Origin of the sequence: Vibrio sp. 1F263, assembly GCF_041439035.1 — a bacterium.
Classification (GTDB): domain Bacteria; phylum Pseudomonadota; class Gammaproteobacteria; order Enterobacterales; family Vibrionaceae; genus Vibrio; species Vibrio tasmaniensis_A.
Genome location: NZ_JBGONI010000027.1, coordinates 1 through 57671 on the forward strand (window position 1 = coordinate 1; position 57671 = coordinate 57671).

The window sequence follows — 57671 nt, forward strand, 5'->3', positions numbered from 1 at the left end:
TCACCACGTGTTAGTCATATTGGCATTGTTCCTTGAATCTAAACCCCTTCCCCCCACCCAAAAAAAGCTCAAAGCCAATTTCCCTGCTGCGACTTATAGATACATATCATTAGACGCAAAAAAGCCCCTGATGATTTCTCAGCAGGGGCTTTATATTATTTGGTGTCATTCCGAATAACTACATCATATTGATGTTTAGTTAAATCCTGGAATTAACCTTGAATACCAACAATTAACCAAGGTGCATTGTTAGTTGTTAGATCACGCTCTAGGTGCCAGATATCAGTGATATCTTCTTCAACGCCATCCGCTGTGTCACGGTAACGACCGCTAAACTGAAGGCTTAACTGTGCTTTGCTACCATCGTGGTCTGCACGAACGATTTCAGCATCAACGTACATTACGTCTGTGTGCTGATCACCGTCTAGCTTGTTACGCTCAGCTTTTAGGTCTTCAAATAGGCTTGGAGATACGTATTCTTCAATCGTGTTTAGCTCGTTGTGATTCCATGCACCTTGCAGTGTACGGTAGTGCTCACGAGAACCGTTGATGAATGCCGCTTGATCAAAACCTGGTGGGTAGTTATGTGGAACATCGCTTTGTGCACCAAAACCGAAACCACCAGCGCTATTTTGCGAATGAGGTTGTGATTGAGGCTGTGCTTGCTCGAAGTTATGAACATTTGGTTGTTGCTTAGGTTGTTCAAACTTGTTCTGACCCATGCCGCCGAATGCTGGCTGTTGGCCACGTGCATTCTGCTGATTCATTGAGCCCTGCTTCGCGCCCAACATTCCGCGTAGGAATTTAAACGCTAGGAAAGCAATCAGACCCATGATCAGAATATCCATGAACTGGATACCTTCAAATGCGCCACCAAAGAATGCAGCTAAAAGACCACCAGCAAGTAAACCACCTAGCAGACCGCCCATAAGGCCTTTCTTGCTAGAGTTAGCTGCTGCTGTTTTCTTGCCCGTTTGATCTTGTCGGATCGAATTTGTGTTTTGTTGTTTTGGTGCTGGAGCCGTTTTAAAGCTTTTGCCAAATGACTTACCACCACCAAACTTTTTCGCTTCCGCGATTGGCGTCACCGCGACTGTTACCAACAAGATCGCGACTAGTGAGAAAAATCGTTTCATTATTATCCTTTATAGGTTTTTTTATCTTTCGACACCTTAATCATACTCGTTAACAAAGAACAATGAAATATTCACGACGTTTACACATGTATCATAATATTGCGGCTATTAATTGATTACTAAACTAGCGAAGGGATTGACGGCACTCTGGGGCAGCATTAAAATATTGAACGATGTTCATTTAATAGAAAGTACTCATGGCAAGACGAAACGATCATACTCGCGAACAATTAGTGCAATTAACCTTAAAGACGGTAACCGACTTCTTAGAAGAGCACTCTTATCACGAGCTAAGTCTACGTAAAATTGCCAATATGATTGGCTATGTCCCTAGCACCTTGGTGAATGTATTTGGTAACTACAACCTACTCCTTTTACACGTTGTTGCTCAAACATTAGATGAACTGTCGTCCCAATCTGCTTCTGCTGTTGAACAATCGAGCAACCCTCAACAAGCTCTTTTTAATCTTGCATACTGCTATCACGATTTTGCCCAAAAACACCCTCACCGTTGGCAGCTTATCTTTGAGCACAACATGAATGGTGAAAACCTTCCTGAATGGCAATCGAACCGTATTGATAGAATGACAGGTATGTTAGAGCAATTGCTGGTAGCTATTGCGCCTGAACACACAGAAAGCGAAGTCATTAAAGCCAGCCGTGTATTATGGTCTGGAGTACATGGAATTACTCTACTTAGCGTTGATGATAAATTTTTCGCCTCTGAACCTATCGATGGTAAAGAGTTGATCAATAACCTAATCTCAAACTACTTAACCAACTGGTAATCATTCAAGGAAAGACAATGAACAACAGCAGCCAATCTTCGCTGTTAACGCAAAAAAGGTTCCTACCCTACTTTATTACTCAATTTCTAGGCGCCTTTAATGACAACATATTCAAAAATGTTCTGTTACTGTTTGTTGCTTTCGCAAGCGTAGATACGCTGCCTATTTCCAGCAATCTATTCATTAATTTGGCCGCTGGTCTTTTTATTCTGCCCTTCTTCCTGTTTTCTGCTTTGGCTGGTGTACTGGCTGACAAATACGAAAAATCTTGGTTTATACGTAAAGTTAAGCTCCTTGAAGTGGCGATCATGTCACTGGGTGCGATCGGGTTTATCTACGAAAGCTACGGGATACTACTCCTACTTCTGTTCCTAATGGGAACGCAAAGCGCCTTCTTTGGCCCGGTGAAATACGCACTGCTTCCACAACAATTGGAAACAAAAGAACTGGTATCCGGCAACGCTTTAGTCGAAACCGGCACATTCTTAGCCATCCTTATTGGTACTTTAGGCGCCGGTATTATTGCATCTGAAGAAAGCGCGAAGCTCATTGCTGCGGTATGTATTGTTTCTTTCGCCGTGCTTGGCTATGTATCAAGCTGCTTTATTCCACAAGCGCCGAGTAACGCACCAGATCTGAAAGTGAAGTGGCAGCCAGTAAAGCTAACCCGCGCGACACTGGCGATTGCAAAAAAAGATCGCCCAACGTTTCAAGCACTGATGTCTATCAGCTGGTTCTGGTTCCTTGGCGCTGCTTATCTCACTCAGTTTCCAAACTTCACAAAGCTCCACTTGAACGGCACTGAAAGCTCGGTTGCCTTTTTGTTAGCTCTATTCTCGGTCGGTATTGCGATAGGTTCTTTGGCTTGCGATAAGTTATCAAATCACAGAATTGAAATCGGCATCGTACCAATGGGTAGCCTAGGTATGTCGATTTTTGGGCTATTGATGGCGATATCCATTCCTGAGTCCTTGCCTGAATTTACTTCTTTCCATCAATTCGTGACGTATTCAGAGCTGTGGCCGCTGTTTGCTTATCTTCTGCTCTTGGGTGTCTCTGGCGGTATCTTCATTGTTCCTCTGTATTCTCTGATGCAGTTACGAGCGAAACCAGATGAACGCGCTCAAGTGATTGCCGGGCTCAACATCTACAATTCACTATTCATGGTGGGAAGCGCCGTTTTAGGTATTGTTTGCCTGAGTGTTCTCGATCTTTCTATTCCACAACTATTTGTGTTGCTCGCGATAGGGAATACTTTGGTTATGCTGTACCTGTTTTATCAGGTGCCTATCTACGCTTTCCGTTTCTTTACATGGGTGGTCACTCACACTATGTACCGAGTTAAGCACAAGAACTTACACCATCTTCCAGAGAATGGCGGTGCACTGATCGTTTGCAACCATGTGAGTTATATGGATGCACTGCTTCTAAGTGCGGTTTGCCCTCGCTTGATTCGGTTTGTGATGGAAGAGGATTACGCCAAGCTGCCTCCACTACGTCGATTCTTAAAAAGAGCAGGAGTTATTCCAATCTCCGCAACCAACCGAAACTCGATTAGAAACGCTTTCAAAGAAGTTGAACGTGCCCTAGATGAAGGGCACATCGTGTGTATTTTCCCTGAAGGCAAGCTAACCGCTGATGGCGAAGTAGCCGAATTCATGCGTGGCATGGAGCTGATTATCAAACGATCTCCTGTACCTGTGATTCCAATGGCACTTAAAGGGTTATGGGGCAGTTACTTCAGTCGTTATAAAGGTCAAGCTTTCAAGGGACTACCCACCCGTTTCAGGGCCAAGTTAGAGATAGAAGCTGCCGAACCTATGCTAGCCAAGGAAGCTTCATGCGACACGCTTCGACAGTCAGTCTCTGATCTTCGCGGCTCACTACGCTAAATAACCAAGCCTTTATTCATATCAGCTGAACAAACGTTTAGTTTTACTTAACGTTTGTTCAATTCATTTAGACTTACTTACCATTGCGTTAAGCGTATAGTCTTCCACTACGCTGCCAATACTAGACGCGACGAATTAAATATAATGAATCTAAAAAAGTCTGTTCCATTTTATCTTGCTGCTCTGTTTTGCTTAACCCCATGGGTGAGTTCACCGACGGCCCTCGTGATCGGTTTCCTTCTTGCGAGCTTAGGTTTAGTCCCTGACCATCTAGAAGTAGGCAAACTCACCAAGAAGCTACTGGCCTACTCGATTGTCGGCTTAGGCTTTGGCATTCAGTTTGAGAAAGCATTAGCGGTAACAGGCGATGGTATTGGCCTCATTGTAACGACGATTATTGGTACCTTGGTCATTGGTTGGTTCTTGGCAAAACGCATGGGATTAGATCGCACCACGGGTTACCTTATCTCTTCTGGTACCGCAATTTGTGGTGGTAGCGCCATTGCCGCCGTAGCACCGGCCATCAAAGCTGATGATGAACAGATTGGCTTGGCGTTAGCCACTGTATTTGTGTTGAACTCGGTCGCCCTTTTCTTGTTCCCAATGATTGGCCATGCACTAGAGTTAAGCCAACAAACTTTCGGAACATGGGCTGCCATCGCGATTCATGATACCTCCTCTGTAGTCGGCGCAGCATCAGCATATGGCGAAGAAGCACTGACCACAGCAACCACATTGAAGCTCGCTCGCGCACTTTGGATTATCCCAATCGCGTTAGTCAGCGCAATGATCTTCAAGAACGATCAAAAGAAGATTACGATTCCTTACTTCATTTTCTTCTATTGCGCTGCTATTGCTGTTAGTGACTTGCTGCCACAATTTGAGATGGTCTATCAAGGTATCTTTGATGTGTCTAAGCGTGCATTGGTGGTGTGTCTATTCTTGATTGGTTGCGGTATTTCAGTAGAGAAGCTTAAAGCCGCAGGGCCGAAGCCATTGATGTTTGGTATTACAATGTGGACGATGATTTCGACAGGCTCATTAGCGTGGTTAACTCTCGCTTAATCCGCCTAATTACACCTAATACGCAAAGAAACGCTTTAGGTGGTGTTTGGTTACCTAGACACTCAGATTAACGAGCAACAAAACAAAAAGGCAAAGCTCTAATGGGCTTTGCCCCTATCGTTTTTAGTGAAAATATCGTTTGTAGTAAAGATATTCTTTGTTACAACAATCACGAATCAAACAGGGGCTTATCACTCTTCTTGCTCTCTCTTTTCATTAAAACAAGTACCACAACTAGCACAAATGCAGTGAGTTCAGCCAATGAACGAGTCAGTCCTGACGAAACGAGCGCTTGGCCTATCTGCAGCAAAACTGCAATGATGAGGGCAACTTTCATAATAAGACCTTATTCTATAATCCGTTATTTATAGAGCTTATTATGATTGATGGTTATAAAGATAATAAATTCTGTTTTGAACTATCTAATTGCTAAATTAACTAACCGCCTGACAACTTAGTCACCTAACAACTTCGCAAATAACGTCGAGGTAAGCGCTTACCTTTAACTCCTATGCTGAGACAACCAAGATGCCAATCCAGCGCGTGAAACCTTAATACCCTGCTGTTCTTGCTTAGGCATTCGATAATACTCAACAGGAAATTTGAACCGCTCAAGACGGCCATTCAATTGCTCAGCAAACCACTCTTTGGTTGGCAAATCAGCACAATCCACAATAGCGACAGGTCGGAATCCGAACTCATCGTCTTCAATAGGAACAATAAAAGACTGGTTAACCTCAGACAATTGGTTGAGTGCTCGCTCAATCTCTTCGCAATGAATGTTCTCACCACCAGAAATAAACTGATTGTCGGCGCGACCAATAATCGACACTTGTTCGACATCCCATTCGCCGAGGTCTTTACTGTCGAACCAACCGTTCTCATCCACCAACGGCGTAACCTCACCCTGATAGTAGTAACCAGAAGCAAGCGTATTGCCGCCAATAAAGATACGTTGATCTTCAATTTTTAACTGGCGTTGGTCGAGAACAAAACCTGCAGTATTACTAGAATCGACTGGCTTCGCGGTCACTGTTGAAGCCGCTTCTGTCATACCGTATCCAAGCCAAGTTTCAATGCCCATTTGTTGAGCTTCAAGCCCTAGCGCTTCTGGGATATGGCTACCGCCTAAAAGCACATGAGTTAAAGTAAGTGCTTGCTTACTCTGCAATAACCTATGTAGTTGAGTAGCCACTAAAGAGGCATGGCTGCAACCTTCAATGTCTGTTTCAAGCTGACCTGTGCCTATTTTGATACAGCCACCAGCCTCCAACCAACGATGGATAATCGCCAATCCCGACACATGGTACATCGGTAAGCTAAGCAACCAAGTGTCAGCTTGTTCAAAGTTGAAAACGTCTAATAAACCCTGAGCTGAACATAAGTGTTGCTGCAACGTGTGAGCCACCGCTTTCGGGTTGCCGGTAGAGCCAGAAGTGAATACGATGCTCGCAAGGTTTTGAGGATTAAAGTTAGGATTTTGCGATGTTGTTGGTTTGTCATCACCATCGACCTTGACTTCGTTCAAGCAAGGTAGCGTCACCAATACAGTCTTAAGGTTAACAGCATCAGAATGATCTAACCCACAGCTATCTAATAGCCAAAGGTAACGTCTGTCTAGCTGACCATAGAGGGATTCAAGCTTCTGTGTTAAACGAGCTTTCGGCTGAGGCATGGTAAACGCACAAACCACACCCAAATTGAGTGCGGCAAGATAAACTGGAATCACTTCAGCTTGGTTCTTACCAACAATGGTCAACACATCGCCTTCAGAGAGGCCCTGAGCAGATAGCTGTTGTTGGTACTCACTCACCAGCACAGACACTTGCTGCCAAGTGTAAGCGCGGTTAGGACTCAATAACGCTGTTTGATGTGGGTTCTGCTGCGCCCACTGTACCCAGAGCGGGTGATGATTAGATTGTGGGCGCATCATAAGATAACCAAGTAATAGATTGAGAACGGTCTAAGCCAATCGAACGATCAGCCTAAGAAGACCAAATCAATTGCTGTTGTTCAAGCGTTGAAACTGGAAGCTGACAACCCGGCCATGAGACTTCTAGCTGTTGCTGATACAAACCAATCGTATCAAGCCCTGGAACTTCATTAGGCAAGTACTGTTGTGCCAATCGAGCAATCTGAGTTAAGCCAAGGCTAGACTCTATGCTTGAGCTTAGTACAGGTTTAATACCAAGTTGTTGCGCACGTTCAATGATAGCAACACAACGCTCTACTGAGCCAATCAAGGTTGGTTTAATCACAACCGCCTTAACACCCGTTAAATCACTAAGATCAAACTCAGGGCTTCGCACCGCTTCTTGTAGTGTTTCATCCCATGCAATCGCCACACCGTGGTCGATGGCAAAGGCCAAGCTGTCTTCTGGTTTCTGACAAGGCTCTTCAATAAAGCTAATGCGCTGACGCAGTGACGGCGAAATATATTTAATGAACTGCTTCGCTTTCTCTGGCTTCCACGCGCGGTTGGCGTCAAGTCTTAGGGTCAAATCAGGGATCGACTCAAGGAATAAGCTGACCAGCATGCCATCACGAATCGCTTCGTAGAGGCCGACTTTCACTTTGGCGACCTTCTCGCCTTTCATCTCCTTCAGCACAGGGATCAATTCATCTGGATCGCCTGTACACAACGGTGCCGCTTGGTAGTTACCTTCAGCGTTGAGTTCGCCTCGTAATTCCATCATCGCCATCGAAAAACCGAAGGCAACAGAAGGATATAACTCATCAAAAGGCGTTTGAGGGTTATTGTGACTCCAAAGCTCTAATTCGTGTTGCAGCTGAATGCCAGCTTGTTCAGCATCTTCTTGGCTAAAACCTGGCAAAGGTGTAACTTCGCCAAAACCAGTTTTACCATCACACTCAAGTTGGATGATATAGCCAACGCGTTCGTTCAACTTATTGTCACGAAGAATCACACCACTATCCATAGGTAATTGATAACGGTAGAGTTTAGCGTGACGCTGAGAATTCACTGAGTTCATAAAGTTTCCTAAAAAACGGGGAACATCAAAACAAAACGAGCCGCTATTAGCGACTCATTTTAAAGAAGAGAAAGACTATGGGTTACGCGGAAATTTGTCGAAATCAGGTCGACGCTTCTCATTGAATGCGTTTCGGCCTTCTTGGCCTTCTTCTGTCATGTAGAACATCATGGTTGCGTTACCCGCCAACTCTTGTAGACCGGCTTGGCCGTCACAGTCTGCGTTTAGTGCGGCTTTCAAGCAACGCAGCGCCATTGGGCTGTGTTGAAGAACTTCACGACACCAACGAACCGTTTCTTTTTCTAGGTCAGCAACAGGCACGACTGTGTTTACTAGACCCATGTCCAATGCTTCTTGAGCATCGTAGAAACGACACAAGAACCAGATCTCACGCGCTTTCTTTTGACCAACGATACGAGCCATGTAAGAAGCACCCCAACCGCCATCGAATGAACCTACTTTAGGACCCGTCTGACCGAACTGAGCGTTTTCAGCTGCGATAGTAAGGTCTGCCATCATGTGAAGTACATGACCGCCACCGACTGCCCAACCCGATACCGCTGCGATAACGGGTTTTGGACAAGTACGAATTTGACGTTGGAAATCAAGTACGTTCAGGTGATGTGTACCTGAATCATCTTGATAACCGCCGTAGTCACCACGGATACTTTGGTCACCACCAGAACAGAACGCCTTCTCACCAAGACCCGTCAAAATGATTACGCCAACCTTCTCGTCGTAACGAGCGTCAGCCAATGCATTGATCATCTCTTTTACGGTTTGTGGACGGAACGCATTGTGGACTTGAGGACGAGCAATCGTGATTTTCGCAATACCGTCGTCAGACTTGTGGTACTGAATATCTTCAAATTGACTGCTTTCATCGCGCCAGTTAACTGCTGCGTAAAGTTCTTCTTCTGTGATGCCTACTGTTTTAGCCATGGTGATTCCCATTGTTCTATTAGAGACCACGACTAACGAATAGTCGTGACGGTGTTGCTCTGCTTTTGATAGTGCTTGATACGAGAGAACCGCTCAGTCAGTTTAGCGGCGACTGGCGATACATTGGATGATCAGGTTGGAAAACAACTCTGGTTGCTCAAAATGAACATTATGACCAGCGTAATCAACCTGACTATATTCAAAGCCACTATTCTCAGCTAGCTCCATGAATTTACGATCTTTTTCACCACACACATAATGCAATTGATGCTCATGAGATTTCAATGTGGCACGTAAATCCGGTTGCTTAGCTAGTGAAGTAGATAACAACATATTTGCTACGGATACTCCAAGGTTACCACTACGCTTTATGACCAAAGTTTGTCTTTGCTCATGATTTAGTGAAGAAAAGACGCTTTGTTGATACCAATCGTCTAAAACATCTTCAATCGACTGCTGCGCAAAGCGGACAGCCCACTGCGTATCATGTACTAACCTTTGTGCTCGTTCTTCATCACACTCCAGACCAAAGTTGCCACCTTCAATAATGACTTTCTCAAGATTGAGCGTTTCGAAGCAAGGGCTTGTCACCCCATACATGGCAAGCCTACCACCCATAGAGTAGCCAATCACCACGATAGGATAATCCGCAGGAAGATCGTTGAGCGCAAGTTGAGAAGTAATGCACTGAACGATTTTCTTGCAGCAATGATCAAAGCCTACCGGATCGATAAAGCGACTTTGTCCGTGCCCGGGCAAATCTATGCAAAGACGAGGAAAATCATCTAGATATGGATGACATGCGCTCCAATCATCACCGCTTCCGAGTAAACCATGTAGAAAAACAAGCAAAGGTTTGTCAGAAGATTCTTGTACAGCTGGGTAATAATTGGAGTAAAGCATGTAAAGTCCTTAGGCTAATGCCTCGGTGAGCATTGAACTGAATTGTTTCAGCAAAGTAGACGCTTGTTCGGGAGGCGTCTTAACTTCAACGAGCAAGGTACCCTGACCTTGTTCGAAATGTTGTTCGACAATCGTTTGATAGCAATTCAAAGTTTCTGGCGCCGCATAACCAAGCTGGAATTGCGCAGCGGCATGTTCAAAACCGAAACCATGGGGCATTTGATATAGAGATTGTTTTTGTTGCTCAGGAACAGGCAACAAGTCAAAGATCGCACCGCCATCATTGTTAGTCACAACAATCACCATCGGCGTTACATTGTGAGTAAACAGAGCCAGTGAATTGAGGTCGTAAAGCAAAGAGGTATCGCCAATCAACATTATCAAGGGGTTTTGGTTGGCTTTCACCACACCCGCAGCCGTCGCCACCAAGCCATCAATGCCCGATGCGCCACGATTACTGTAAACTTGATTCGCAGATATTGATGACAGCATATCCACCAGCCTTACCATCAAGCTGTTTCCCACAAACAACTCTCTGTCTTTAAGTCTAGTCGACAAGTCAACTGCAACGCTCAACTCGGTCAGTTGGTCATTATTGGATATTTGTGCCAATGCCAATTGTTGAACCGTATTCGCGATTTCGACCAAAGGTGCAGCCCAACCTGCACGTTGACCTAACAAGGTAGGTAAATGCTGTTCTGACACCCATGACTCGATATCAGCAACGATATGGGTTTGAGGCAGATGATCTTGGTTGATTCGGTGCGTATCTGGTGACACAACAATGTATTGTGACGAGCAGAATGATGAAGTTTGCGACTTTATCCAATGATTAAGGCGCTTAGAAACAACACGCTCACCGAACTGAAGGATGAAATCACATTGATTGAGTTGCGCTTTAGCTACGTCACTCTGCATCCACAGATCATAATGCTTCCAATCACTTGTGACACCTGATTGAGGATCGCAAAAAACTGGCCAGCCTAATGCAGTGGCAAACTGCTGAGCTTTTGTCGCTTGTTCAATATCGAGCGAACCGAGAATAACCACACCCTTACGTCCAAGATACTCACTTGGAGCAATCGGTTGTGTATTCACTTGATTAGGTAAAAACGTTTGGCTGTAACAAGCTGTTCCCGACTTCCACCCAGAGATACTGGATGTGTATTCCGCATACATTTCCGCGCTATTCGCAGAATATAGAGGCTCAGGGAACGGACAGTTGATATGAATCGCACCGCCAACATTGCGTTGTTTCGCTAGCGCGTTATCAACGGATGTCAGAAGCCAATTCAATGAAATCTGTGTGGTTGGACTGGGTAGATTTAAAGCACTTTCAACATGGGAAGAAAAGATGCCTTGCTGTTGAATCGCTTGATTAGCGCCACAGTCGACTAAATCGATAGGACGATCAGAGGTCAGCAAAATCAGTTTCTCTCGTGTCAGTCCAGATTCAGCCGTCGCAGGAAGCAAATTCGCCACAGCAGTACCAGAGGTGACAATCACGGCAACTGGCTTATTGCTGGCTTTTGCTAAACCTAACGCAAGAAAACCAAGCCCACGCTCATCAAAGTGCGTGTGCAGTGTCAGTTTTGGATTGGCTTCGGCTTCGAGTGTTAATGGTGTTGAGCGCGAGCCTGGCGCAACACAAACATGTTCAACGCCGCTGCGGGCTAACTCTTCAAGTAACGTATTACACCAAACTCTATTTAATACGGCTTGGTCGTGGTTCATGACGCCACACCCAATGGTGGATGATCTGAAATTAAGCTGAGCAGAGTCGACATTTTCTTATTCAACTCTTGCCACTCATGTTCAGCAACCGATCCCGGTACGATCCCGGCACCCGCAAACAGCTGTACTTGATCGTTTACAATCAAGGCACTTCGAATCGCGACACAGAATTCAGCGCGTTGATGGCTAATATAGCCAACAGAGCCTGCATACCAACCTCTCGCAAACGGTTCATGTTCAAGTATGAAATCCATCGCTTCTTTGCGCGGTAAACCCGCTACCGCAGCAGTCGGCTGTAAGGCAGCAAGCAACTGGACACCATTGACGCCGTTATTGAGCTGAGCATGGATATTACGTTTAAGATGTTGCACCTTACGCAAACGCACAAGTCGCGCCTCTTTTTCAACGTGTACCGTTTGAGAATGAGGAGTCAGACGCTCAATGATGTCGTCGACCACATACTGGTTTTCATTGAGGTTTTTACTGTCTTGAGAAAGCCAGTTGGCTAACTCCATATCTTCTGTCGCGTTTTCTCCGCGACCAATGGTTCCAGCAAGCGCTTCAGTATCAAGCTCAGTGCCATATCGACTGTACAAACGCTCTGGCGTTGAGCCGATAAAGCTGTGTTTGGAATCCAATACCAACATAAAGTGAAAGCTGTGATGGTTTTGCAGGTAGCTGGCCTTAAGCAACTGAGCCGCGCAGATTGGCGCATCGAGTTGCAATGTGGTTTTACGCGCTAAAACGACTTTTTTGTACTCTTCGTCGCTAATGCCTTTCAGCACTTTATCGACAAGGTTGCCCCACTGCTCTCGTTCTGGAACGTGGTTAATCTGCTCAATATGCGCCGACAAAGGGGCCAATATCGCCGCTTCGACAGAAAGCTTATTTAGAGCATTAATAGAAGCAACGCGATCAGGAGATAAATTGACGGCTAACGACCAAGTCTTGTCAAAGCGGATCAGTTCAACCTGAGGAAGGAAGAAAAACGATTCCATGCAACGACGGTTTTTTGCGGTGTGCCCGTCAAATGAGCGCCCACCCCAGATTCGTTGGTCTTCACCAAGAATTGCGTACGCGGGAGCGGGATCAGAAAAAGTATGTAATTGCCCGAGCGCAACGACCTCTTCACGAGTATCACGTGACTGCCAGTAGAACTTTGGAAAGAGCGGTTGAGCATGAAGCCATTCTATAAATGCAAACGATGGTTTTTGCGTTAGAACTTCAACACAACGAACTTCACTTGCTTGGGCATTTTGTACTCGCTCAATCAAAGCGGAGATAGTTTGCTGGAAATGTGACAAATCGACCTCGTTCACATCTAAATTATTATTACATTAGTTTGATACTTTATGGGCAGCACCCACTTAGATCAAGAATCTACTATATCTTTTGAACATTCCTGTGATTTTAAGCGATCCAGCCTCTTTATTCATCTTAGACAACAAAGAAAGCGATTAATTAAAATTTAGAAAAGAGTGACAACAAAAAGACCAAACGTGACACTGAAATGCGACATTCATCAGATTTTTATTCTATCAAACCCCATTTTGCGGTACTTTAATAAAGTATTTAAATTAATTTCAGGAAATCGGCAATGCAAAATATCGGGATGTCGTCAAAACTCAACAGCGTATGCTACGAAATCAGGGGGCCTGTACTCAAACATGCTAAGCGCATGGAAGAAGAAGGGCATAAAATACTGAAGCTTAATATTGGTAACCCCGCCCCATTTGGTTTTGACGCCCCTGATGAAATCCTTGTTGATGTAATCCGTAACCTACCGACATCTCAAGGTTACTGTGACTCAAAAGGCATCTATTCAGCCCGCAAAGCGGTTGTTCAGCACTACCAGAAAAAAGGCCTACGTAACCTTGATGTAGAAGACGTTTACATTGGTAACGGCGCATCAGAGCTTATCGTTATGTCTATGCAGGCGCTACTGGATAATGGTGATGAAATCTTAGTTCCCGCTCCGGACTACCCACTATGGACAGCGTCTGTTGCGCTTTCTGGTGGTACACCGGTTCACTACATGTGTGATGAAGATGCTGATTGGTATCCAGATCTAGACGACATGCGTGCGAAGATCTCACCAAAGACTCGCGGCATCGTTCTTATCAACCCGAACAACCCAACGGGCGCGGTATACAGCCGTGATTTCCTATTACAAGTTGTTGAGATTGCTCGTGAGCACGGTTTGATCATCTTCGCTGATGAAATCTACGACAAAGTACTTTACGACGGTGCCGTACATACTTCAGTCGCAACGCTTGCTGAAGACGTACTCATGGTGACATTCAACGGTCTGTCTAAGGCTTACCGTGTATGTGGTTTCCGTGGTGGCTGGATGTTCTTAACGGGCCCGAAACACATTGCGAAAGGCTATGTCGAAGGGCTAGAAATGCTCGCCTCGATGCGTTTGTGTGCCAACGTACCAATGCAGCACGCCATCCAAACGGCACTGGGTGGTTATCAGAGTATCAACGAACTGATTCTTCCTGGTGGTCGACTGCTTGAGCAACGTGACCGTGCATGGGAACTGATCAACAAGATCCCTGGCGTTTCTTGTGTGAAACCAAAAGGCGCGATGTACCTGTTCCCTAAGATCGACACCAACATGTACAACATCAAAGACGATCAGAAATTCGTGCTCGATTTCCTTAAGCAAGAGAAGGTGCTATTGGTTCAAGGTACTGGCTTCAACTGGCCAAAACCGGATCACTTCCGCATCGTGACTCTGCCACATATCGAAGACCTAGAAATCGCGATTGGTCGCCTAGAGCGCTTCTTACAGACCTACAGCCAAGACGACCTCGTCGAAGGTTAATTAGCACAAAGAAAGATGACTACAATTTGCTGTTTTAAAAGACTTTAACTTGTATTCATTCACTTCTATGCTTAAAAGGCTCCTGTTTGGGAGCCTTTTTTGTATCCGCTGTCTCGTGTCCCTGTGCAAACACAAGATACGAGTGGAGCATTGCTTATACCAATCACAGTAAGTAAGTGTTCAGAAATAGCGCAGGGAAAAAACTTGAGAACAAGGCAGAATTTTTTGGTAAGTAGTTATTCTACAATCAAAAATTCTAACAAAGTTATCGAGTTTTTTAACAAGCTAGGATGACCAGTTATTTACTACGATTGGTACTAAAAGGACTCTTATGAAACAAAGCCATTTCTTTGCCCATCTTGCCCGTATGAAGCTTATCCAACGCTGGCCTTTGATGCGCTCAGTCTCAAGCGAGAACATTTCAGAGCATAGCCTACAGGTCGCTTTCGTCGCCCACGCCTTGGCGCTTATCAAAAACAAGAAGTTTGATGGCAAACTCAACCCAGAACACATTGCTCTGCTTGGCATGTACCACGATACCAGTGAAGTGCTAACAGGTGATTTGCCGACGCCAGTTAAATACTACAATCCAGACATCGCCCAAGAGTATAAGAAGATAGAAGCGGCAGCAGAGCAAAGACTGCTTTCAATGCTGCCAGAAGAGTTCCGAGACGACTTCTCCCCGTTTTTGATATCTGGAACAGCAAAAAAAGAAGAGCAAAGCATCGTTAAGCAAGCCGACACTATCTGCGCTTACCTGAAATGCTTGGAAGAGCTCAGTGCGGGCAATCATGAATACGAGCAAGCCAAGCGCCGACTGGAAGAGACACTCGAACAACGCAAAAGCCCGGAAATGGACTACTTTCTCACCACGTTTGCGCCGAGCTTTGAATTATCACTAGACGAGATAAGCTAGCTGGGTATAAGTTGAGTGTAATTAGATAAATAAATCAATTTGATAGGTGCTATTTTGAATTCTCCACTCGAACCACCATTTGAACTCGAACAAGAATGGCAACATCGAAATGACGATGAACATAAAATAAGGCGTGATGACCACCGTAGCCCGTATCAACGCGATCGTGCGCGGGTGCTTCACTCTGCCGCTTTTCGCCGCCTCCAAGCAAAAACCCAAGTTCATGGCACCGCGGTAAACGATTTCCACCGAACTCGCCTTACCCATTCGCTAGAAGCCGCTCAGCTAGGTACCGGTATCGTTGCCCAGCTGAAAAAAAAGCAGCCCGAGTTTCGAGATTTGTTGCCTTCAGACAGTTTGATTGATTCATTGTGTCTTGCTCACGACATTGGCCACCCACCTTATGGGCATGGTGGCGAAGTCGCGTTGAACTATATGATGCGCGATCATGGTGGCTTTGAGGGCAATGCTCAAACATTTCGCATTGTCACGCAGCTAGAACCTTACACTGAACATCACGGGATGAACCTATCTCGACGCACTTTGTTAGGTCTGATTAAGTACCCTTCTCTGCTGAGTGAGGTTCAAGCTAAATTACAGTCTGAGCCTGTTAAGCATCAACGACAGCTCCGAGCCAAAGATTGGATGCCAGCAAAAGGCATCTACGATCATGATGAAGAGCTTTTTAACTGGGTAATGGAGCCGCTTTCAAGCAGCGACCAACAGCTTCTAAAACAGAAAAGAAAAACGCATACAGAGCCACTTGAGCACAATAAGACCAAATATAAGTCACTTGATTGTTCAATCATGGAGCTGGCTGATGACATCGCGTATGGCGTGCACGATTTAGAAGATGCGATTGTGCTTGGCTCTGTCACCAAATCTCAATGGGTCGAGTCGGCTTACCCTCAACTTAAAGAGATGGCCGACCCTTGGGTTTGTGAACACCTAGATTCAATCACAGAGATGCTTTTCTCTGGTGAGCAGTATCGTCGAAAGGATGCGATTGGTGGGATAGTCAACGCTCTGTTGACCAGTATTTCGATTGAACGAGTGGATGCTAGCTTTGAGAATGTGCTGTTGGCTTACAATGCCGTGCTTGAACCGAGCATGGACGCTACACTCGACAAACTAAAACACTTTGTCAGCGAGTTCGTGATTCAAGTGCCACAGGTTCAAGTGATCGAATACAAAGGCCAGCAGATTATCATGGACATGTTTGAAGCGTTCAGCGCTGATCCTGAACGCTTGCTGCCACTGCCCATCAAGAAGCAATGGCTACAGCATCAAGATGAATCAATAAAGATGCGCGTGATAGCCGATTACATCTCATCAATGACTGATGACCTTGCGCAGAAAATGCATCAGCAATTGTTCTCAGCTCATACCGAGTTTTAATTCCTGACTCGTACCAGTGAATCGGCTTAATCTAAGTAGTTTTTCTCAAACACACCCGGCGGCATTTGATTGATTTGAAACTGAATCATTTGGTCAAATGCCGTTAGCAAAGGGCTAAAGTCGCCATCACTCTCTAGCAAGCTAAGCAAATGATAGCCAGCTTCGACGGTAGAAAGGCTGTTTTCACTGGGCGCTTTCCGGATTCGATAATTACCCTTGAGATCTTTCGGTAAGTGAACTGTGCTCAGCGCATGCAAGTTACTCGACACCTGCCACATCTTGAACGCCTTCTTCCACGTCCCATCCAATAAAATCACACGCAGCTTCTTGCTTGGGCATGTCGCAGATTCAACTGAAACAGAATTTTCGCTTGGGTATAAAATCACATGTTGGTAATGTTCATTGGCCAGCAATGCGTTCAATTGTTCGTTGTCTGAAAAATCTTCACCGACAAGCGTCACGCTGTTATTTAGGGATAACGAGAGGATACGCGCAGTACCCATCGGGCGATGCTCTTCTGATGGGTGCTGAAGAATGATAAGCTCAACATTCGATTCGAGTGGTGTAACCCACTGACAAATACAAGCTTTCAAAGCCTTGCTGCATTGGGGGCAATAACGAGACATGGATTTAATGTGTACCCTGTTTTAATTTTCACTTCACTTTTATGCGTCTTATTCCAATTTGAGCCAATACAAGCTTGGGTCGTATGGGATAGCAATGCGATTGCCGAGGGGCAATGGTGGCGGATCCTAACAGGAAATTTTTCACATACCAACTACTCGCACCTTCTGATGAATCTAGCAGGCTTATGGATCATCAGCTATCTGTTTCAACCGAGTAAAAAACAGCTTGTTCTTGCTCTGCTTGTGATTAGTTTAGTGACTGGGATCGCCCTGTTGTTTTCGAGTATTCAGATCTATGTTGGCCTATCAGGCTCTTTGCATGGGTTATTTGGCTTATTCGCGCTCAGTGAAGCTTTAAACGGTAGGATATCAAGTTGGCTGTTAGTGTTGGGATTAATCGCTAAAATCGCTTGGGAGCAGCTTGTTGGCCCTTCTAGCACAACTGGCGAACTAATTAATGCTCGTGTCGCGATTGAAGCCCACCTAGCAGGTGCACTGGCCGGAGGCTTCATATCTATCGCTTCATTTCTAACAAGTAGACAAACGGATTAAAGTTGAATTCTTTCGCGGTTCTTTTTAACCGTGGCTTCACCTATCCCTTTCACACTCACCAAATCATCAGCAGTCGTAAATGCCCCGTTTTGATCCCTGTAATCGACGATCTCTTGAGCTTTCTTATCCCCAACACCAACCAATAGCGCTGACAGCTCTTCAGCTGTCGCTGTATTGATGTTTACCGTAATTTCAATGCCATCGTAAAGCTCAGCTTTAGTGGGGCTATTAGAAAGCGCCGGGGAGCTCAGGGTCATAAGAAATGAGAGAAGTAATGTTGAATATATCGTGCGCATAAACCGTTCCTTTGAACAAAAAACGTAACTTATGCATTTGCCGCTGCACATAAAACAAACGCCAGATAAAAATAAAGCGGGTCACCGAAATGACCCGCTTTGTTATACATCTAATTTTCATCAACTTGTTAGCTGGCTCGCAAACCGAGTTGCTGCACTACTTTCAAGTTGTATTCTCAAGTTGCATTACTCGGCAGAAGACTACCGAGTAAATTCAAAGCTTATTGAGCTTGACCAACGATGTAGTATTCAACGTCTGCATTTTTACGCAGTACGTTTAGTACATTAGTAAGGTCTTGTTGATTACCAACGCGCTCTAACTGTGCACCAAGTTGTGTGCTGTAAGCAGGGTTGATTTCAGCCGTTACTTTAGAAAGCTCAACAACAACGATGTTACCGTCTTGATCTTTAGATTGACCGAACACAGCTTGGCCGGCTTCCGGTTTCACTAGAGCGAATACAGATGCAGCTAATGGAGAATTACGGTCAATGGTTTCAAGTTCAGTAAACTCAAGGCTGTTATCCGCCAGTACCGCTTCATTACCTTGCTTAAGTTCGTTTACTAGAGAAACACCTAGCTCTACCGCTTGTTGCTCTGCTTTTACAGCAGACAATGCAGCTACAACTTGATCTTTCACTTCTGCTAAAGGAAGAACTGTTTCGTCGCGAGTCTCTTCTACACGTACAACAATAACGTGCTCAGGAGCCACTTCGATAACTTCAGAGTTCAAACCGTCTTCTTTCACTTCAGGGCTCAAGATAGCTTGCATTACTGCAGGCGTCATCAGAACTTCTGGAGCGTCAGCTTGAGAGATGAAATCAGTCGTCGTGATCTTCGCGTTGATAGCTTCAGCAGAGTCGTCTAGAGAATCTGGGAATTCAAACGCTACTTTTTCAAGTTCAGTTTGTTGCTCGTAGAACTGATCAACGGCGTGTTGGTCTAGAAGCTCTGTCTTAATCTCTGCCGCTACTTCAGTGTAAGGCTGAGCTTGAGATGCTTTTACTTCGTCTAGCTTGATGATGTGGTAGCCAAAATCAGATTTAACTAGGCCAGTTGTATCGCCAATATTCACAAGAGCGAAAGCCGCCTCTTCGAATGCTGGGTCCATAACATCGCGTTCAATCCAACCTAGGTCACCGCCAACATCTGCACTACCGAAGTCGTCAGATTTTTCTTCTGCTAGCGTAGCAAAATCAGCACCTGCATTTAGCTCGTCTAGGATAGACTGAGCTTTCGCTTCGTCATCACCTTGAACTAGAATGTGGCTAACTTTACGTTGCTCTTCAGTAGAGTACTTGTCTAGATGCTCTTGGTAATATTTCTGTGCTTCCTCATCGCTAACTTCAAGTTGCGATTTAAGTGCTTCAGCAGAAAGTTCGATGTAAGACACCTTAGCCTGCTCTGGACGAGTGTAAGCCGCAGGGTTCTCTTGGTAATACTGTTCGATTTGCTCGTCAGTTAACTCGATGGTTTTCGCTAGGTCAGCAACAGACAGTGTCACTGTGCGAATGTCACGAGTTTGAGCAATAAGCTTGCTCTGAATATCAATTTCGCCTTGAAGAACAAATTCACTGCCTTGAAGCGCAGTGACAAGCTGGTTACGCATTAGGTCACGACGCATGTATTCTGCGAAGCTTTCTGCGCTGAAACCTGCACGACGCAGTGCTGATTGGTAAACTTCTTGGTCGAATTGACCAGCCGTTTGGAACTGAGGCATTTCTAGAATCATGGTACGGATTTGAGAATCACTGATTCGTAGGCCTAGAGATTCTGCTTGCTGCTCAAGTAGAACATCGTTGATCATGCGATCAAGTACTGACTTACGGAAAGACTCCACGTATGCAGGGTCTGCAAGCATTTGAGCGAAGTAATCGCCAAGTTGAGATTGCATGCGATTACGTTCGTTTTGGTAAGCTTGTTCGAACTCACCACGAGCAATTTCTGTGTTGCCAACTTTAGCTGCTGCGTTGTTACCGCCACCGGTGATGTAGCTGCCTACACCTGCGAATACGAATGACAGGATAATCAACCCAAGGATAATTTTTACCGCGATGCTATTCACGCCTTCGCGTAATCGATCCATCATAATTTAAGTGCTCTCCGGATATGAAGCATTGGCTTCAAAATAAAAATCTATTCACGCGATATTATCAGAAAAAGAAATGCGCATCAGTAGGATGCGCATAATTTAAATAAGTTCAATGTGCTTTGCACATATACTGTTTGAAAATGAAACATCATTGTTCAAACAGTAAACGCATATTACTGCCTTCTCCTCACAAAAACTTGAGGTTTCAGCAACAAAAATTAGTTACATGCGTCTTTAAGTGCTTTACCCGCTTTGAAGCCAGGTACTTTAGCTTCTGCGATTTGGATCTCTTCACCAGTTTTTGGGTTACGACCTGTACGAGCAGCACGAGTACGAACACTGAAAGTACCAAAGCCAACAAGTGCAACTTGGTCGCCTGATTGTAGCGTTGTGCCAACTGCTTCGATGAAAGCGTCTAGAGCGCGACCAGCTGAAGCTTTAGAGATGTCTGCGTTTTCTGCGATTGATTCTACTAGTTGTGTTTTATTCACTGTTTTTCCCCTATGTGTCATCTGTGACTACTTCTCGATGACTGTACGTTCCATTTTGGTTTTAATTTAGCCGCAAGCCTTATTACAAAAGGGCTGCCGCTTTAGTCGAATAACTTAGCGTCCAAAAAAAACGCTGACAAGCCTTTTCGGGTCTATCAGCGTAATTCTTTACTTATTTTTGCTATGCATCACTATTTTTTCACGTCGAACTCGACCCCTGACGGATCTCGTTCTAGTGCGACTTTCAGTACTTCATCAATCCATTGAACCGGAATCACCTTCAAGTCAGCGATTACGTTGTCTGGAATCTCTTCCAAATCACGTTCATTGTCTTTAGGAATCAAGACCGTTTTAATACCACCGCGGTGCGCTGCAAGCAGCTTTTCTTTCAAGCCACCGATAGGTAAAACTTCACCACGAAGGGTAATTTCACCGGTCATACCAACCTCTGCTTTTACAGGGTTACCCGTTAAGCTAGAGACCAATGCAGTACACATTGCGATACCCGCACTCGGGCCATCTTTTGGCGTTGCACCTTCCGGTACGTGAACATGAATGTCACGTTTCTCGTAGAAATCGGTGTTAATACCCAAATTTTCCGCACGAGAGCGAACCACTGTCATTGCCGCTTGAATCGACTCTTTCATCACATCGCCTAGTGAACCGGTTTGCGTTAGCTTACCTTTACCTGGCATTGATTCAGTTTCGATGGTCAGTAGATCGCCACCTACTTGCGTCCATGCTAAGCCAGTTACTTGGCCGATACGGTTGCTTTCATCCGCTTTACCGAAGTCATGACGTTGCACACCTAAGTACTCTTTCAGGTTATCAATGTTAACCGTTACAGATTTAAGGTCGCTGTCTAACAAGATATTCTTCACTGCTTTACGACAGATCTTAGAGATTTCACGCTCTAGGCTACGCACACCCGCTTCACGCGTGTAGTAACGAATGATGCCGATGATTGCAGAGTCTTCAATCTCAATCTCATGAGGCTTAAGACCGTTGCGTTGAACTTGCTTGTCCAATAGGTGGCTCTTAGCAATGTTCAGCTTTTCATCTTCTGTGTAACCCGACAGGCGAATCACTTCCATACGGTCCAATAGTGGGCCCGGAATATCCATCGAGTTAGACGTTGCAACAAACATCACATCAGATAAATCGTAATCGACTTCTAGGTAGTGATCGTTAAATGCGTTGTTTTGCTCAGGGTCTAGTACTTCTAGAAGCGCAGAAGATGGGTCGCCACGCATATCAGAAGACATCTTATCGATTTCATCTAATAGGAACAGTGGGTTCTTAACACCAACTTTAGACATCTTCTGGATTAATTTACCCGGAAGTGAACCGATGTACGTACGACGGTGACCACGAATCTCAGCTTCATCACGAACGCCGCCTAGCGCCATACGTGTGTACTTACGACCCGTTGCCGCGGCAATCGAACGGCCTAGTGAAGTTTTACCAACACCAGGAGGACCAACAAGACAAAGGATTGGACCTTTTAGTTTGTTGATACGGTTTTGTACTGCCAAGTATTCGAGAATACGTTCTTTAACACGTTCTAAGCCGTAGTGATCTTCGTTTAAGATCTCTTCCGCTTTCGCTAAATTCTTTTTAACTTTTGAACGCTTAGCCCAAGGAACGCCTACCATCCAATCAATGTAACTACGTACTACTGTTGCTTCAGCAGACATTGGCGACATCATTTTCAGTTTTTGCAGTTCTTGCTCAGTTTTTTCACGAGCTTCTTGAGGCATTTTTGAGTCTTCGATCTTCTTCTTCAGAGTCTCGAATTCATCAGGCGCGTCGTCCATCTCGCCCAGTTCTTTCTGAATCGCTTTCATTTGCTCATTCAGATAGTACTCACGCTGAGACTTTTCCATCTGTTTCTTAACGCGGCCACGGATGCGTTTTTCAACTTGCAGGATATCAATTTCTGACTCCATTTGGCCCATCAAGAATTCCAGGCGTTCCGTCACATCTGAAATTTCTAGAACGTGCTGCTTATCTACCAGTTTAAGTGGCATGTGCGCAGCAATCGTATCAGCAAGGCGAGCAGCCTCATCAATACCGTTCAGCGAGGTTAGAACCTCTGGTGGAATCTTTTTGTTCAGCTTAATAAAGCCTTCGAATTGATTGATCGCACTGCGAACAACCACTTCTTGTTCTTTTTCGTCAAGTTCTGAGGTTACAACGTATTCGGCATCCGCTAAGAAAAACTCACTCTCTTTGAACTGGTGAATTTTTGCACGCTGCTGACCTTCGACAAGTACTTTTACGGTACCATCTGGCAGCTTTAGCAACTGAAGAATAGTAGCGACTGTACCTACGTTAAATAGGTCGTCGATTGAAGGCTCATCAGTGTCCGCTTCTTTCTGCGCTACAAGTAGTACTTGTTTGTTAGCTTCCATTGCCGATTCAAGGCAAGTAATCGATTTTTCACGACCAACAAACAATGGAATAACCATGTGTGGGTAAACCACTACATCACGTAGAGGTAGCACGGGGATTTCGATACGCTCGGAACGTTCCAAGTTCATATATTTCTCTCTTCCGCTTTAACTTATAAAGCAGTATATGGGGCTTAAACGACTGGATTCAATGGAAGAATAAAAAAAAGGAGGTAATTGCTTACCTCCTTTTTCAATTTGAGTGTGTAGTCTTAAAAAGACCTACTCTGCAACAGCTGCTTGGTTATCTGAGTTACTGTAAATCAATAGTGGTTCTGACTCACCATTAATTACCGACTCATCAATCACAACCTTGCTTACATCAGTTGAAGATGGCAGTTCGTACATAGTTTCTAGTAGAACACCTTCCAAGATAGAGCGTAGACCACGAGCACCCGTTTTACGGTTCATTGCTTTCTTCGCAATTGCGCGTAGGGCGTCTTCACGGAATTCTAACTCTGTATCCTCAAGTTCAAATAATGCAGCGTACTGTTTTGTCAGTGCATTCTTTGGCTCACAAAGGATTTGGATTAGCGCTTCTTCATCAAGCTCTGTCAGTGTTGTTGTAACAGGTAGACGACCAATGAATTCTGGAATCAAACCATACTTCACTAGATCTTCAGGTTCTACTTGAGTGAACAGTTCACCGATAGTTTTGGTTTCGTCTTTTGAACGCACTTCTGCGCCAAAGCCGATACCTGAACCTGTTTCTACACGTTGCTCAATCACTTTATCTAGGCCGGCAAACGCACCACCACAGATAAATAGGATCTTAGACGTGTCCACTTGCAAGAACTCTTGCTGTGGATGCTTACGACCACCTTGAGGTGGAACTGAAGCCACTGTACCTTCAACAAGTTTTAATAGAGCTTGCTGTACACCTTCACCAGACACGTCACGCGTGATCGATGGGTTTTCAGCTTTACGAGAAATCTTATCGATTTCATCGATGTAAACAATGCCGCGTTCCGCTTTCGCTACGTCGTAATCACATTTCTGAAGCAACTTCTGGATGATGTTTTCAACATCTTCGCCCACATAACCCGCTTCGGTTAGTGTTGTTGCATCTGCCATTGTGAAAGGAACGTCTAGGAAACGAGCCAGTGTTTCAGCCAGTAGGGTTTTACCACTACCAGTAGGACCGATAAGAAGAATGTTACTCTTACCTAGCTCTACGCCTTCAGCCGTCGTATCACCATTACGTAAACGCTTGTAGTGGTTATATACTGCAACTGCTAGCACTTTTTTCGCGTATTCTTGACCGATTACATAGTCGTCAAGATGCTCACGAATCTCACGCGGCGTTGGCAGCGATTCCGATTCTTTCTTTGGAAGAACATCTTTAATTTCTTCACGAATAATGTCGTTACAAAGATCGACACATTCATCACAAATGTAAACAGAAGGACCTGCGATTAACTTGCGAACTTCGTGCTGGCTTTTGCCACAGAAAGAGCAGTAAAGCAATTTACCGCTACCACCCTCTTTGCTTTTATCTGTCATTCGCTAACCTCTTAGCCTTTACTCTCTATGTTTGAGTGTATATCAATTTGAATCACTTTGCGTTAAACAATTGCCCTGCAATTATTGACCGCGGTGATTAAGAACTGAATCCACCAAACCGTATTCTACAGCCTGATCAGCAGACATGAAATTGTCACGATCTGTATCACGCTCAACAACCTCTAGAGGCTGACCTGTGTGCTCTGCCAATAGTTTGTTTAGCTTTTGCTTGATCGTTAGGATCTCTTGCGCGTGAATTTGAATATCAGACGCTTGGCCTTGGAAGCCGCCAAGTGGCTGGTGAATCATTACACGTGAGTTTGGAAGCACGTGACGCTTACCCGGAGTACCACCCGCTAGTAAGAATGCACCCATAGAGCAAGCTTGACCCATACATACGGTGCTCACGTTTGGCTTGATGAACTGCATTGTGTCATAGATAGACATGCCCGCTGTTACGCTACCGCCAGGTGAGTTGATGTAAAGATAGATATCTTTGTCTGGGTTTTCTGATTCCAAGAAAAGCAGTTGAGCCACGACAAGATTTGCCATGTGGTCTTCCACTTGACCTGTTAAGAAAATGATACGTTCTTTTAATAGACGAGAATAAATATCGTAAGAACGTTCACCACGGGAAGTCTGTTCAACCACCATAGGAACTAGTGCGTCCATAATCGATGGCATTGTATTTTTTTCTTGGTAGCTCATATTCTTATGTCCCTAAAATAAATGGCCCGAATGATTAAATCATACGGACCATTGTTAGCAGAATTGTTGACCGTACGTCAACCTTCTACGTCAGATATTACTATATTAAGCAGGTTGCTGATTCATTAGCTCGTTGAAGCTAACTTCTTTATCAGAAACTTGAGCTTTAGCGATGATTGCATCAATAGCTTGCTCTTCTAGAGCAACATTGCGCATGTTGTTCATCATTTGCTCGTTTTGCTCGTAGTAAGCAATAACTTCTGTTGGATCTTCGTATGCTGTAGCCATCTCTTCGATGATAGCTTTAACTTTCTCGTCATCAGCTTTTAGCTCTTCAGTCTTGATTACTTCACCAAGAAGAAGACCTACAACTACGCGACGTTTAGCTTGCTCTTCGAACAGCTCACGTGGAAGTTGGTCAGCAGCTTCAGTGTTACCACCGAAACGTTGAGCAGCTTGTTGACGTAGAACACCGATCTCTTGATCGATTAGAGCAGAAGGTACGTCGATGTTGTTTTCGTTAACTAGACCGTCGATTGCTTGCTCTTTGATGCGGTTCTTAACTGCTTGCTTAAGCTCACGCTCCATGTTCTTACGAACTTCAGCTTTAAGGCCTTCAACGCCTTCAGCTGCGCCGAACTTAGAAACGAATTCTTCGTTTAGTTCTGGAAGCTCACGAGCTTCAACTTTGTTCAGCTTGATAGAGAACTTAGCAGCTTTACCTTTTAGGTTTTCAGCGTGGTAATCTTCTGGGAAGTTTACTTCGATTTCGAATTCCATACCTGCTGTTTTACCAACGATACCGTCTTCAAAACCAGGGATCATGCGACCAGCACCCATCTCTAGTGGGAAGTTCTCAGCTTTACCGCCTTCGAACTCTTCACCGTCGATAGAACCAACGAAGTCGATAGTTGCACGAGAACCAGCGTCAGCAGCAGCTTCAACTTCAGTCCAAGTTGCTTGTTGCTTACGTAGAGTTTCGATCATCTCTTCAACGTCAGCTTCTTTAACTTCTACTGCTGGTTTCTCAACAGTGATGTTTTCTAGACCTTTCAGCTCAACTTCTGGGTAAACTTCAAAAGTTGCGTTGAATACTAGGTCAGCGCCTTCGTTGTTTTCAACTGGTGCGAAAGTAGGTGCGCCAGCTGGGTTGATTTTCTCTTTAACGATCGCTTCGATGAAGTGACGTTGCATTACTTCGCCCATCACGTCTTGACGTACTGCTTTGCCGTACATTTTAGCAACCATCTTCATTGGCACTTTGCCTTTACGGAAGCCGTCGAAACGACGGTTTTTCGCGATGTTGCGTAGTTCAGCTGTAACTGCATCTTCGATGTTAGCAGCAGGAACAGTAATATTAAGACGGCGCTCTAGGCCTTCTAGCGTTTCAACAGTAACTTGCATTATATAAACCTCAAAACTGGCTCAGTAATCTGAGCATATGAGCCGTAACTTAGCTTTAATTCAAAAGCCGACGTTGTTGGCTGCATCCTTGTGTAGTGCTCTATCCGAACACCTAATTTAAAATCGAGCATTGATGTCTGAATTGATTATTCAACCAAACACCAGACTAATCAGCGATATCTTCGTTCTTCACGCGTCGATTAAAACGCAATAAAGCTTGTTTTCGAAAACAAGAAAGGTATCTCCGATTAGCCTCAGGACAGAAATTTTAGACGCGACATTCTAGCGATCTGTTTAATCTCTGTCGAGCCGTTCACCTCTGCATGATGATGAATGCTCTAAATTCGTCCAACTAAATGATACAAAAACGATCAAATCATCACTTAGCACAACAGAAATGGGGACAATAGCGACTTTTTCAAGGGAATCGAGGGCTTTTTTTGCTAAAAACCTTAAAAAGAGATCTTGCTCTTGTTTTACCCCTCAGAGTCGATAACTTTTTCAACAATCCCCGTTACAAACCCTTAACCTACATCCATCTGGCGACTGTCTACTTTCAGCAAACACTACCGCTATTTGCTACCATAAACGAGAGAAGACAGGCTTGATTATTTACCAAAGAAATGAGCGGAGAGCCTTCATGTTTCAAGCTTTGAGAATCCCAATCCTATTATTGGCCACATACAGTTTACTAATGGTGTTCGGCGGTCATTGGGTGTGGAACACAAGCCATGAAAGTTTGTTAAATGATCATCAATCTAAGCTAGACCGATTTTCGGTTCATATTTCAAGCCAACTCGACAAGTTCGCGCACATTCCCGAGCTGCTTTCAAAAGACAAAGAGTTGGTCGATGCTCTTCACTCTCCAAGTAACTCTGCGCAAATCGAACTCACCAATCGCTACCTAGAACACGTAAACTCGGTGATTCAAGCATCGGACACCTATCTGTTAGATAGCATTGGCACCACCATAGCAGCCAGTAACTGGAATCTACCGCGTTCTTTTATTCGGCGAAATTTCGCTTTCCGTCCCTACTTTCAAGAAGCGATTCTTGGCAATGAAAATCAATATTTTGCGCTAGGTTCAACCTCTGGGAAACGAGGCTATTATTATTCTTACCCCGTCGCCTATGCCGCCGAGATTATTGGCGTCATTGTCGTAAAGATGGATTTATCGCTGATTGAAGCAAGTTGGAAAGGCAAACAGAGTTTTTTTGTTGCTGACGATAAAGACCAGATCGTATTTATGTCGAGTAATCCTGAGTGGCTGTTCAAAAGCCTTCAACCACTAAGCGAAGAACAACACACTCGAATTCAAGAAAGCAGGCAGTATCTCGATACAAAAATAGAAAGCCTGCACTTCTCCGGTGACTTAGAGAGTGCTACTAGCAATATTGAGTCTCCCCACAAACTTGTCCAAGAGCAGTTCTTTAGCTCCTCACGCTTCCTAGCCGAGCCAAAACTCACCATACGAGTATTTTCACCAACTCACTTAGTTTGGTGGGACTTGGTTGCTTACCTTGTGGTTTTGAGCCTTATTTTTGCGATTATTTATCTAACGATGCAACTCAATCACCATCGACAACAAAGACGAGCTCAGATAGACAGACTGCAATCCGAAGCCAAGCAAAAGCTAGAATTTCAAGTGCTTGAACGAACATCAGAGTTGCATGTCGAGATTAAGCACCGAATCGAAACCGAACATGTACTGAGGCAGACACAAGACGAACTCATCCAAGCCGCAAAACTGGCAGTGTTGGGGCAAATGTCAGCAAGCATCAGCCATGAACTGAATAACCCGCTTGCTGCGATTCGCAGCTATGCCGACAATGGCCGACTGTTTCTTGCCAAAGAAAAAACCGAGCGTGTCGATGACAACCTATCGCGAATCTCGGCGCTCACTGACCGTATGGCTAAGATAAGCCACCAGCTTCGTTCCTTTGCAAAGAAATCCACTGCGGAAGAGCTGCACACGTTACAAATACTGCCAGTATTGCACTCGTCAAAAGAACTGATGAGGCCACAACTCAAGAGTGAACGAGTTAAGGTCAACGAACTCCCTGAAACCTTTGATGCTTGCGTGCTCGCCAACGCCATTCAACTGGAGCAAGTGATCATTAACCTGCTGACTAACGCGATTCAGGCGATGGAACAACAAGACGACAAACAATTAGCTATTCTGTTAGAGATTAGGAAGCCCGACCATCAACAAGCCAAGACCTTGCTGATTCATGTCGATGACAATGGCCCAGGCTTCACCTCCCCTTCTAACGGAAATTTTTTTGAACCCTTCCATACCACCAAGAAAAATGGACTTGGACTTGGGCTATCGATTTCTCAACAAATAATCAGCGGAATAAATGGCAAGCTAGTTACCGATCACAGCCCACAAGGTGGTGCTCGATTTAGTATCGAGTTACCCATAGTTCCAACAAAAGAATCAGATTAGTCGCTAAGCAAACCAATACACCTTCACCAACAATAAAAATAAAAGATTAAAGGAATAACTATGTGTCACGTCTATTTCATTGATGATGAATCCGATCTGAGAATGGCTATTGAACAGAGCTTTGAGCTCGCCGATATTGATGCCGAATTCTTTCCCGATGCGGAGTCTGCTCTGCTCGCGATTCAAGAGAACGGCTTACCTCACGTCATCATCACTGATATCTGTCTACCGGGCCTTTCCGGGCATGATCTGCTCAACACCGTGATGCACAAAGACAAAGAGATCCCCGTGATTATGATTACTGGTCACGGCGATATTTCGATGGCTGTACAAGCGATCCAAGATGGCGCCTATGACTTCATCGAAAAGCCGTTCGCCAATGAACGTCTAATCGAAACCACCAAACGAGCAATAGAAAAACGTCAACTCACACTCGAGAATCTTGAATTGAAGCGCTCTTTAAAGGCCAGTAAAGCGCTTGGGCCGAGAATCATTGGTGACACGCAATCAATGACCGACCTGCGTTCTATCATTACTCATGTGGCAGATACTAACGCTGACATTTTACTCTTTGGTGAAACTGGCACAGGCAAAGAGTTGGTCGCACGCTCTCTACATGAACAAAGCAGCCGGCGAGAACAAAACTTCGTCGCCGTCAATTGCGGTGCGGTACCTGAAAACCTGATAGAGAGTGAACTGTATGGTCATGAGAAAGGTGCGTTCACTGGCGCAGAAAGCAAGCGAGTGGGTAAATTTGAATTTGCTCAAGGCGGAACTCTATTCTTAGATGAAATTGAGTCCATGCCGATGCAGGCACAAATTCGCCTGTTGCGCGTCTTACAAGAGCGCGTTATTGAAAGGGTTGGCTCAAACGGTTTAGTGCCTCTCGATATTCGAGTAATCGCCGCAACCAAAGTCGACCTAAAGAAGGCGGCTGAAGAAGGCGTTTTCCGCCAAGACCTCTATTATCGACTCAACGTTGTCACCTTGGATTTACCGCCGTTAAGAAGCCGTCAAGAAGATATCCCAGCACTCTTCCACCACTTCTTACTGGTCGCTGCTGCACGTTATGGCAAGACAGCACCAGCACTTCCACAAAAGGAGCTGCACGCGCTTTTAGCCCATGATTGGCCGGGAAATGTACGAGAATTGCGTAATACAGCTGAGCGGTTTGTACTTTTAGGTAAGCTTTCTCACTTATCAGACAACACCAATCAAGTCACTCAAGAACTGTCTTTGGCAGAACTGGTGTCTGACTTTGAAAAAAACACGTTAAAACAAGCGCTTATTGAATGTAATGGCAGTATTAAACAGACTATGGATAGACTGCAACTTCCACGTAAAACCCTCTACGATAAAATGCAAAAACACCAACTAGTTAAAGAGTCATACCGACAGAGCGAAAACTAAATTAAATTTGGGAGCAAGATCACCTATACTTATTTCACAACAGGATGTTATGCAACCAAGGTGGTAAGGAGGTCATTATGGGTGAGAAAACAAAAGTTCCCTCGATCACCGATACGTTTGAAATTGACGGTATTTTTTACACTGACAATCATGTCAACTTAGACACGCCAGAATTAGAGGCAAAAAGAGCGCTGTATGAGCCGATTGATTCTGGCTCTCGATATGGAAAAATCATTGATGAGGAGGTTTAGCCCTCCCCATCACTTCGCTATGATTTCACTCTCTATTTCGTGATGATCTCCGGCCCCATCAAGGTAGTCGGTAACCATGTTGATACCCAAGGTACGTAGGTTACGATAATCAGGAATAAGAACATCACGCCAACCCATGGCAGTGCGGCTTTTACTACGTTCATCATCGACATCTTCGCGACCCCTGCGGTCACAAACAAGTTGAGCCCCACAGGCGGTGTTATCATCCCTATCTCCATGTTCACCACCATCATGATACCTAGGTGAATAGGGTCGATGCCCAGTGCAATTGCAATTGGGAATACCAACGGAGCAACGATGATCAGCAAACCTGATGGCTCCATGAACTGCCCACCAATCAAGAGTAGAACGTTCACCACAATCAAGAAGGTGATTGGACCTAAACCTGCAGACAACATAGATTCCGTGATCATCTGAGGAATACGTTCTTCTGTCAGTACATGCTTAAGAATCAGAGCATTGGCAATGATAAACAACAACATGATGGTCAGCTTACCCGCATCATAGAGCGTGTCTTTGGTGTCTTTATGGAAAAACGTTTGGAACACTTTCACCAAAGCAGGCTTTGTATTTTTCTTGTCCGCAAACGGCCCCATATCTTTATAGATAAAGTTGGCAATGAAGAACGCATAAACCGCTGCAACAGCAGCCGCTTCTGTCGGAGTAAAGATACCACCGTAGATACCACCTAAAATGATAACAATCAGCAACAAGCCCCAGCTCGCATCCTTCGCGGCCGCGAACATCTCACCCCAGCCCACAAATGGCTGTGCAGGAATTTTCTTAATACGTGCTGCAATGTAGATAGCTATCATCAACATCACACCCGCCAACAGGCCAGGAATCACGCCGCCTAAGAACATACGACCGACAGATACATCCGTCGCCGCAGCGTAAACCACCATAACGATAGATGGTGGAATCAAGATACCCAATGTACCCGCGTTACAGATAACCCCTGCCGCGAACTCTTTTGTGTAGCCGTTTTTGATCATACCTGCGATAACAATACTACCGATTGCCACTACCGTAGCCGGTGAGGAACCTGACAGTGCAGCGAACATCATACACGCCACAACCGATGCCATTGCTAAACCGCCGCGGAACCAACCTACCATTGCGATAGCAAAACGGATAATACGTTTCGCCACACCACCGGTAGACATAAAACTTGAGGCCAAGATAAAGAAAGGGATCGCTAAGAGTGTGTAGTGGCCTGCAAATGCATTAAACAGCGTTTGTGCAACGGATGCCAAAGAAGCATCTGAATGCATCAATAAGAATATGACGCTTGATAAACCGAGGGAAATCGCAATTGGTACACCGACCAACATGAAAGCAATTACCATTAAAAATAGAAATAACATTGCCATGATTAATCTTCCTTACCGTTAGATTTTGTACCCGACTCGTTCGCCTTGTTTTGCTTAGTCGAATCCAATACCGCTGTCGCGTCTTCATCAGAACCCGCTAACACATCAGCTTTCAATGCATCCAGCTCTTCTTCGGCTTCATGCCCCGCTATCATGCGATCAAGCTTGCCTGTGACTACTTGGTAAGCAACTTGGGCAAAACGGAACGTCAGCATTGCCATACCAATAGGCAGTGCCATGTAAGGAATAAAACGTGGCAGTTTCTCGTATCGCTCGCCTTCATTCATCCAGTCGGCAAGGAACTGAAGCATCTCTGGCATTGGAATATCATCGGTCTCGTACCAAGCGCGCTCAGTCGCGAACGGGTACCAGTAATTCCAAGAACCTATAAGAAGTAAGATTGAGAATGCTAGGCAGCTTGTGACGGCGATTAACGCATACACTTTGCGTAGCTTTTCTGGGGCAAGGTTGATGATCACATCAACACCAATGTGGAAGTGTTTTTTAACGCCATAAGATGCGCCCACTAACACCATCCAAGCGAACATGAACACCGTCAGTTCTAGTGCCCATAAGATATTGCCATTGAATGCGTATCGAAATACCACATTGGCAAAAGTAAGTAGCGTCATTGCGCCAAGGAAAAATGCGATTAATGACTCTTCAATCACATCGGTAACTCTTCCGACTTTGGAAAAAAAAGAGGTTTCCAGTGCTGATTCGCTAGAATTTGGCTGTTCCATTTGAGGATTATCCATAATTGACTCCGCTTATAGTTATTTTAATAAGGAGTGGCGAAATGCACGCCACTCCCTTAGCGGTGTTACTGGTTTGAAGCTAACGCTGCATCGATAAGATCTGAACCGATGTCTTTTTCAAACTTCTTCCATACTGGTTGAAGCGCAGTTACCCATGCTTCACGCTGTTCAGGCGTAAGCGTACGAACCTCACCACCAGCTTCGATGATGTTGTTTTTGTTCGCTAGGTTAACTTTTGAAGATTCTGCGTTACGAGTCTCAGACACTTCTTGAACGATTGTGCCAAGTTGCGTACGTACATCTTCAGGTAGGTCTTTCCAGAAGTCGTTCGACGTTACTACCAGGTAATCAAGAATACCGTGGTTAGTTTCTGTCACGCCGTCTTGTACTTCAAAGAACTTCTTACCGTAGATGTTTGACCATGTGTTCTCTTGGCCATCGATAACCTTAGTCTGTAGGCCACCGTATACTTCTTTGAAAGACATCTTCTGTGGGTTAGCACCTAGCTGTTCAAACTGAGCAACCAATACGTCTGATGCTTGAACACGGAATTTCAAGCCTTCCGCGTCTTCAGGATTGATAAGAGGTTTGTTTGCTGACATCTGTTTCATGCCATTGTGCCAAAACGCTAGGCCTTGAAGGCCACGACGCTTCATCGCATTCTTCAGTTTTTCGCCAGATTCTGAGTTTTGGAAACGGTCAACAGCTTCTACGTCTTCAAATAGGAAAGGAAGGTCAAAAATGCGGTATTTCTTAGTGAACTTCTCAAATTTAGACAGCGAAGGAGCCGCCATTTGAACATCACCATTTAACAGGGCTTCCAGCACTTTATTATCATCGTAGAGTGTTGAATTAGGGAAAACTTGCATACAAGCTTTGCCATTCATTTCCGTGTTTACTCGCTCTTCCAGTAAAGAAGCGGCAATGCCTTTCGGGTGCTTGTCGGTATTGGTTACATGACTGAATTTAATCACGATTTCACCTGGGTCACAGTTTGCAGCAGCATTAAAACTTGTGAGCGCCAGAGCAGATACAGACAGCAGGGTAAGAGGCTTAAACATTATTATTCTCCTTAGTAAACAAAGCAGCCCTTCAATGGGAACTGCGTGCTTTCACTAAGGCAATTAGCGCGCCACATTGACACAAATCATTAACAACCCTTTAACCATAAGGCTTCATGATATTTACCTGTAGTAGTCACCAACTCGCCGCAAAAATTAATGGGTGGAAAATGACACATAGAATATTTGTAAATGGGTGGAAGCTGACCAATGTATTAGTGATGAATGAGGTCTGACCAAAAGCCCCATTCACGATGATGCCTTGAAGTAATTTCTACCTATCCTGTAGAGTGCTGCACAACTTAGTCAGATTAACTGATCCACTATTTACCAGAGTTGATACCAATGAGTCAGATCTACCATCACCCAGTACAAATTTACTATGAAGATACCGATCACTCAGGTGTGGTTTATCACCCTAACTTTCTAAAGTACTTTGAGCGTGCACGCGAACATGTATTGGGTAGCGATAAACTGGCAACATTGTGGAATGAACATGGGTTAGGTTTTGCGGTATATAAAGCCAACATGACTTTCCAAGATGGGGTTGAGTTCGCTGAGATCTGCGACATCCGAACCTCTTTTGAACTTGATGGCAAATACAAAACGCTATGGCGACAAGAAGTGTGGCGTAAAGATGCAACCAAACCTGCGGTGATTGGTGATATCGAAATGGTTTGCCTAGACAAAGACAAGCAACTACGCCCCGTGCCAGCTGAAGTATTAAAAGCGATGCTTGGCGAAACGAGCTAACTTCACCTCACCAAACTCGCTTAAAAGAGATGAGCCGACGAAAAGGTTCTCATCTCTAATTGCATTGGTAGACTCGCCCCACCAAGCGTAACCGCAAAGCGATACTGCTCATCCAGCCGCCCTAAGCAACATTGCCAACTTGTAGAACTATAGGTTTGCTCAGTAACATCCACCCCAACTCCACTGTATATGCTGATTTCACCATGCAATCTAATTTCATCCTGCAAGTTTGGTTGAAAATCCGAAGCGTGAATTGGCAATGTTTGCTCCGTCAGATTGGAGAATTCGAACGAAAAGCTTCGCAACGATGAGGCTAGCCCCTTACCCGTCGCTTTGATGTACGACTCTTTCAACGCCCACAGATCGAAAAAACGCTCTCTCTGTTCTTCTTTGCTGAGCTCAAGTAAATCCGCCAATTCTTTATCTGAAAAGTAGTGCTTCATGATCGAGTCGATATTGGTCGAACTCCTTGCGTGTTCAATATCAACACCCAATTGAACTTGCTTCCCTTCTCTCTGGCAAACTGCAATCAACAAATGTTCTTTGCTATGACTGATATTGAAATTCAGGCCGGTTTCTATTTGTTGTTTCTCAATTAATCTTGGCTTCCCTTTCTCACCATATTCAAAGCGCCACGCTTCAGGCATCAAATCAGAATAGCTAGACAGCACCTTTCTCAGATAATTTCGTACATACAAAGCTTGAATCTGAGATGAGGGCATTCGATAACGCTCAACTTTGGCGATCTCATCGGTTGTCAGTCTCTTTTTGAGCTGAGATACATTGTCTGGCTGGTCATTCAAGTTACTCAGAGAGCATAGCCACAAATCAACAACGGGAGTTTTCATTTAACTCGAACTCACTTCTATAAATCACTCTTCAAAACACGATTGGAACAACCCAATCGAACAAATTTAACTCACCTATGAATTAAGTGGAACCTAGAGAATACGGGAGGAAAACCCCCTTCACATGAGGACTTAAAACTAATTTTTCAAATAATAACAAATTAAAACACAGATCACACTTAGCCTTATACAAGAGGCATCCATTAAATGTTACTTACAAAAATATGACATAGATCTCACCAAGTCAAAATATAGAGTAAAAACACTAAAAAACAACCCATACCCATTAATTATCAATAAGTTAATCAAATTAAAAATACAAAAATCAAACTCATGCCAAATTCATCTGGTCTGAACAGATCATAGTGGCCTCTGGGAGCATTGTATCGACCACTCACCTCGGGTAGCCTGCTCAACCATTAAACAAATTCACACGTTTTCTTTGCGGATACCGACTTGTCGTTTAGTCAGACTTTGAACAGGATTTTAATGGACATCGCCTCAACATTTGAATGCCACCGTCGCGCATGAAACACCTCCCCCACACTCGTAAGTCAACGCACTTCGAAAAACTAATTTCTATCTGGTTGCCGCCACTCAGCAACCTGAATTTTCAGCTGCGCTTCCCTAAATCTGTTTCAGATTTTCTTTCTTTAATTTTAAAAGCGCAGCCTCAAAACACGACATCACTTTCTGTGATTTCTAGTGGAGACTCATAATGAGCCAACCCGAGACAAATACACCGGAATCAGTCGACGATACTCGACTGAATAAACGCCTTAAAGATATGCCTGTCGCTATCGTTGGTATGGCGAGCATGTTTGCAAACTCTCGCTACCTGAATAAATTTTGGGACCTTATCAGCGAAAAGATCGATGCGATTACTGAAGTACCAGATACGCACTGGCGTCCAGAAGATTACTACGACTCAGATCGTACTACGCCAGACAAGTCTTACTGTAAGCGCGGTGGTTTCATCCCTGAAGTGGACTTCAACCCTATGGAGTTCGGCCTTCCGCCAAACATCCTAGAACTGACTGATACGTCGCAGCTGCTTTCTCTGATCGTTGCAAAAGAAGTACTTGAAGATGCCAAGCTGCCTGAAGGCTACGATCGCGATAAGATCGGTATCACGCTGGGTGTTGGTGGTGGTCAAAAGATCGCTCAAAGCCTAAATGCTCGTCTTCAATACCCTGTTTTGAAAAAAGTCTTCAAGAGCAGTGGTATCAGCGACGACGACAGCGAAATGCTGATCAAAAAATTCCAAGACCAATACATCCACTGGGAAGAGAACTCATTCCCTGGTTCATTGGGTAACGTAATTTCAGGTCGTATTGCTAACCGCTTTGACCTTGGTGGCATCAACTGTGTAGTAGATGCTGCGTGTGCAGGCTCTCTAGCCGCAATGCGTATGGCTCTAAGTGAGCTGGTTGAAGGCCGCAGTGAAATGATGATCACAGGTGGTGTGTGTACTGATAACTCACCAACCATGTACATGAGCTTCTCTAAAACACCTGCGTTTACCACCAATGAAACCATTCAACCTTTCGACATCGACTCAAAAGGCATGATGATTGGTGAAGGCATCGGCATGGTTGCTCTTAAGCGTCTTGAAGATGCAGAGCGCGACGGCGACAGAATCTACTCAGTGATAAAAGGTGTCGGTTCTTCTTCGGATGGTAAGTTCAAGAGTATTTACGCACCTCGCCCTGAAGGACAAGCAAAAGCACTAAAACGTGCTTACGATGATGCTGGTTTCGCACCGCACACACTTGGCCTTTTAGAAGCGCACGGTACAGGTACTGCAGCGGGCGATGTGGCTGAATTTGGTGGCTTAAACTCGGTATTCAGTGAGAACAATGAAGAGAAGCAACACATTGCGTTAGGCTCTGTGAAATCTCAAATTGGTCACACCAAATCAACCGCGGGTACTGCAGGTTTAATCAAAGCTGCATTAGCACTGCACCACAAAGTACTGCCGCCAACGATCAACGTATCGGCTCCGAATCCTAAACTGGATATCGAGAACTCACCGTTCTACCTAAACACACAAACGCGTCCTTGGATGAAACGTGTCGACGGCACACCACGCCGTGCAGGTATCAGCTCATTTGGTTTTGGTGGCACTAACTTCCACGTTGTATTAGAAGAGTACACGCCAGAACACGCTCGCGGTGACAAATACCGTCAACGCCAAGTACCGCAAACTCTGTTATTCAGCGCGGAATCTCGTCAAGCACTGATCAATGAGCTCAAGCAGGTTTCAACTCAAGTTGCAGATGCCGCATTCAAACTAGAAGCGCTTGCTGAGCAGCACGCTCTACGCGAAGTAGACGCTAAGCACGCTCGTCTTGGTTTAGTTGTAACTGACCAAGCAGACCTTCAAGCGCAACTGACTCAAGCGGTTTCTATGCTTGAGAGCCAAACCAAAACACATTGGCAGATGCCAAACGGTACTAGCTACCGTGAGTCGGCACTGATTGCTGAAAACGGTGCTGGTAAAGTGGCTGCATTATTTGCTGGTCAAGGTTCGCAATACCTAAACATGGGTCGCGAGCTTGCTTGTCATTACCCTGAAATGCGCCAACAGCTTGCTCAAGCGGATCAGGTATTTGGTCAACACAAGAAAACGGCTCTGTCGCAAATTCTGTTCCCAATTCCAACCTTCACACCAGAAGCAACCAAAGCTCAAGAAGCGGTGTTAACCAACACGGCCAATGCGCAAAGTGCGATTGGTACTGTGTCTATGGGTCAGTTCGACATCATGACTCAAGCTGGCTTCAAAGCAGACATGGTCGCAGGCCACAGCTTTGGTGAGCTAAGCGCACTATGTGCATCGGGTGTTATCTCGCAAGACGATTACTACCAGCTAGCTTTCGCTCGTGGCGATGCGATGGCTGCAACACCAGAACAAGGTGACAGCGGTACGATGTTTGCGGTCATCCTAGACGCAGACAAACTTCCAGCCGTTGAAAGCTGCATCAGCCAATTCGAAGGCGTGAGCATTGCCAACTACAACGCTCCGACTCAACTGGTTATTGCAGGTCCAACTGCAACGGTTCAACAAGCAGCACAAGCGCTAACAGAACAAGGCTTCAAAGCGATTGCTCTACCAGTATCCGGTGCTTTCCACACACCACTTGTTGCTCACGCTCAAAAGCCATTTGCTGCGGCAATTGATAAAGCTTCATTCAGCGCTCCAACGCTGCCGCTTTACTCGAACGCAACGGGCAAACTGCACAGCAAAGACGCTAAAGCGATCAAGAAAGCGTTCAAGCAACACATGCTGCAATCGGTTCGTTTCAGCGAGCAAATTGAAGCGATGTATCAAGCAGGCGCGCGCGTATTCGTTGAGTTCGGTCCGAAAAACATTCTTCAAAAGCTGGTTGAAAAAACATTGGCTGATAAGAACGAAGAACTTTACGCAATCAGCATCAACCCAAGCCCTAAAGGCGACAGTGACCAACAGCTTCGCTTAGCTGCGGTTCAACTGTGTGTGGCAGGTGTTTCATTAGACAACATTGACCCTTACCAAGCTGACATTGCTGAACCTGCGAAGGCATCACCAATGAACATCAAGCTGAATGCAACCAACTACATCAGCCCTGCTACTCGTAAGAAAATGGATCAATCATTGGCTTCGGGCAACGTCACCGAAAAGACTGAGATTGTTGAAGTGAAAGTTGAAGTCGAGAAAATCGTGGAAAAAGAAGTGATTAAAACAGAAATCGTTGAAGTACCTGTGGCTGCTCCTCAAGCTTCAAATGTACAACAGTCAGCTGCTCCAGCACCAAGCGCACAAGTAGCAACAACAGCTCAGCAGCCTCAAGTGGTTCAAACAGCCCCGTCTAACGTAACGGTTGATGAATCTTCACTGCAATCGTTCTTCAATGCTCAACAACAAGCAGCAGAAGTACATCAGCAATTCTTGGCGATTCCTCAGCAATACGGTGACACGTTCAACACCCTAATGTCTGAGCAAGCGAAAATGGCAACAGCAGGCGTAGCAATTCCTGAGAACCTACAGCGTTCTATGGAAATGTTCCACCAGCACCAAGCTGAAACGCTAAAAGCTCACGCTCATTACCTAGAAATGCAAGCGCACAGCAACAGCTCTGCACTTAATATGCTGACGCAAGGTTCAGTACAAACGGCACAACCAACCTTCGTTGCGTCTGTAAATGCTCAGCCAGTAATTCAAGCTACTCCAACAGCTATCGTTCAAGAGCCTGTAGCTCAAGTACAAGCTGCTCCTGTACAAGCTGCTCCTGTACAAGCTGCGCCAGTTCAAAATACAACAGTTCAGCAAGCTCCAGTCCAGAAAGCCGTTCCTGCACCACAAGTAGCGGCTCAAGCGGCAGCGCCTGTTGCAGCTCAACCTGTTCCAGTTAAAGCGCAACCGGCTCCCGTGGCTGCACCAGTAGCAGTACAATCAGCCGATGCTGAAAAAGTGATGCTAGAAGTCGTTGCCGAGAAAACGGGCTACCCAACGGAAATGCTTGATCTAGAAATGGACATGGAAGCAGACCTTGGCATCGACTCAATCAAGCGCGTAGAGATCCTTGGTACCGTTCAAGACGAAATGCCAAACCTACCTGAGCTGAACCCTGAAGATTTAGCTGAGTGTCGTACTCTTGGTGAAATCGTCGAGTACATGAACAGTAAAAGCATGAACAGCAAGATGCCAGCATCAGCGCCTGTGGCAGCACAGCCAAGCGCAACCGCTCCTGTTCAAGCCGCTAACGGTCTTGATGCAAAAGTCGTTCAACAAACCATGCTAGAAGTGGTTGCTGAGAAGACAGGTTACCCAACGGAAATGCTTGATCTAGAAATGGATATGGAAGCAGACCTTGGCATCGACTCAATCAAGCGTGTTGAGATTCTTGGTACGGTTCAAGATGAACTGCCTACTCTTCCAGAGCTGAACCCTGAAGACTTAGCTGAGTGTCGCACTCTTGGCGAAATCGTTAACTACATGAACAGTAAACTTCCGGCTTCTGCACCAGTTGCAGCACAAACGGAAGTAGTTGCTCCAGCAGCAGCTAACAATGGACTAGATGCAGCTGTTGTTCAGAAGACGATGTTAGAAGTTGTAGCAGAGAAAACGGGCTACCCGACTGAGATGCTAGATCTAGCAATGGACATGGAAGCTGACCTTGGTATCGACTCAATCAAGCGTGTTGAAATCCTAGGTACGGTTCAAGACGAACTACCGACTCTTCCAGAGCTAAACCCTGAAGACCTCGCTGAGTGTCGAACTCTAGGCGAGATAGTTGCTTACATGAATACTAAAAGCATGAACAGCAAACTTCCAGCTTCTGCTCCAGTAGCGGCTCAAGTATCTGTACCAACGCAAGCAGTATCAAATGGTTTAAATGCGGAGCAAGTTCAAAGCACAATGCTGAGCGTAGTAGCTGATAAAACGGGCTACCCAACAGAAATGCTCGACCTAGCAATGGACATGGAAGCAGACCTTGGCATCGACTCAATCAAACGTGTTGAGATCCTTGGAACAGTTCAAGATCAACTACCAACATTGCCAGAGCTGAACCCTGAAGATCTAGCTGAGTGTCGTACTCTGGGTGAAATCGTTGACTACATGAACAGCAAGTTAGCTCCTAGTTCGGAAGCAGCGACAGTAGCTCCTGCTACAGAAAGCACGAGCAATGACCTAAATCCTGCTCATGTTCAATCAACAATGATGGAAGTGGTTGCCGATAAAACTGGCTACCCAGCAGAAATGCTCGACCTAGCGATGGACATGGAAGCAGACCTTGGTATCGACTCAATCAAACGTGTTGAGATTTTAGGTACAGTTCAAGACCAGCTACCAACGCTGCCAGAACTAAACCCTGAAGACCTAGCTGAGTGTCGTACGCTTGGTGAAATCGTTACCTACATGCAAAGCAAGCTATCCGCTGCTGCACCCGTAGCGACTCCTAAAGCTGAATCGGTAACGCCTATCGCAGAAACAGCGACAGCGGAACTTCCTCCACACAATGAGGTAGCGCTAAAAAAGCTACCAGCGGCAGATAAACTCGTCGATTGTTTCTCAAAAGACGCTTGTGTCGTGATTACAGATGATGGTCACAACGCTGGTGTTCTAGCAGAGAAGTTGACCGCTAACGGCATTCAAGTTGCTGTAGTGCGTAGTGCTCTTTCTGCCGCGTCACCTTTAAACAGTGAAATCGCAAGCTACACACTTAACAGTATCGATGATGCTGGTGTGACAGCTGTGATTAACGACATCGAAGCAGACCTTAAAACGTCGAACAAAGTGATTGCGGGCTTCATTCACCTACAAGCTATCGTTGATGCTAAACAAAGCAACGAGCAAGCGGTTAACTTGAATGCAGACTCAAGAGCTTCACTGACGACAGCGTTCTTATTCGCCAAGCACCTAAATGGCCAACTGAATGCGGTTTCTGGTCGTAGCGTGTTCTTCACACTAAGCCGTATCGATGGTGGCTTTGGTTACCTAGATGCTAAGCAATTGATGAATGCGGAACTTAACCAAGCGGCGCTGTCTGGTCTCACCAAGACACTGAGCCATGAATGGTCAAACGTGTTCTGCCGAGCATTGGATGCAGACGCTTCTATTGATGCTCGTCACCTAGCTGAAGCTATCACAGGCGAACTGTTCGATGTCGATACCAATACGGTTGAAATCGGCCTTAGCCATGCGGAAAACGGGGAATCTGGTCGTGCAACATTGATTGCTGCAACACCAGGTGCTGCACAAACGAAGAACACAGGCGCTCAACTTACTAAGAGCGACAAAGTTCTCGTAACAGGTGGTGCTAAAGGCGTGACGTTTGAATGTGCACTGACGCTTGCTAAGCAATGTAAGTCTCACTTCATTCTTGCAGGTCGTAGTAAGCATATTACTTCAGCTGAGCTACCTCAGTGGGCACAAGGCAAGCAAGAGAAAGAGTTAAAACCAGCGGCTATTGCTCACCTACAAGCAACAGGTGATAAACCAACGCCAAAGAAAGTTGATGCCTTGCTAAAACCTGTATTGAGCAGCCTTGAAATCAACGCAGCACTTGCCGCTTTCAACGAGATTGGCGCGAGCGCTGAATACCTAAGTCTAGATGTATCGAACCATGAGTCAGTAGCGAAAACGCTGGTGAATCTCGACGGCATCACGGGTCTTATCCACGGTGCAGGTGTACTGGCTGACAAACACATTCAAGATAAAACACTTGATGAACTGAACATGGTTTACGGCACGAAAGTGGGCGGACTAGAAGCGGTTCTTGGTGGTCTTGATAGCAGCAAGCTAAAACTGATTGCGATGTTTTCTTCGGCGGCGGGTTTCTACGGAAACACAGGCCAAAGCGATTACTCAATGTCTAACGAAATCCTGAACAAAGCGGCTCTACAGCTGTCTGCTCGCAACCCTCAAGCGAAAGTGATGAGCTTCAACTGGGGACCGTGGGACGGTGGCATGGTCAACGCAGCACTGAAACGTATGTTTACAGAGCGCGGTGTGTACGTGATTCCTCTTCAGGCGGGTGCAGAGCTGTTTAGCTCTCAACTACTGAACGAAACTGGCATTCAACTGCTGGTTGGTACGAGCATGCAAGGTTCTGACAACAAGGAAGCTGCTGTAAAAAAGCTTAATGCGGAGTCTGTGCATCTTGCAAAGAGTCCGCTGAATACAAGCATCACTGTGACACGTCATCTTGATCCAAAGGCATTGCCTTTCATTCAAGATCACTGCATTGCCGGTAACCCAGTGTTACCGACAGTGTGTGCCATCCAATGGATGCGAGAGGTGGCAGAGCAACTGTTAGGGGTGAACGTTAGCGTTCACAACTACAAACTGCTTAAGGGTGTGATTTTTGATACTGATGAAGTGCAAGAGCTAAAACTGGTTCTTTCTTCTGATGCTAAATCAAAAGAGCAGCTAAAAGCGGTGATCAGTTGCCAAGGGCGACCACAGTATCAAGCTCAGTTGCAAGTTGCCTCTGTGCAAGTGTCTGAAGATGTTCAACAAGCGTCAGAAAAGCGCTTTGAAGCCAACACTTCAACACCTGTAACAACGGCACAAGCTCTATACAGTGACGGCACTCTGTTTCACGGACCAAGACTACAAGGTATTACCTCAGTTGAACGCTTTGACGACTTAGGCTTATTGGTTCAATGCCAGTTGCCTCAGATTGAAAACAGCGACTGCGGATCATTTATTCCTAAGCAAGGCTTTGGCGATAGCCAACCATTTGCTGAAGATTATCTGTTACAAGCAATGCTGGTATGGGCTCGATTGAAATACGGCGCGGCAAGCCTACCGTCTGCAATCGGTGAGTTTATTTGTTACGCACCGATGCACAATGGTGACCAAGGTTGGCTAGAGCTGAGCGTGATAAAAAGCACGGCTCGTTCTCTGCAAGCTGATATCTCGCTTTACCACCAAGATGGTCGTTTAAGTGCGGTAATGAAAGGTGCAAAAGTCACCATCAGCAAGAGCTTAAACGACGCATTTTTGCCGAAGTCTAGCTCAGCAGAATCAAAGAAAGAGGCGACTAAAAACGCAGAAAAGGAGCAATTGTCATAGTGACTGTTCCTACTAATAAAGCGATGCCATTGCGCATCGCTCTTTTATCTCAGCTAGCAAACGCGGCTGAGCTTTCTGCCGACTTATCACCTTCGCTTCCAGAGATTGTTACTGTTGTGGTTGATGGCAATTTTAATCAAGCACTTGCTCACGCCATCGAGACAGTCAATCAAGGTAATGTTGTTAAGCTTTGTTTGGATTCTCATTCTCCATCATTGGTGATGTTGAGTGCACTGACCGCGGCTCAAAGCAAGATTCACCCACACGCTTATCTAGCGAGTTTTGTAGATGCAGCTACCGAAGATAGCGTTCAGCTTGCTCTGGAAATTGCACGCCGCCCAGCTTCAGACTTAAGCCATCAACAACAATATTCTGCACTTTCTGCTTCGCAGCAGTTTAATGAGTTGTTGAATATGGTTAATGCGATATCGAGCCGTTCATTGCCGAGCCATTCATTAGCTAATAATTACTGGTTCACTGAGCCGAACAAAGCGCGTGTTACTGCGTTAACTTTCAGTGACGATAGCCAAAAATCCACCAGCCTGATATTGACTCAAGCGACCGGTTTGCGAGAACCAAAACCCTTGCTATCAAGCGAGCGTTTGATGTTTGTGGTTTCAGGCAACGAACAAGCCGAGTTGGTTTCTCAGTTAATCTCGTTAAGAGAAGAGCTTAAATGCGTTAACGATTCGGCGGACAGCGAACTTGCTATCGCCAGCTTGATGCATTCAAACCTAAGCCACTTTCAAAGCGTTCAACACAATGCTGGCCGTGGTGCGAACATCGTGATTCAAGCGGCTTCAATTGAGGCTGCAATACAAGAGATCACTGCGCTAGAAAATGCGTTGCCAAAAGTAATGGCTGACAATAACCAATACAAAACGCCTGCGGGCAGTTGTTTCTCACCGAAGCCTCGAAGCGAAGGTGGCGTTGCATTTGTTTACCCTGGTGTTGGCACGGTTTATCCCGGCATGTTGCGCGAATTTCACCAACATTTCCCACAGTTATTTGCTCGTTTAGAGCGCGAAGGTAACTTGAAAGAGATGCTGCAGGCAGAAAAAACCTACGCAGACGACGCGCAAGAAATGTCGCTCAGTGAATTGGCCATTGCAGGTGTCGGCAGTAGTTATTTACTAACGCAGCTCTTGTGTGATGAATTCAAAGTGCAGCCAGATTTCGCTTTGGGTTACTCCAAAGGTGAAGCCTCCATGTGGGCCAGCTTAAATGTTTGGAAAAACCCACATGCGCTGATTGAGATGACTCAAACCAGTCCTATCTTCACGACGGCTATTTCTGGTGAACTCACCGCAGTGCGTCAAGATTGGCAGTTGAACAGCGACGAAAGCATCCAATGGAACAGCTTTGTGGTTCGCAGTGATGCGCAAGCGATTGAAGCTCTGTTACCAGAGTTTCCGCGCGCTTATCTCGCTATCATCCAAGGTGATACTTGCGTACTGGCCGGTTGTGAAAGTACATGTCGAGCTCTGCTCAAAAAGCTTGGTAAACGTGGCATTGCCGCGAACCGTGTTACTGCGATGCACACCACACCAGCGCTGAGTCAGCATAGCCAAGTGCGTGAGTTTTACACGCAATCACTGTTCGACGAATTGCCAAAGCATATCCGCTTTATCAGCGCAGCAGGTCTACCGACTGGCGCACCAATCAATATCGACAGCGACAGCATCGCCCTTTCGATTGCCGACACTTTCTGTTCAACGTTAGATTTCACCGCGTTGATCCAGAGTGCGCGTCAACAAGGTGCGCGTCTGTTTGTCGAAGTAGGTGCCGATCGTCAAACCAGCACATTGATCGACAAGATCAATCGTAGCGACGACGTAGCCGACCAGTACTGCACAATCGCTTCCAATGCCAAAGGCGGTGACGATGTTGTCACGCTCATCAAGTGTATTGGTCAGCTCATTACTCATCAAATTCCACTGTCTGTCGAGCCCCTTATTCAAGGGCTAGAACAACAGATCACCACCGCTAAGCAATTCAGAGGTGTATCTAAAGACAGCACAGTGAATCATCAAGGAGAGCTAGTATGAGTTCTCAATCGAAACCATCTCAATATAAATATCAGGCTCAAAACAAACAGCAAGTGAAGTGCAATAAGATCGCGATTGTTGGTATTGCTAACCAATACCCAGAAGCGGATACGCCAAAAGACTTTTGGCAAAACTTGCTGGATAAAAAAGATTCTCGCACCACATTAAGCGCTGAAAAGTTAGGTGCTAAACCTGAAAGCTATCAGGGCGTGCAAGGCGAATCAGACCGCTTTTACTGTGATAAAGGCGGCTACATCGAAAACTTCAATTTCGATAGCAATGGCTACCGCTTAACAGCAGAATCGTTCAACGGTGTTGACCAGAGTTTCCTATGGGCTTTGGACACCAGTCGTAAGGCGTTATTCGACGCAGGTATTGATCTGAATGCCGATGTTTTAGAGCGCACAGGCGTGATCATGGGTGCCCTTTCGTTCCCAACCACACGCTCAAACGATCTGTTTCTGCCGATGTATCACTCGGTGGTCGAGAAAGCACTACAAGCTAAATTGGCTAATGACCAGTTTTCACTGCTACCAACCAATGAAACCGCGCAAGACCTCAACCCTATCAATGGTGCTGCAGCACATAACGCCTCTAAGTTAGTGGCTGATGCGCTAGGTTTAGGCAACGTGCAACTTAGCCTAGATGCGGCATGTGCAAGCTCAGTGTATTCATTGAAGTTAGCGTGTGATTACTTGAACACGGGCAAGGCCGACATGATGTTGGCAGGCGCGGTATCAGGTGCTGACCCATTCTTTATCAACATGGGTTTTTCCATCTTCCACGCTTACCCTGACCACGGTGTGTCGGTTCCGTTTGATAGCAACAGTAAAGGTCTGTTTGCTGGCGAAGGTGCCGGTGTTTTAGTCCTAAAACGCTTAGCTGATGCAGAACGTGATGGCGACAATATCTATGCAGTTGTCAGCGGTATTGGCTTGTCGAACGATGGTCGTGGCCAGTTCGTATTAAGCCCAAACAGCAAAGGACAAGTACAAGCCTTTGAACGCGCTTACGAGGCTTCAAACCTATCACCAGACAGCATTGAAGTGATTGAGTGTCACGCAACCGGCACACCATTAGGTGACAAGGTTGAGTTAACCTCAATGGAGCGTTTCTTTGCTGACAAATTGAATGGTTCTAACCCGCCATTAATTGGCTCTGCGAAGTCAAACCTCGGTCACTTACTGACTGCGGCGGGTATGCCAGGGATCATGAAGATGATCTTTGCGATGAAAGAAGGTGTACTTCCGCCAAGTATTAATTTGGACAAGCCACTATCGTCGCCTGAAGGTTTATTTGGCCCACAGACTCTGCCAACGCAGGTTCAACCTTGGCCAAGTAAAGCGGGTAACTCAGAGCGCTGCGCGGGTGTTTCTGTATTTGGTTTCGGTGGTTGTAATGCTCACTTACTGCTTGAAGCGTATTCAGACACGAGTCATGTAAACCAGACTCTAGAGTCAGCATCTCCAAGCCTACAGCCGTCTAATTTAAGCATTACTGGTCTAGCGTCTCACTTCGGTTCTCTGCAAAGCATCAATGCGCTAAGCACTGCGATTGAAACCAACAACGATGCTTTCATTGCTTTGCCTAAAAAACGCTGGAAAGGCTTAGACCAACATCCAGAACTACTGAATCAGTTTGGTTTACACGGCATTCCAAACGGAGCCTACATCGATCAGTTCGATCTCGATTTCCTACGCTTCAAAGTGCCGCCTAATGAAGATGACCGTTTGATCTCTCAGCAGTTGCTACTGATGAAAGTTGCAGACGAAGCCATCAAAGATGCCAAGCTTGTAGCAGGCCAAAAGGTTGCAGTACTCGTTGCGATGGAAACAGAGCTTGAGATGCACCAATTCCGTGGACGCGTAAACCTGCATAGCCAATTGGCTGACAGCTTTGCCAACATGGGTATTGAGCTAACACAAGATGAATACCAATCGCTAGAAACCATCGCGATGGACAGTGTGATGGACGCAGCCAAGCTGAACCAATACACCAGTTTCATCGGTAACATCATGGCTTCGCGTATATCTTCATTGTGGGACTTTAACGGCCCTGCCTTTACGATCTCAGCCGCTGAACAGTCGGTTGCTCGTTGTATCGATGTCGCGCAAAACTTGATGTCGCAAGAATCCATGGATGCCGTCGTGATTGCAGCCGTTGACCTTAGTGGCAGTGCAGAGCATGTGATTCTGAAGAACAGCGTCAGCCCAGTGTCGCTTGCTCCAAAATTCGGACAACCGCAAGACGGCAGTTGGAATGTGGGCGAAGGCGCAGGTGCGATTGTTCTTGTTGAAGAGAGTCGAGTAGCGAGCAACCAAGATACGGCTTACGGCAGCATCAACGCATTGGCCTTTGGTTCAAGCGAGCATAGCAAAGCCGTTTCTGATGAGTTATTGACTCAAGTCGGTATGAGCTCGAACGATGTTTCTCTGCTTGAGCTTAACCATGCACCAGAGTCTTCATCATATCAGTCTTCGTCTCTAAGTTTAGCGAGCACAAGGACGACTCAAGCGAGTCAACGTGTTGGTCACTGCTCTGCAGCTTCTGGCATGGCCAGTCTGCTACACGGTCTGCTCAACCTGAACCTTGAGTCTCTGAATCCAAAAGTCAGCTCTAAGAGCGCGATTGTTGCCAACATCAGCGAAGGACAATGCTCACAGCTGCTACTAAGCCAATCGAGTGTTGAATCTCAATCACTATCGATTCGTTTAAGCAGTGAACTGGCAAGTGATGCTAAACGTCAATTGGTTAAGCAAGTGACATTGGGTGGTCGCGATATTTATCAACATATTGCCCAAACCCCAGTGACTAACTTGGCAACAATTCAACAGAAAGCTTCTGGTAAACAAGCAGCAAGAGTCGCGTCGGTTCCAACGACAGCAAGCATTCAAGCAGCCCTTGCGCAAAAAGAGTTAGAGAAGAAAGCACTAACGAACAACGCGATAGAGCCAGTAATCGAAACTCCTACATCAGTATCCCCTACTCTGGCGCCAACTCGCCACAGTCAGCTAACAGGTAACCACAGCAATATGACTCATGTCCTATCCGCTAAAAATGGCGTATCGAATATCGACGCTAATACGGATGCAGCATCACAGCCGTCTGTAACAGCACACAACCAAGCTTTTGCTCAGAACCAGCAAGCAGCGCAGCAAGTACACAAAGCATTCCTGCACACTCGTGCCCAAGGCATGCAGATGGCTGATGCACTATTGAAAGCACAGCTAAACGCAGTTACGTCTGGTTTAGATAGCTCAGCCGCTTCTCAACAAACGAATGGCCAACAAACGTCAGCTCAGCCTGTTCAAGCTCAACCGGCTCCTGTTCAGTCAACACCAGTCAACGTACTTGCGACGCCAGCACCAGTAAAACCTATCCGTAAGCCATGCATTTGGGATTACGATGATCTGGTTGAATACGCTGAAGGCGACATCGCCAACGTATTTGGCCCTGATTACGCGATCATCGATAGCTACTCGCGCCGCGTTCGTTTACCAACCACCGATTACCTATTGGTATCTCGTGTGACTAAGCTCAACGCGACAGTCAACGAGTACAAGCCAAGCACCATGACCACCGAATACGACATCCCCGTTGATGCGCCGTATCTTGTCGATGGTCAGATTCCTTGGGCTGTAGCGGTAGAATCTGGTCAGTGTGACCTAATGCTGATCAGCTACCTAGGCATTGATTTCGAAAACAAAGGCGAGCGTGTTTATCGCCTGCTTGATTGTACGTTGACCTTCCTTGGTGACTTGCCTCGTGGTGGCGATACGCTGCGTTACGATATCTCAATCAACAACTTTGCTCGCAATGGCGACACGCTACTGTTCTTCTTCTCGTACGAATGTTTCGTTGGCGACAAGATGATCCTGAAAATGGATAACGGCTGTGCGGGCTTCTTCACTGATGAAGAGCTAGCAGACGGCAAAGGTGTGATTCACACTGAAGATGAAATCAAGGCTCGTAAGCTTGCAACTAAGCAACGCTTCGACCCAATGTTGCACTGCCCTAAAACCCAGTTCAACCACCAAGAACTGCGCCACCTACTGACTGCAAACATCGCAGAATGTTTTGGCCCGACTCACCAATCTGATCGCCACCAGCCTTCTCTATGCTTCAGCTCAGAGAAGTTCATGATGATCGAAAAGGTCAGCCGTGTTGAACCGCAAGGCGGCACATGGGGACTTGGTCTGATTGAAGGCCATAAACAGCTAGAGCCTGAGCACTGGTACTTCCCTTGTCACTTCAAAGATGACTCAGTAATGGCTGGCTCTTTGATGGCAGAAGGTTGTGGTCAACTGCTTCAGTTCTTCATGATGCACCTTGGCATGCACACGCTTGTTCAAAATGGTCGTTTCCAACCGCTTGAAAATGCGCCTCAACAAGTACGTTGTCGTGGACAGGTGCTACCACAATCGGCAGAGCTGACGTACCGCATGGAAGTGACTGAGATTGGTCTAAGCCCTCGCCCATACGCAAAAGCTAACATCGATATTTTGCTCAACGGCAAAGTGATCGTTGATTTCCAAAACTTGGGTGTGATGATCAAAGAAGACGACGAATGTACTCGTTACCTGCCTTCTTTAGAAACAGCTGTCGCGACCCCTGCTATCGAAAACTTGGACCATAAAAGCTTGGGCCATACACCAGCAGTGAACCAACAGGCTTCAGCAAATGCGCCACTCATGGCTCAAATTGAAGACCTAGAAACGGCGCCTAACAAAGGTGTAGTTCCTCTTCAACACGTTGAAGCTCCGGTAACTCCTGATTACCCGAACCGCACACCCGATACGGTTCCATTCACGCCTTATCACATGTTCGAATTCGCGACTGGCGATATCGAGAAATGTTTCGGTCCTGATTTCTCTATCTACCGTGGAATGATTCCACCACGTACTCCGTGTGGCGACCTACAGCTAACTACTCGTGTTGTTGAGATCGACGGTAAGCGTGGCGACTTCAAGAAGCCTTCATCATGTATCGCAGAATACGAAGTGCCAGAGAATGCATGGTACTTTGATGAAAACAGCCACCAGACCCTAATGCCTTACTCGGTATTGATGGAGATTTCACTGCAACCAAACGGCTTTATCTCAGGCTACATGGGCACAACACTGGGCTTCCCAGGTGAAGAACTGTTTTTCCGTAACCTAGATGGCAGCGGCAAAATGCTGCGTAACGTCGACTTGCGTGGCAAAACGATCACCAACGATTCTCGTCTGCTTTCAACCGTAATGATGGGCACCAACATCGTACAGAGCTTCAGCTTCGAACTAAGCACTGACGGCGTGCCTTTCTACCAAGGTACAGCGGTATTTGGTTACTTCAAAGGCGCAGCACTGAAAGATCAACTGGGTTTGGACAACGGTAAAGTGACTCACCCTTGGCACGTTGATAACAACCGCACGCCGGATGTAAACATCAATCTGCTAGACAAAACGACGCGTTACTTCAATGCACCTGTTTCTGCTACTGGCGAAGTGCAAGAGCACTACCAACTGGCTGGCGGTCGCTTGAACTTTATCGATACGGTGCAGATCACCAGCGATGGTGGTAAAGACGGTCTGGGTTACCTATACGCTGAGCGTACGATTGACCCAAGTGATTGGTTCTTCCAGTTCCACTTCCATCAAGACCCGGTAATGCCAGGTTCTCTTGGTGTCGAAGCGATCATCGAACTGATGCAAACCTATGCGCTAAACAAAGACCTTGGCGCTGGCTTCCGTAATCCTAAGTTTGGTCAAATCCAATCTGAAGTGAAATGGAAATATCGTGGTCAGATTAACCCTCTGAACAAACAAATGTCACTGGATGTACACATCACTGCGATTAAAGACGAAGACGGTAAACGTATCATCGTTGGCGACGCAAACCTGAGCAAAGATGGTCTGCGTATTTACGAAGTGAAAGACATCGCAATTTGTATCGAAGAAGCATAAGCCTGACACGGGACTAGGAAAGAAATAATTATGACAACTCAAACCACTATCAATAACGAAAAGCTATCTCCGTGGCCTTGGCAGATTAAAGAGAGCACAACTCACTTTGATAACGCAGCAATGTCGACAATTTTGAAAGATTTAAGCCTTGCTTGTTACGTAGTGAACCACCCAGAAAAAGGCTTAGGCGTTAGCCAACAAGCAGAGATTACATCGGGCGATTCAGCAAGTTCAGCGAACAACCAACCTGTTAGCGCTTTTGCTCCAGCTCTTGGTACACAAAGCCTAGGCGACGAAGATTTTCGTCGCTGCCACGGCGTGAAATACGCTTACTATGCGGGCGCAATGGCAAACGGCATTTCATCTGAAGAGTTAGTGATTGCGCTTGGTCAAGCTGGTATTCTTTGTTCATTTGGCGCGGCGGGCTTAATCCCATCTCGCGTTGAGCAAGCGATTAACCGTATTCAAGCAGCACTACCAAACGGCCCTTACGCGTTTAACCTGATTCACAGCCCAAGCGAACCCGCGCTAGAGCGCGGCAGTGTTGAGCTGTTTTTGAAGCATAAAGTAAAAACTGTTGAAGCTTCTGCCTTCTTGGGTCTAACACCGCAAATCGTTCACTACCGTGCAGCAGGTCTTAGCCGTGATGCACAAGGTGAGATTCAGGTCGGCAACAAGGTAATTGCCAAAGTAAGCCGTACTGAAGTTGCGAGCAAGTTTATGCAGCCTGCTCCTGCGAAAATGCTGCAAGCTCTAGTTGATGAAGGTCGAATCACAGCAGAACAAATGGAACTGGCACAGCTGGTTCCTATGGCTGATGACATTACCGCAGAAGCCGATTCTGGTGGTCACACCGATAATCGCCCACTGGTTACCCTACTACCAACGATTCTTGCCCTAAAAGAGCAGATTCAAGCACAGTATCAATTCAAAACTCCACTGCGTGTCGGTTGTGGTGGTGGCGTAGGTACGCCTGACGCTGCTCTAGCGACGTTTAACATGGGCGCGGCATACATTGTTACTGGCTCTATTAACCAAGCGTGTGTTGAGGCTGGTGCGAGCGAACACACACGTAAGCTGCTTTCAACAACTGAAATGGCTGACGTGACTATGGCTCCGGCAGCAGACATGTTCGAAATGGGTGTGAAACTGCAAGTGGTTAAACGCGGCACTTTATTCCCAATGCGTGCCAACAAACTGTATGAGCTATACACACGTTACGACTCGATTGAAGCGATTCCAGGTGAAGAACGCTTAAAGCTTGAGAAGCAGGTATTCCGTTCAACACTAGATGATATTTGGGCTGGCACTGTGGCTCACTTTAACGAGCGCGATCCTAAACAGATCGAGCGTGCTGAAGGTAACCCGAAACGTAAAATGGCGTTGATTTTCCGTTGGTACTTGGGTCTTTCAAGTCGTTGGTCAAACACAGGTGAACAAGGCCGTGAGATGGATTACCAAGTATGGGCAGGTCCTGCACTTGGCGCATTCAACGCATGGGCAAAAGACAGCTATCTAGATGATTACCAGCAGCGTAATGCCGTTGATCTTGCTAAGCATCTGATGCACGGTGCTGCGTACTTAGCTCGTGTTAACCTGCTGACCTCACAAGGTATCAAGCTTGATCCGGAACTAGCACGCTGGAAGCCGACGCAAAGAATGGCTTAAGTGCCGAGTAGCTAGCTAAATTTTACCAAATAAAAAAGCGACCTTAATTAGGTCGCTTTTCTTTGAATCATCGAAATGTCATTGCAGTCGTTGGTTATTTGATCGCTTTATTTAACTTCTCGCCAACCACGTCTAAGCGCCAACCTTGCATAACATCTGGCAGCTTCTCTGGGTTACGATCGTACTTCCAAATCCAGCTTAACACTTGGTTAAGTTGCTTCTTCGATGCCAAAAACTCAGTCGCTAAGCCACTGTGCTGTGATGCTGTTTTCACTTCGTCTTTCAACACTTTGAAGAGTTGCTTGTAACCTGGGTAGTCCATTAGACGTTCTACTGGCGCAGGGTATTCTTCTTCTGGCGTATGCTCAGCTAACTTAACGATTGAACTGATTTTAGCGCCATGGCGACGTACAGAGCGGTAATCAAAACCTTCTTGCTCCATGTGCTTAGGGTCTTTCATCGCAAAACGCGCTACTGCCCATAAGTCTTGCTCTTTAAAGACAAAGTTCAGCGCTAAATCGCGCTTGATTGCTTCTTTTAGACGCCAAGTTGCTAAAGGTCGTAAGATCGCTAACTGTTGAGGCTTTAGCTGCCACGCGCCTTTAATATCAAGGTAAGCGTTATCTGGGTTTGCTTTACGGATGCGCTTAGCCACTTGTAAATCAGACTCTTGTTGCGCCGCTTCCCACCAGCCCGCTTCCATCACTTTTTCGAGAAGCTTGTTGTACATTGGCATCAAGTAGTGAACGTCTGCCGCTGCATAGTCGAGTTGCTTTTGAGAAAGCGGACGCGCTAGCCAGTCGGTGCGAGATTCACTCTTATCTAGGTCAACACCTACAAACTCAGAAACTAGAGCCGCAAAGCCAGTTGAAAGACCATGACCTAAGAAGGCTGCCATGATCTGCGTATCAACCATTGGTGTTGGCGTACAGCCAAATGCGTTCTGGAATACTTCTAGATCTTCGCCACACGCATGTAACACTTTCAGTACTGACGTGTCTTTCAACAGCCCAACAAACGGGGTCATTTCATCAAGAGCAATAGGATCAATCAGTGACAGCGTTTCACCATCAAATAACTGAATTAAGCCTAATTGAGGGTAATAGGTTCTTGTACGAACGAACTCTGTATCAAGCATAACAACATCGGCTTCACGTGCTTGTTGGCAAACTCGCTCAAGGTCTTTAACTTGGGTAATGATTTGATAATCCACAAAAACTCTCACTGATTTTACTTTGATCGCCGGATACAAAAATGCCGACATTAACTGTCGGCATTCTAACACCATTTTTCAGCGCTCGCTTAGATTAAGCGCTGCTATGGCTTGTGGTGCATCATCTTCTCGTAAATGAGCTAGTTACTCGCTTGCGCGTTTGGCAAGCTCTGCGTCGTTTTCTTCACGAAGCACTCGGCGTAAGATTTTGCCTACATTGGTTTTTGGTAGTTCTTCACGGAACTCAATCAATTTAGGGATCTTGTAGCCAGTTAGGTGTTCACGGCAGTGCGCGATAATGTCTTCTTTGGTTAGGCTAGGGTCACGTTTCACCACGTAAATCTTAACCAGCTCACCAGACACCTCATGAGGTTGGCCGATAGCCGCAACTTCTAACACTTTGCCATGCAGAGCCACAACATCTTCAATCTCGTTCGGGTAAACGTTGAATCCTGACACAAGAATCATGTCTTTCTTACGGTCTACGATGTACAGCAAGCCTTCGTCATCAAACTTAACGATATCACCAGTCGATAACCAACCGTCTTGGTCGATCACTTCTTTGGTCGCTTCTGGGCGCTGCCAGTAGCCTTGCATCACTTGAGGACCACGAACCTGCAATTCACCCACTTGGTCATTGCCAACCACTTTACCTTCATCATCAACAATACGAACTTCTGTTGATGGTACTGGTAGGCCGATTGCACCCGTGTAGTCTTTCAGATCGTATGGGTTACCCGTGACCAAAGGAGCACACTCGGTTAAACCATAGCCTTCCAGTAGGTGGACACCTGTCGCTTTCTTCCATTGCTCAGCAACAGCGCGTTGAACCGCCATACCACCGCCAACAGATAAACGCATATTACTGAAATCCAACTCGTGGAAATCTTCGTTATTGACTAGCGCATTGAACAAGGTGTTTACGCCAGTAATCGCGGTAAACGGAACCTTTTGCAGCTCTTTAATAAAGCCCGGAATGTCACGCGGGTTGGTGATCAGAAGGTTACGACCGCCCATTTCAACAAACAGTAAGCAGTTCACAGTCAGTGCGAACACGTGGTAAAGCGGCAGTGCCGTTACCACCAATTCACGGCCTTCTTGCAGTACCGGGCTATATGCCCCTTTCGCTTGAAGTACGTTCGCAATCATATTGCGGTGCGTTAGGATTGCGCCCTTCGCTACGCCCGTTGTACCACCCGTGTACTGTAGGAATGCGATGTCATCACCTGCCATAAATGGCTTCACGTACTGTAGGCGACGGCCTTTATGCAGTGCTTTTCGAAATGAGATAGCACCCGGCAGATCGTACTTAGGCACCATGCCTTTTACGTATTTCACTACGAAGTCGACAATCGTACCTTTCGCTCTTGGCAGCATTTGCCCAAGGCTGGTTAGTACAACGTGTTTAACCGGTGTTTTATCAACGACTTTTTCTAGCGTGCTCGCAAAGTTAGAAACGATAACAATCGCCTTTGCGCCAGAGTCATTCAATTGATGTTCAAGTTCACGAGGCGTGTACAGTGGGTTGACGTTCACTGCAATCATACCTGCACGCAGTACACCAAAGAGTGCAATTGGGTATTGCAGCAGGTTTGGCATCATCAGCGCGACACGATCGCCTTTCTTCAGTTTTAGATCATTCTGCAGGTAAGCAGCAAAAGCACGACTGCGCTCTTCAAGCTTACGGAATGTCATGATAGACCCCATGTTCTCGAATGCTGGTTGGTCTGCGTACTTCTGTACTGACTGTTCGAACATTTCAATAAGAGATGGGTACTGATCTGGGTTGATCGTTTCTGGTACGTCACTTGGATAACGTGAAAGCCAAGGTTTGTCCACTATGTTACTCCTCGTTTATCAGCTGACGACTGCTTCGCCGCTTTTTATCATTGCGGTATTACAGCACAGCTTTAGTGCATGAGCACTAAAAGGCTCAAACACTTGTTTAAATTTTGTTAACTACACCAAGAATTAGCTCTGAAACTAGCTCCGGGCTCTCTAAATGGCAATGATGTCCGCCAGGAACAGTCTCTATATTCAGAGAACTATGGGCTGATTTGTAGCGATTATGCTGCAAATGTCGGAATCCATCATTCCCTAAAACTATTAATTGAGGGCATTCAATAGCCGCCATGATCGCTTCAGCATGCGCTTGTGACATTCGATATAACGAGTCACATTTTAGGTTAGGGTCGCATCGCCATTGCCAAGAGTTATCAAACTCGGCACTCCCTTGAGCTACAGTCGCTTGATCAAAAGCAGCTTGATCTACTGTCGCTTCCTCAAAAGCAGCTTGAGCAACAACAGTCCGATCAACATTACTTAGCTCAACGATTCCTCGTTCAACAATAGGAGCAATAAGTTCTGCTTTGATTTGATTGGCGTGAGCTCTCAGCTTAATAGCATCCTCAAGACTTGCCAGAGGACGTGAAGGTTTTCTTCGCTGTCGAAGACGACTGAGTACCCCATCTCTCAAACGAGAGACTGTTTCGTGGGGAGCTTCAGAAAGAGGTCCGTGACCTTCAATTTGAATTAATCCTGACACCTTTTCAGGAAAGGCGGCACTATAGCAACTTGCGATCAATGCACCAAG

General features: G+C 45.8%; 39 protein-coding genes and 1 pseudogene (1 of these 40 running past the window's edge). 16 read left to right on the plus strand and 24 right to left on the minus strand.

Going from position 1 to position 57671, the window contains the following annotated elements:
* Positions 1–212: 212 nt before the first annotated feature.
* Positions 213–1136, minus strand: coding sequence for a Tim44 domain-containing protein (locus ACED25_RS16115; RefSeq protein ID WP_371695670.1), 924 nt, complete (start codon positions 1134–1136; stop codon positions 213–215).
* Between the two features lie 197 nt (positions 1137–1333).
* Here ACED25_RS16115 and ACED25_RS16120 point away from each other — a divergent pair, with 197 nt between their 5' ends.
* The 3 genes from ACED25_RS16120 to ACED25_RS16130 all read left to right on the plus strand — a co-directional run bounded on the left by ACED25_RS16120 (position 1334) and on the right by ACED25_RS16130 (position 4881).
* Positions 1334–1924, plus strand: a complete 591-nt coding sequence (locus ACED25_RS16120; RefSeq protein WP_012604487.1) for a TetR/AcrR family transcriptional regulator — start codon at positions 1334–1336, stop codon at positions 1922–1924.
* A 17-nt stretch (positions 1925–1941) separates the two neighbouring features.
* Positions 1942–3816 carry an MFS transporter gene (locus ACED25_RS16125; RefSeq protein ID WP_017100593.1) on the plus strand — a complete coding sequence of 625 codons (1875 nt, stop codon included), beginning with the start codon at positions 1942–1944 and terminating at the stop codon, positions 3814–3816.
* A 144-nt stretch (positions 3817–3960) separates the two neighbouring features.
* Positions 3961–4881 carry a YeiH family protein gene (locus ACED25_RS16130; protein ID WP_029225432.1) on the plus strand — a complete coding sequence of 307 codons (921 nt, stop codon included), beginning with the start codon at positions 3961–3963 and terminating at the stop codon, positions 4879–4881.
* Between the two features lie 169 nt (positions 4882–5050).
* Here the strand turns inward: ACED25_RS16130 and ACED25_RS16135 are convergent, their stop codons facing one another.
* From ACED25_RS16135 to ACED25_RS16165, 7 genes are all read right to left on the minus strand, one after another.
* On the minus strand, positions 5051–5218 hold the full coding sequence (locus tag ACED25_RS16135) for a hypothetical protein (protein WP_017100591.1): 168 nt from the start codon (positions 5216–5218) through the stop codon (positions 5051–5053).
* 165 nt (positions 5219–5383) lie between these two features.
* Positions 5384–6814, minus strand: coding sequence for an o-succinylbenzoate--CoA ligase (gene menE / locus ACED25_RS16140; RefSeq protein WP_371695671.1), 1431 nt, complete (start codon positions 6812–6814; stop codon positions 5384–5386).
* A 52-nt stretch (positions 6815–6866) separates the two neighbouring features.
* Complete coding sequence (gene menC / locus ACED25_RS16145; RefSeq protein ID WP_371695672.1) at positions 6867–7874, minus strand: o-succinylbenzoate synthase; 1008 nt, start codon at positions 7872–7874, stop codon at positions 6867–6869.
* A 75-nt stretch (positions 7875–7949) separates the two neighbouring features.
* A complete protein-coding gene (gene menB, locus ACED25_RS16150) occupies positions 7950–8816 on the minus strand; it encodes a 1,4-dihydroxy-2-naphthoyl-CoA synthase (RefSeq protein WP_010439547.1) in 867 nt (288 codons plus the stop codon).
* A 102-nt stretch (positions 8817–8918) separates the two neighbouring features.
* On the minus strand, positions 8919–9719 hold the full coding sequence (gene menH, locus ACED25_RS16155) for a 2-succinyl-6-hydroxy-2,4-cyclohexadiene-1-carboxylate synthase (protein WP_371695673.1): 801 nt from the start codon (positions 9717–9719) through the stop codon (positions 8919–8921).
* Positions 9720–9728: 9 nt separating this feature from the next.
* The gene (menD, locus tag ACED25_RS16160; protein WP_371695674.1) at positions 9729–11453 is read right to left on the minus strand and encodes a 2-succinyl-5-enolpyruvyl-6-hydroxy-3-cyclohexene-1-carboxylic-acid synthase; all 1725 of its coding nucleotides are present in this window, start codon (positions 11451–11453) and stop codon (positions 9729–9731) included.
* Positions 11450–12757 carry an isochorismate synthase MenF gene (locus tag ACED25_RS16165; RefSeq protein ID WP_029222962.1) on the minus strand — a complete coding sequence of 436 codons (1308 nt, stop codon included), beginning with the start codon at positions 12755–12757 and terminating at the stop codon, positions 11450–11452. The genes menD and ACED25_RS16165 overlap by 4 nt, the downstream gene beginning before the upstream one ends.
* A 293-nt stretch (positions 12758–13050) precedes the next feature.
* Here ACED25_RS16165 and ACED25_RS16170 point away from each other — a divergent pair, with 293 nt between their 5' ends.
* The 3 genes from ACED25_RS16170 (at position 13051) to ACED25_RS16180 (ending at position 16597) form a co-directional block, all read left to right on the plus strand.
* Positions 13051–14283 (plus strand): pyridoxal phosphate-dependent aminotransferase, encoded by a 1233-nt coding sequence (locus ACED25_RS16170; RefSeq protein WP_076671197.1) that lies wholly within the window; start codon positions 13051–13053, stop codon positions 14281–14283.
* Positions 14284–14614: 331 nt separating this feature from the next.
* Entirely contained in the window at positions 14615–15199 is a 585-nt protein-coding gene (yfbR, locus tag ACED25_RS16175) for a 5'-deoxynucleotidase (RefSeq protein WP_017103210.1), read from the plus strand.
* 54 nt (positions 15200–15253) lie between these two features.
* Positions 15254–16597, plus strand: a complete 1344-nt coding sequence (locus ACED25_RS16180; protein WP_017103211.1) for an anti-phage deoxyguanosine triphosphatase — start codon at positions 15254–15256, stop codon at positions 16595–16597.
* Positions 16598–16623: 26 nt separating this feature from the next.
* Here ACED25_RS16180 and ACED25_RS16185 read toward each other — a convergent pair whose 3' ends face one another.
* Positions 16624–17223 (minus strand): tRNA-uridine aminocarboxypropyltransferase, encoded by a 600-nt coding sequence (locus tag ACED25_RS16185; RefSeq protein WP_017103212.1) that lies wholly within the window; start codon positions 17221–17223, stop codon positions 16624–16626.
* A 9-nt stretch (positions 17224–17232) separates the two neighbouring features.
* On the opposite strand from ACED25_RS16185, the gene rrtA reads away from it, so the two are divergent.
* Positions 17233–17775 (plus strand): rhombosortase, encoded by a 543-nt coding sequence (rrtA, locus tag ACED25_RS16190; RefSeq protein WP_029222964.1) that lies wholly within the window; start codon positions 17233–17235, stop codon positions 17773–17775.
* Here the strand turns inward: rrtA and ACED25_RS16195 are convergent.
* The 8 genes and pseudogenes from ACED25_RS16195 to ACED25_RS16230 all read right to left on the minus strand — a co-directional run.
* Positions 17772–18071 (minus strand): ComEA family DNA-binding protein, encoded by a 300-nt coding sequence (locus ACED25_RS16195; RefSeq protein ID WP_017103214.1) that lies wholly within the window; start codon positions 18069–18071, stop codon positions 17772–17774. The genes rrtA and ACED25_RS16195 overlap by 4 nt on opposite strands.
* A gap of 221 nt (positions 18072–18292) precedes the next feature.
* Positions 18293–20158, minus strand: coding sequence for a peptidylprolyl isomerase (ppiD, locus tag ACED25_RS16200; protein ID WP_371695675.1), 1866 nt, complete (start codon positions 20156–20158; stop codon positions 18293–18295).
* Positions 20159–20379: 221 nt separating this feature from the next.
* On the minus strand, positions 20380–20673 hold the full coding sequence (locus ACED25_RS16205) for an HU family DNA-binding protein (RefSeq protein ID WP_012604504.1): 294 nt from the start codon (positions 20671–20673) through the stop codon (positions 20380–20382).
* Between the two features lie 170 nt (positions 20674–20843).
* Entirely contained in the window at positions 20844–23195 is a 2352-nt protein-coding gene (lon, locus tag ACED25_RS16210) for an endopeptidase La (protein ID WP_012604505.1), read from the minus strand.
* Between the two features lie 132 nt (positions 23196–23327).
* Positions 23328–24608 carry an ATP-dependent protease ATP-binding subunit ClpX gene (clpX, locus tag ACED25_RS16215; protein WP_009847283.1) on the minus strand — a complete coding sequence of 427 codons (1281 nt, stop codon included), beginning with the start codon at positions 24606–24608 and terminating at the stop codon, positions 23328–23330.
* An 81-nt stretch (positions 24609–24689) separates the two neighbouring features.
* Positions 24690–25316 carry an ATP-dependent Clp endopeptidase proteolytic subunit ClpP gene (clpP, locus tag ACED25_RS16220; RefSeq protein WP_004736080.1) on the minus strand — a complete coding sequence of 209 codons (627 nt, stop codon included), beginning with the start codon at positions 25314–25316 and terminating at the stop codon, positions 24690–24692.
* Positions 25317–25421: 105 nt separating this feature from the next.
* A complete protein-coding gene (gene tig, locus ACED25_RS16225) occupies positions 25422–26720 on the minus strand; it encodes a trigger factor (protein WP_004736079.1) in 1299 nt (432 codons plus the stop codon).
* 294 nt (positions 26721–27014) lie between these two features.
* Positions 27015–27197, minus strand: a pseudogene (locus ACED25_RS16230) (hypothetical protein); the annotation flags it as partial.
* Positions 27198–27360: 163 nt separating this feature from the next.
* Between ACED25_RS16230 and ACED25_RS16235 the strand changes: the two are divergent.
* The 3 genes from ACED25_RS16235 (at position 27361) to ACED25_RS16245 (ending at position 30830) form a co-directional block, all read left to right on the plus strand.
* Positions 27361–29169 (plus strand): ATP-binding protein, encoded by a 1809-nt coding sequence (locus ACED25_RS16235; protein WP_371695676.1) that lies wholly within the window; start codon positions 27361–27363, stop codon positions 29167–29169.
* A 60-nt stretch (positions 29170–29229) separates the two neighbouring features.
* Positions 29230–30579, plus strand: coding sequence for a sigma-54 dependent transcriptional regulator (locus ACED25_RS16240; RefSeq protein ID WP_012604507.1), 1350 nt, complete (start codon positions 29230–29232; stop codon positions 30577–30579).
* A gap of 77 nt (positions 30580–30656) precedes the next feature.
* Positions 30657–30830 carry a hypothetical protein gene (locus ACED25_RS16245; RefSeq protein WP_017101579.1) on the plus strand — a complete coding sequence of 58 codons (174 nt, stop codon included), beginning with the start codon at positions 30657–30659 and terminating at the stop codon, positions 30828–30830.
* 32 nt (positions 30831–30862) lie between these two features.
* Here the strand turns inward: ACED25_RS16245 and ACED25_RS16250 are convergent, their stop codons facing one another.
* The 3 genes from ACED25_RS16250 to ACED25_RS16260 all read right to left on the minus strand — a co-directional run bounded on the left by ACED25_RS16250 (position 30863) and on the right by ACED25_RS16260 (position 34043).
* A complete protein-coding gene (locus ACED25_RS16250; protein WP_004736074.1) occupies positions 30863–32224 on the minus strand; it encodes a TRAP transporter large permease in 1362 nt (453 codons plus the stop codon).
* Positions 32225–32226: 2 nt separating this feature from the next.
* A complete protein-coding gene (locus ACED25_RS16255; RefSeq protein WP_009847290.1) occupies positions 32227–32982 on the minus strand; it encodes a TRAP transporter small permease in 756 nt (251 codons plus the stop codon).
* Between the two features lie 65 nt (positions 32983–33047).
* Positions 33048–34043, minus strand: a complete 996-nt coding sequence (locus ACED25_RS16260; protein ID WP_012604509.1) for a TRAP transporter substrate-binding protein — start codon at positions 34041–34043, stop codon at positions 33048–33050.
* A gap of 345 nt (positions 34044–34388) precedes the next feature.
* Here ACED25_RS16260 and ACED25_RS16265 point away from each other — a divergent pair, with 345 nt between their 5' ends.
* Positions 34389–34796: a thioesterase family protein gene (locus ACED25_RS16265; protein WP_102582475.1), complete on the plus strand. Its 408-nt coding sequence runs from the start codon at positions 34389–34391 to the stop codon at positions 34794–34796.
* 20 nt (positions 34797–34816) lie between these two features.
* Here ACED25_RS16265 and ACED25_RS16270 read toward each other — a convergent pair whose 3' ends face one another.
* Positions 34817–35644: a 4'-phosphopantetheinyl transferase superfamily protein gene (locus tag ACED25_RS16270; protein WP_371695677.1), complete on the minus strand. Its 828-nt coding sequence runs from the start codon at positions 35642–35644 to the stop codon at positions 34817–34819.
* 527 nt (positions 35645–36171) lie between these two features.
* Between ACED25_RS16270 and ACED25_RS16275 the strand changes: the two genes are divergently transcribed.
* Genes ACED25_RS16275 through pfaD form a run of 5 tightly spaced genes read left to right on the plus strand, consistent with a single transcriptional unit; the run spans position 36172 to position 53865 of the window.
* Positions 36172–36363 carry a hypothetical protein gene (locus ACED25_RS16275; protein ID WP_371695678.1) on the plus strand — a complete coding sequence of 64 codons (192 nt, stop codon included), beginning with the start codon at positions 36172–36174 and terminating at the stop codon, positions 36361–36363.
* Complete coding sequence (locus ACED25_RS16280) at positions 36363–44204, plus strand: phosphopantetheine-binding protein (RefSeq protein ID WP_371695679.1); 7842 nt, start codon at positions 36363–36365, stop codon at positions 44202–44204. The genes ACED25_RS16275 and ACED25_RS16280 overlap by 1 nt, the downstream gene beginning before the upstream one ends.
* Positions 44204–46252 carry a PfaB family protein gene (locus tag ACED25_RS16285; protein WP_371695680.1) on the plus strand — a complete coding sequence of 683 codons (2049 nt, stop codon included), beginning with the start codon at positions 44204–44206 and terminating at the stop codon, positions 46250–46252. The genes ACED25_RS16280 and ACED25_RS16285 overlap by 1 nt, the downstream gene beginning before the upstream one ends.
* On the plus strand, positions 46249–52197 hold the full coding sequence (locus ACED25_RS16290) for a beta-ketoacyl synthase N-terminal-like domain-containing protein (RefSeq protein ID WP_371695681.1): 5949 nt from the start codon (positions 46249–46251) through the stop codon (positions 52195–52197). Before ACED25_RS16285 ends, ACED25_RS16290 begins: the two co-directional genes overlap by 4 nt.
* Before the next feature lie 30 nt (positions 52198–52227).
* A complete protein-coding gene (gene pfaD, locus ACED25_RS16295) occupies positions 52228–53865 on the plus strand; it encodes an eicosapentaenoate synthase subunit PfaD (RefSeq protein WP_371695682.1) in 1638 nt (545 codons plus the stop codon).
* 94 nt (positions 53866–53959) lie between these two features.
* Here the strand turns inward: pfaD and rnd are convergent, their stop codons facing one another.
* From rnd to ACED25_RS16310, 3 genes are all read right to left on the minus strand, one after another.
* Positions 53960–55078: a ribonuclease D gene (gene rnd / locus ACED25_RS16300; protein WP_032500282.1), complete on the minus strand. Its 1119-nt coding sequence runs from the start codon at positions 55076–55078 to the stop codon at positions 53960–53962.
* A 144-nt stretch (positions 55079–55222) separates the two neighbouring features.
* On the minus strand, positions 55223–56917 hold the full coding sequence (gene fadD / locus ACED25_RS16305) for a long-chain-fatty-acid--CoA ligase FadD (RefSeq protein WP_004734190.1): 1695 nt from the start codon (positions 56915–56917) through the stop codon (positions 55223–55225).
* Positions 56918–57023: 106 nt separating this feature from the next.
* A protein-coding gene (locus ACED25_RS16310) for an alpha/beta fold hydrolase (protein WP_371695683.1) crosses the window boundary here: on the minus strand, positions 57024–57671 show its 3' portion. It continues 309 nt past the right edge of the window; the window shows 648 of its 957 coding nt (coding positions 310–957); the start codon falls outside the window, past its right edge; the stop codon is at positions 57024–57026.

Bases quoted from the DNA above. Each gene is read 5' to 3' on its own strand.
- ACED25_RS16290 (WP_371695681.1), top strand. From the start codon at position 46,249: ATGAGTTCTCAATCGAAACCATCTCAATATAAATATCAGGCTCAAAAC.
- menE (WP_371695671.1), bottom strand. From the start codon at position 6,814: ATGATGCGCCCACAATCTAATCATCACCCGCTCTGGGTACAGTGGGCG.
- ACED25_RS16270 (WP_371695677.1), bottom strand. From the start codon at position 35,644: ATGAAAACTCCCGTTGTTGATTTGTGGCTATGCTCTCTGAGTAACTTG.
- ACED25_RS16280 (WP_371695679.1), top strand. From the start codon at position 36,363: ATGAGCCAACCCGAGACAAATACACCGGAATCAGTCGACGATACTCGA.
- ACED25_RS16170 (WP_076671197.1), top strand. From the start codon at position 13,051: ATGCAAAATATCGGGATGTCGTCAAAACTCAACAGCGTATGCTACGAA.
- ACED25_RS16185 (WP_017103212.1), bottom strand. From the start codon at position 17,223: ATGTCTCGTTATTGCCCCCAATGCAGCAAGGCTTTGAAAGCTTGTATT.
- ACED25_RS16235 (WP_371695676.1), top strand. From the start codon at position 27,361: ATGTTTCAAGCTTTGAGAATCCCAATCCTATTATTGGCCACATACAGT.
- ACED25_RS16275 (WP_371695678.1), top strand. From the start codon at position 36,172: ATGAAACACCTCCCCCACACTCGTAAGTCAACGCACTTCGAAAAACTA.
- ACED25_RS16240 (WP_012604507.1), top strand. From the start codon at position 29,230: ATGTGTCACGTCTATTTCATTGATGATGAATCCGATCTGAGAATGGCT.
- menB (WP_010439547.1), bottom strand. From the start codon at position 8,816: ATGGCTAAAACAGTAGGCATCACAGAAGAAGAACTTTACGCAGCAGTT.
- tig (WP_004736079.1), bottom strand. From the start codon at position 26,720: ATGCAAGTTACTGTTGAAACGCTAGAAGGCCTAGAGCGCCGTCTTAAT.
- ACED25_RS16245 (WP_017101579.1), top strand. From the start codon at position 30,657: ATGGGTGAGAAAACAAAAGTTCCCTCGATCACCGATACGTTTGAAATT.
- yfbR (WP_017103210.1), top strand. From the start codon at position 14,615: ATGAAACAAAGCCATTTCTTTGCCCATCTTGCCCGTATGAAGCTTATC.
- ACED25_RS16265 (WP_102582475.1), top strand. From the start codon at position 34,389: ATGAGTCAGATCTACCATCACCCAGTACAAATTTACTATGAAGATACC.
- menD (WP_371695674.1), bottom strand. From the start codon at position 11,453: ATGAACCACGACCAAGCCGTATTAAATAGAGTTTGGTGTAATACGTTA.
- ACED25_RS16205 (WP_012604504.1), bottom strand. From the start codon at position 20,673: ATGACACATAGGGGAAAAACAGTGAATAAAACACAACTAGTAGAATCA.
- clpP (WP_004736080.1), bottom strand. From the start codon at position 25,316: ATGAGCTACCAAGAAAAAAATACAATGCCATCGATTATGGACGCACTA.
- ACED25_RS16130 (WP_029225432.1), top strand. From the start codon at position 3,961: ATGAATCTAAAAAAGTCTGTTCCATTTTATCTTGCTGCTCTGTTTTGC.
- menH (WP_371695673.1), bottom strand. From the start codon at position 9,719: ATGCTTTACTCCAATTATTACCCAGCTGTACAAGAATCTTCTGACAAA.
- clpX (WP_009847283.1), bottom strand. From the start codon at position 24,608: ATGACAGATAAAAGCAAAGAGGGTGGTAGCGGTAAATTGCTTTACTGC.
- ACED25_RS16135 (WP_017100591.1), bottom strand. From the start codon at position 5,218: ATGAAAGTTGCCCTCATCATTGCAGTTTTGCTGCAGATAGGCCAAGCG.
- pfaD (WP_371695682.1), top strand. From the start codon at position 52,228: ATGACAACTCAAACCACTATCAATAACGAAAAGCTATCTCCGTGGCCT.
- menC (WP_371695672.1), bottom strand. From the start codon at position 7,874: ATGAACTCAGTGAATTCTCAGCGTCACGCTAAACTCTACCGTTATCAA.
- lon (WP_012604505.1), bottom strand. From the start codon at position 23,195: ATGAACTTGGAACGTTCCGAGCGTATCGAAATCCCCGTGCTACCTCTA.
- ACED25_RS16195 (WP_017103214.1), bottom strand. From the start codon at position 18,071: ATGCGCACGATATATTCAACATTACTTCTCTCATTTCTTATGACCCTG.
- ACED25_RS16125 (WP_017100593.1), top strand. From the start codon at position 1,942: ATGAACAACAGCAGCCAATCTTCGCTGTTAACGCAAAAAAGGTTCCTA.
- ACED25_RS16250 (WP_004736074.1), bottom strand. From the start codon at position 32,224: ATGGCAATGTTATTTCTATTTTTAATGGTAATTGCTTTCATGTTGGTC.
- ppiD (WP_371695675.1), bottom strand. From the start codon at position 20,158: ATGATGGATCGATTACGCGAAGGCGTGAATAGCATCGCGGTAAAAATT.
- ACED25_RS16255 (WP_009847290.1), bottom strand. From the start codon at position 32,982: ATGGATAATCCTCAAATGGAACAGCCAAATTCTAGCGAATCAGCACTG.
- ACED25_RS16115 (WP_371695670.1), bottom strand. From the start codon at position 1,136: ATGAAACGATTTTTCTCACTAGTCGCGATCTTGTTGGTAACAGTCGCG.
- ACED25_RS16260 (WP_012604509.1), bottom strand. From the start codon at position 34,043: ATGTTTAAGCCTCTTACCCTGCTGTCTGTATCTGCTCTGGCGCTCACA.
- ACED25_RS16120 (WP_012604487.1), top strand. From the start codon at position 1,334: ATGGCAAGACGAAACGATCATACTCGCGAACAATTAGTGCAATTAACC.